This is a genomic window from Mucilaginibacter pallidiroseus (genome assembly GCF_007846085.1).
Lineage (GTDB): Bacteria > Bacteroidota > Bacteroidia > Sphingobacteriales > Sphingobacteriaceae > Mucilaginibacter > Mucilaginibacter pallidiroseus.
On the sequence record NZ_VOEJ01000009.1, the window covers coordinates 115,344 to 173,014 of the forward strand.

Sequence of the window (57,671 nt, forward strand, 5' to 3'; positions counted from 1 at the left end):
GGTATCTTCTTCCTCATCACCGTAGCCATATTTGCCGTAGCCGTGCCCGTATCCGGTAACACCGTTTTTATGCGTTTGAATATCATTCACAATAAGGTATAGATCTCGGGCTTTCTTGGTTTTATACAAATCGTTTACCAGCCCAAGCTGCGATTTGTAAGTGTAGTTTTGCCTAACTACATAAAAGGTGATGTCGGTAAATTCCTCAATGATCATCGCGTCAGATATTAAACCAACCGGCGCAGTATCTATAAGCACGTAATCAAATTTGCTGCGCAAGTCGGCTATAATGTCTTTCACCTTCTCGTCCATCAGGAGCTCGGCAGGGTTAGGCGGGATATTTCCTGAAGGCAGGAAATAAAAATTCTCGTTATCGGGAGATTGGCGAATGTAACTTTCTATCGGGTCGTCATCATTTGCCAATAGGTAGTTTGTAAATCCGTGATCGTTACTTATGCCAATGTTTTGCGATAACGTGGGCTTGCGCAGATCAAGCTCCAGCAGGATAACTCTTTTACCGGTAAGTGCTATGGAATTGCCCAGATTAAGCGATATGAAAGACTTACCCTCGCCACTCATGCTTGATGTGAACATGATGACGTTCGACGAACTTTTATCAACTACATATTTAAGGCTGGTGCGCAACGCACGTATCTCCTCAGACACAACCGAGCGTGGCTCTTTATAAATAAGTACCTTGTTTTTATTGGCGTTACGGCTTATCTCGCCCAGCAAAGGCACATTGGTATGGTTCTCGATGTCGGCTTTGGAGTTTATACGGGTATTCAACATCTCCTTAACACTGATGGCCGTTGCCGGCAAACAAAAACCGGCAAGCAAGCCTATCAGGTATATGATGGACTTTTTGGGTGCAAATGGCAGCTCTTCGCTTTCAGCTGGATCAAGTATGCGGCTGCTGGACAGGGTAGCTGTTTGTGATATGGCCGTTTCCTCGCGCTTTTGAAGCAGAAATAGGTAAAGCTCCTGCTTTAAATTTTGCTGGCGCTGATAATCAATATATAGACGTTCTTTTACCGGGGCATTTGATATTTTTTCGACGATGGTGGCATTTTGCTTTTTAACCGCCCCCTGTGATACCTGCAGGCTACTGCGGTAATTACGCAGGCTGTTCATTAAGGCGCGGCGGGCAAGCTCAATCTGCTGATCAAGGTTTTTTATAACACTGCTCGATTCAACCAGCGTTAGCCCAAGCTGCTCTTTACGCAACAGCATTTCGTTGTATGCATTAATGGCCGTACCAAAGGCAACATCTTTTGTGATGAGCGAACTTGGCACCACCTGCGGGTTGCGCGCGTCATTAACATACTTATACAAGTCATTTACTACGGCAAGCTGCACCTCGTTCTCGTTAAGCTTTGCCTGGTAGGTATCTGCACCCGCTATCAATGCTTTGGATTGCGCACTGATATCTGATATACCATTCTCTCTTTTATAAACTTCTAACTTTTTTTCGGCACTGTTTAGCTCGGCACCAACCACAACCAGGCGCCTGTCTATAAAACGCATGGTGCTGTCGGTTATCCTAATCTTATTGGCCAGGTTATCCTGCAGGTAAACCTGCATAAGCCGGCTTAGTATTGCCTCACCGCGTTTAGGGTCGTTATAGTTTAATTTCAGGTTGATGATAGTGGCTTGCTTATCATCTAAGCCAACCTCATAGTTATTGGCAAGCTCAAGCTCGGCCTGCTTAATAGTGCGGATAAGTATTTCATAGTCGCCATTGGGTGTAAAGTTATTTGCTTTACGCAGCGCAATGGTGTATTGCCTAAGCTGAAGGGGTTTGCCAAAGGTACCTTTAAGCTCAACTTCATTGTCAGGATCGATAAGGCTGAAGGTGTTATCGCCGGTTATTTCAACCTGGTAGCTGCCTAAACGTGTTATATCTCCTTTGTGCAGCACCTCTACTTTAAACGGAGCATCATCATATAGCTCGGCCTTTTTAAAACCACTTTTATCATAAACGTGTACGTTGAGCTCCAGCTGGGAGATAACCCTTTTCATCAGGCTGCGCGACTTAAGTACTTTAACTTCGTTATCTGCAACGTTTTTTACGTTGAACATTGATGACATGTCCGAGTTGAGCCCGTGGGTAAGCGACTTTGCCGGCGAATTATTATCGTCGTCAACTATGATTTTACTTACAACGTTCCACTGATTGGGTACACGTTGGATATAAACATAAGCGGCTGCCAAGCAAAACAATATGCTGATCAAAAACAGCGGCCAATAGTTTAGCGCAACTGAGAGTATGTGTCTTACATCGTTAGGATTTTCTTCCTTCTTGTAGGTAAAATCAAGCTTATCGGCTAAAAGGTCAATCTGGTTGTTCATGGGCTCGCGATGTTTTCAAGTTACCCGGGCAGATAATCAGTTCACCATAAAAGGGCGCTGAAACCATGCTGAAGCGGCTTGATACCGAAAGTTACCACCATAATGCCGTTTTAAACACTATATGCTGTTAGTCGAATAAAGTGAACGCAGGTGTTTGCGCTGAACGAAATAAATAGGGTTTAACGATTTGGAAATATCAATATAGATTGGTATAAATTATACCTTCGGGCTTTCACAGCTACTCAAATGCGGGCGGCAAGCAACCGAAAAACCTTTAACATTACTTACGCGTCAGGCTTTTTACTTTTTTAAGTGAACGGTAAGATGGTTCAAGCGAAGATTTATGCATAGCATTTACTTTCTTGTTCACAATGGGAACAGGATTTTTATAAGCCTCGGGCACCCACTCGGGTTTAATAATACATGGCTGTTTCATACCCTTAAATTACGATCTTTTTAAAAACAAAAGCCCCGTCCGGCTTATTGCCAAACGGGTCTTATTATGATTTATTATATCGGCTTATTCGACAGTTTTTTTATCGTGAAGCTGAGGGCCTATTTCCTACTCAAGTAAATCCTAATTGAGTTTTGCATTTATAAATTATATTTGAGCATAAACACCTGCATACTTTTATGCAGGAAGCAACAACGCCACAATCACAACTTATATGCACGAAACCATTATTCTTTGTGTTGCCCTTGTTTTAAGCGTATCCTTTTTGGTGCTCATAGCGCAAAAATTTAATGTGCCATACCCTATTTTCCTGGTACTGGCCGGCCTGCTTATCAGTTTTTTGCCTTTTGTGCCGATTATACACATCGACCCGAACCTGGTTTTCCTGGTTATATTACCGCCCATACTATTTGATGCCGCACAAACTATGTCACTAAAGGCACTGTGGCAATGGCGGCGTATTGTAACTGGTATGGCACTTGGCTTTGTGGTATTTACCACGCTGGTTGTGGCGGTGATATCTTATTGGTTGATACCTGGTTTTACAATAGCGCAGGGCCTATTATTGGGCGCTATTATATCGCCGCCCGATGCTGCTGCAGCAACATCCGTATTAAACAAGTTAAGGTTACCAAAGGGCATGAAGTCTATACTCGAGGGCGAAAGCTTACTTAACGATGCAAGCAGCTTAACTATTTACCGCTTTGCGCTAATGGCCATTATAAGCAACCACTTTGTATGGCACGAGGCCGCGCTTGGTTTTGTTGGCGTTGTTATATCAGGCATTGGCATAGGCCTGCTGCTTGGATTTTTGTTTTATACGGTGTTTAAATGGATGCCTACCTCATCAAACCTGGATATTGCATTTTCAATAGCGGCGCCATACTTAATATATATGTTGGCCGAGGAAATGCACTCATCCGGCGTCTTGGCCGTGGTGAGCGGGGGTGTATTCATTGCCTATAAAAACCACTTTGTATTCTCACACAAAAGTCGCTTAAAATCAGCAGCATTATGGACGTCAATGGTATTTGTACTTAACGCGGTGGTTTTCTTTTTAATAGGTTTACAATTGCCCGAAATAACCAAGGGCATTAAACGCGAGGAACTTTCATTTTCGCTAGAAGTGGCGCTTATTATTACATTGGCAGTGATCATTGCACGCATCATATCCGGGTTGTTTACCGCTGCATTTACGCGTTTTATGAGCCGCTATATTACTGTTGCGCAAAGCCGGCCGGGCTGGCGCAACCCGCTGGTAATAGGCTGGGTAGGCATGCGTGGTGTGGTATCGTTAGCGTCGGCATTGGCAATACCGTTGTTGTTGCCGGGCGGGCAGCCTTTTCCGCACCGCAACCTCATCTTATTTATAACATTTGTAGTGATCATCATAACCCTTGTTGGGCAAGGGCTTGCGCTGCCCTGGGTTATTCGCCGTTTAAGGCCGAGCGACCCATCTGACCGGAAAACGGATGATGAGCAGATATTTGATATAGAAGTTGAGTTGAATAAAGTTGCCTGCGACGAGCTTGAACACAATCACGCTAAAGAAATCGAAGACAATATACTGCTGCGCTATAAGCTGGAGTTTTATAAAAACAAGGTAGGCCTGCTTAAAGAGTTTATGGCAAACGCCGAGAGACAAAAAGAGGCACAAACCATTTTTGACCAGTTTAAAACCGTAATGGTAGAAGTTACCGAAGCCGAACGTTCAAAATTACATACCTATCGCCGCAACAACGATTACGATGATGATGTGATACGTATAATTGAAAACCGGCTTGACCTTGAAGAAGAACGCCTGCAGGAAGATGTAGAATAGCTAACCTACTTACCTGAAGTTTCGCCCTTTGTGAAATATTTCCTTTTGACCGTTTTGCGGAACGCTGCCAATATTATTGCCCGATGGGAAGGGATTAGTGGTTTCATCGGCACGGGCAAGGGTAAGCAATGGCAAATCGTCCGTTTTTACCTGTGTTAACCCGCGCAGCATTTTCGACAGGTCGAAACAACGGCTTGCAATAATGTGTACCACCTGTCCCTCGCGCTGCAGTTTCCCTTCAACCATCAGCAGGCGTGCCTGTAATATTTCACGTTTATACTTCTCGAATAGGTTTTGAAACACCACCAGGTTGGAGTAACCGGTTTCATCTTCAATAGTAATAAAGCAAACGCCTTTAGCGGTTCCGGGCCTTTGCCGTACCAGTACCAGGCCGGCCACCTTAACCGGTGTACCATCTGCTATGCCATCAAGTTCGCGGGTTGATAATACATGCAACATGCTCAATTGCTCACGAACAAAACTTACCGGGTGGGCTTTAAGCGACAAGGACGTTGTGGCATAATCTTCAACCACATGCTCTGATGCAGCCATAAGGGGTAAAGCTACCTGTGCTTCGGTAACACTTTCTGATGGTTGCCCTGCAAAAAGTGCAACGGGTGTATCACTCAAGGCGGCAACTTCCCAAAGTGCCTGCCGCCTGTCGAGCCCTATGGATCGGAATGCATCTGCATCTGCCAGCTTTTCGAGGGTAGTTTGCGCTATGCCTGCATCAAGCAGTTGTGTTATAGTTTGATATTTACCGTTGCGATTAGTTACCAGTAATTGCATTTCCTCCTCGCCAATGCCTTTTATCTGCCTGAAACCTAAACGAATGGCGCAGTATTCACACGTTTTTTCTTCAAGCGTATTGTCCCATTCGGAATGGTTGATATCTGCCGGGCGCACCTCTACCCCATGCTTTCGGGCATCAATCACAATTTGTGCGGGCTGATAAAAACCCATTGGCAAACTATTAAGTAATGCTGTTGCAAATACATCAGGGTAATAACATTTTAACCATGATGATACGTACACCAGAAGTGCAAAACTTGCTGCATGGCTTTCCGGAAAACCGTAACTGCCAAAGCCTTCCAACTGGCGGAAAACCCGGCTCGAAAACTCACGGTCGTACCCTTTTTTTACCATGCCGTTAATCAGCTTATCCCTAAACTCGCTTACCTGCCCCTTCGCCTTAAAAGTGGCCATACTACGGCGCAGTTGATCGGCTTCGGCATGTGTAAAGTCAGCAGCAACTATGGCTATTTCCATAGCCTGCTCCTGGAAAAGCGGCACACCTAACGTGCGTTCTAAAATATTTTTTAATTCGTCTGTAGGGTATATGATAGGATCGATACCATCACGCCTCCGCAAATAAGGATGCACCATATCCCCTTGTATGGGGCCGGGGCGTACAATGGCTACCTCGATAACCAGGTCATAAAACTTACTTGGTTTTAACCGGGGCAGCATGGACATTTGCGCACGGCTTTCGATCTGAAAAACACCGATGGTATCGGCATTGCAGATCATATCATACACTTTTGGGTCTTCAACTTTATTAATTTCGGCAAGGGTAAGATCAACATCGTAATGTTTTTTGGCCAGCTCAAAAGCCTTGCGGATGCAGGTAAGCATACCAAGCCCCAAAACGTCAACCTTTAAAAAGCCCAATGCCTCAATATCATCTTTATTCCACTCCACGCAGGTGCGGTTTTCCATACGCGCATTCATGATAGGGCAAAGATCTGACAGCTGACCCTGCGTTATCACAAACCCACCCGTATGCTGCCCCAACTGCCTCGGGAAGCCTACGAGTTGCCCCGTAAGTTCCATCACCTTACGTAAAACAGGGTCGTTGCGGTTAAGTCCTTTTTCTTCAAGCCCGTCACCGTTCATCCATTTCTCGTTGTAATCCCACACCCCTGCCGAAAGGCTGTTAATTATATCAACAGAAAGCCCCATCGCCTTACCCACATCACGGATGGCACCCTTGTGCCGCTCCTGGGTAACGGTGGCTACAATGGCCGAGCGATCGCGCCCATATTTTTCATAAATATACTGGATCACTTCCTCGCGGCGCTCGTGCTCAAAATCAACGTCGATATCAGGCGGTTCGTCGCGCGCGTCTGACATAAAGCGGGCAAACAACAAATTAAACTTTGAAGGATCGACCGATGTGATACCCAGGCAATAACATACAACCGAATTAGCCGCCGACCCCCTGCCCTGGCAAAGAATATTGCGGCTACGTGCAAAGCGCACATAATCGTGCACGGTTAAAAAATAAGAGGCATAGTTTTTCTTTTCGATAAAATTCAGCTCATAAATGATGGATGCCTTTACCTTTTCGGGGATACCTTCCGGGTAACGTTCTTTTGCACCCTCCCATGCCAGGTGGGTTATTTCCTGCTGCGGCGTGCGGCCATCGCTGGTAATTTCTTCGGGATAAACATATTTAAGGCTGTCGAGCGTAAAGTTACAGGCTGCCGCAATTTGCAGCGTATTTTCAATAGCGCCGGGATACTGGCTTAGTATGCGGTGCATTTCTGCCACGGGCTTAAGGTGCCGCTCGGCATTTTGATACAGCTTAAAACCTGCTGTATGGATGGTGCATTTTTCGCGAACGCAGGTTAGCACATCCTGCAACTGCCGTCGGGCGGCTTCATGGTAATAAACATCATTAGTAGCGGCAAGTGGAACATCTAATAAGTTTGATAGCTGCCAAAGGCGATGCATGCGTTTCCCATCATCGCCATGGTATGAGCGGCTTAGCGCTAAATAAACGTGGTTACCCAGTTTTTGCCGGTATTCTTTTAAATCGGTTTTAAACGATTCATCAAAATCAAACTGCTCATTTAGCGCAGCTGGCGGTATCACTATAAATTTTATCCCCTGGGCAAACTGGTAAACATCTGCTTTATACAAGTAGCATTCGCCCTTTTCGGCACGAAGATTACCCGTTGTTAGCAAACCCGACAGGCGGCTGTAAGCAGCGGTATCTGTAGGATAAGCCAGCAAGCTTGGGCCATCAAGCAAATCTAACCGGCAAGCGGAGATAAACTTTATTTTATTGTCATCGGCCTTATCAATGTTGCTCTTTTTTGCAACCCCATGCGCCCTTACAATACCGGCAAAGCTATTCCTGTCTGTTATGGCAATAGCTTTATAGCCATATTTAATAGCCTGCTCTACCAATTCCTCGGGGTGCGATGCACCCAGTAAAAAAGTAAAATTGCTGGTTACCTGTAGTTCTGCGTACTTCATAATCAGGCAAAAAATCCGTGTATAAACCATTGGTTGCCTTTAGTGCCTGCGTAATGCCCCGAGCGGAACAGCCAGTAACGGCAACCGTTTTCATCCTCTACATTATAATAGTCGCGGTGTTCGCCTTCATCAATCCACCACTCGCGCTCAATGCGTTCGGGGCCGTCGGCTTTTTTGATGGCGTGGCGCTTGCCTTTGTAAATAAAAAGCATAGGCGGATAATCTGGTATCGGGGCGCTCACTTCAACAGGCTCCGGGCGGGCAAGCAGCTGGGTAGGTCGCGGCCTGTCTGTACGCCAGTCGGTAGCCGGGTTTTCCTGTAATGATAATGCTTTTTTAATGGAGCGCTCGGGCCAGTAATGCTCGTTGGGCAGGTAGCGCAATATGCTCTCGGCACCTACTTTACCGGCAAGCCTGTCCAACAGTTCAATAACGCCCGCATCGTCCAGCCCAGACGTGGCTGCCCAAAGGGCATCCTGCTGCAAGGTAACCTCTTCAACTTTTAGTGCTTCCAACACAAAAAGCTCAATACCCAAAGCAGGAGCTATGCCGGCAATTTTAAGCTCGAACAATTTAAATAAATGGGGCACATTATAAGTAGCACGGTTGGTGCCTATTTGTACCTGTTGTACTTTACCATCAACCCGGTAACAGGTAAGCCGCGCCAGGTGCATGCCGTTACCTTCGCTTTGTAAACGTGTACACAGAGCCTCCAGTAGGCGGGTTATAGCTATCTCGATACCTGTTGCGGTACGGATGGGTTCCAGGCAGGGCAGCCTTTCGTAATATGGTGGGATGACATGCAATGGCGTAAGCACTTCATCAGCATAACCTAATGCCTGCCCTAATCTTAACAATAAACCTTCGCCAAAGCGGCGGCGCAGCACCGAACGGGGCATGTTTACAAAACTTTTTATTTGATGCAGGCCAAGTTTTTTGAGCCGCTGCAATACAGCATCATCCAGGCGTAAAGCAGCCGTCGGCAAAGCCATAAGCGCCTGTAAATGTCCCCCGGGCTCAATAATAGCCTTTACACGCCCAAAGCGTGCTATGGCAAAAGCAGCACCTGCGGTATCGGCCATGGCGGCACGTACATCATAGCCTTTGCTTTTAATGCGGGTTATAACTTCTTTTAAATATGCCCTTTCGCCACCCCAGATGTGGGCACAGCCGGTAATATCAAACACCAAACCATCGGGGTGCTCAATGGCAATAATGGGCGTATATTTTATGCACCATTCTCCAATACCTTTAAGCAACTTGGCATCACGGCCTTCCTTATCATCAAATACCTGCAAGCCGGGTACAACGGCTTTAGCATCGGCAACGGGCATACCTGCCGCAGCGCCCTCCGCTTCGGCTAGTTTATTAGCGGCGGTAATCATAATACGCCCCCTATCGGGCAATGTAAAAACAAAGGGTACTTCCTTAAGTTCGGGCCGGCGGATAGTAAGCCAGTCCGTTTTTAAATAACGGAACCATATGGATACAAAGCGCTTTTGCATAACTATACAACCTTAAGTATGCGTTGATGCTGTACAACTTGTTCAATTTCGGGCGTAATGGTAGTAAACCCGGCGTCGGCCCATTGCATTACCCATGCGCCAGGATTGCCATTGCGTACCTTTAACAGCTCCACATTCCAGCGGGGGAAACCTACGCCGGGCATGCCATCTTCCAATACACTGGGTTGCGGGGTAATTTGCCAGCGGGCCACACAGATATTTGCGGTAAGTTTGCGGGCATCGGTACGTAGTATGAACCCGGTAACCTTGCTTTGCTCAACGGCCAGTTGCAACCTGCGCGATTGCATAAAGTTCATGTCGGCAACCTCGGCAACCACCGCCGAAAGGGCATCGCACTTAAGGGCTTCTTCGGTAGCCCATAAAATATCGCGTTCGCGCTTTACATCAATAAATATTACTCTGTCGGGCTCGATGCCAAAACTTTTTAAAGCTGGCGGGAAAACCGTACGCGACATGCTGATCCATAAACATACACTTCCCTGCAGCATTAACTTACCTAATATACCTGCTATAAAACCGCCGAAAGCTGCCGAGTGTTCCTGCTCAAACCCTAAAAACTCATGGATAGCCCCTGTTGGAAAAACACCGTTTGGAAAAGCCTGTTCAACCGGCCCTAAACCCAAACCACCGGAATTATCGGGCGCGGGCGGTTTAAAGCCCTGCAAAAGCAAAATTTCCTTTTGCAGCTGGTTAATAATTTCCTTACGGGTGCTTTGCATGGTTTATTCTCCAATTAGTTTAAAGTAGGCGTGCGAAAAACAGGCACAAACAAACCCATGTATGCGGTTAAGTGTACTACCATATGCCTGCCTATTGCCGTACCAATTTCCTGGATGGCCAGCGTACTTAGCGGATTACTGTATGCCGAATCAAGATTCAGGACATCTTCGTTTTCGCGCAGGCGGCTGTCGCGGTCATACCACTTTCCATCTTCCAATTGCAGGGTAACAGTTACAAAGCCGCTGCCATCATGAAACTCAATGATGAACTGCGGTGAAAAAGGCCTGTCCCACTGCTCTGGCGACACCTCATCTACCTGGATACGTGTAATCCGCCGCCCCATTTTTACATCTATATAAAATTCATCCATAACAACTGATGGACAAATTTAATGCTAATATTTTTAGCATTTATATAAATGAAGATTTTATTTTTTTAACAATCTATAAAAGCGCTTTACAGCTATAGTGAAGAGCGATTATATCCATTCGATGGAACTGGGTAGCCCCGATGGGGCAAAGTACTTGGTAATAAATAGCTACAAAGCGATAGTCCCTACGGGACAAATAAATAGAAGAGCATATGCTTTTCTTAATGCTTTAAGGCATTTAAACTTTGTAGCATATCAATAAGATAATTCCTGCTCCATAGGTGCTACCTTTCTTAAATTTAAAATTAGCATAGTGGAAGATTGGGAAGCCGTGACGGGGGCAGATAGATAAAGTTTACAGGTGGTTATTCAATTTCCTAATACCCCGTAGGGCTCAAGCTTTGTAGCTATTCGGTAAGATAAATTTATGCGCCGTAGGTGCTACCCTTCTTTTATACCCACAAAAAAGGGAGCGATAAATATCGGCTCCCTTTGATTATGAAATATTGAAAATGCTTACTTCCAGCCGCCGCCTACCGATTGGTAAAGATTTACGGCACTTAAAAATATGTTACGTTTGGTTTGCGCCAACTCAAGCTCGGCATCAAGCACGCTGCGCTGGGCGGTAATAATTTCGAGATAATTGGCCCGGCCTACCAGATACAAGTCGTTAGCTACAGAAAGCGCTTTATTAAGCGACTCGAGCTCTTGCTGCTTGTAATCGTATGCCTTTTGATAATTTTCAATACCACCCAAATGGTTGCTCACTTCCTGGAAACCGTTAAGGATAGTTTTTTGATAACCGTAAAGTGCCACCTTGCTTTCGGCAATAGTGCGGTTAAGATCAGCCTTTAGGGCAGCACGGTTAAAAATGGGTGCCGTTAATCCACCCAAAATACCCCAGGTAAATGATCCCGGGTCAAATAGCAAACCAGCTTTAAAAGAGTTATAACCCACGTAAGGCGTAAGTGTGAGGGTGGGTAAAAAACTGGCGCGTGCTGCCTTGATATCGGCATTCATAGCAATTAGCTCATACTCCGCAGCCCTTATATCGGGTCTGTTCAACAGCATTTGTGATGGTACGCCGGCTTTTAGCACATCAGGCAGTTTTTCGATAATAATAGAAGTATCCCGTTTGATGTTACCGGTATAATTACCCAATAAAAAATTAAGCTGATTTTGCGTTTCTCGTATTTGCTGGCTCACGTTAAATTGTAAACCTTTGGTACGTTTAAGCTGTGCCTCAAACTGCTGCACAGCCAGTTCGGTAGCCCTGCCGCCCTCTTTCTGTATCTTAACAATCTCCAGCGCGCGGTTTTGCAAGCCAATGTTTTTCCTGAGGATGGCCATCTCGGCATCAAGCGCCATCAGCTGGTAATAATTACCTGCTATTTGAGATGTTAAGGTTGTTATTAAAAGTTTATACCCACTCTGGCTGGCCAGGAACCGCGCAAAGGCAGCCTTTTTACGGTTATTCAGTTTCCCCCAAAGGTCAACCTCCCATGAGCTCTGAAAGCCCAGAAAGTAGTTGGGAACCGGGTTGGGTATACGTTGATTGCCGTTGATGTTTGGCGATAAATTGGTGTCATAGTTACCTACGCCGTTTTGGGTAAAATCGCCATATTTTTCTACCCCACCGTTTGCGGCACCGCTTATCTGCGGCAGCAACCTTGAAGCATTTAGCCGCAGGTTGGCACGGGCAATTTCAACTCGCTGTAACGTGCTCAAAACATCGGGGTTAGCCCTTAATGCACTATCTATCAGGCTCACCAATTGCTGATCAGGAAAAAACTGCCTGATGGGTATGGTAGCTATTGTTGTGGTATCGGCTTTGCCTGCAAAAGTATCTGGCAGGTTTAGTTGTGCCTGTGTTACGGTGGCCTGGTAGTTTTTACACCCGGTTGCCAAAAGCACAAATACAATGGTAATTGGTATATAATTAATTGCTTTTTTAAGCATCATGATTCTGTTGATTAAACGAGCTCGGGCTCATGGGGTTGGGTAATCTGTGCGTCTTTCTTCTTAGCTTTTTTGCGCTCGGCAATACCTGCAAATATTACATACAGGCCGGGTATCAATATCAACCCGAATATGGTACCTAACAACATACCCCCTGCAGATGCAGTGCCGATAGAACGGTTACCCATAGCACCCGCCCCACTGGCTATACAAAGCGGTATTAAGCCTGCTATAAACGCAAGTGATGTCATCAAGATTGGGCGCAAGCGGGATACGGCACCTTCAATAGCTGCCTGCAATACGCTAAGCCCTTCCTTTTGCCTTTGGATAGCAAACTCCACTATCAAAATTGCATTTTTCCCCAGCAAACCAATAAGCATTACCAGCGCCACCTGTGCATAGATATTGTTTTCGAGCCCAGTAATTTTCAGGAAAAAGAAGGCACCAAAAATACCTGTAGGCAATGAAAGTATAACCGGCAGCGGCAGCAAAAAGCTCTCGTACTGCGCAGCCAGCAACAGGTACACAAACACCAAACAAATAGCAAAAATGTACAGGGCCTGGTCACCGGAAAGTACCTGCTCCCTTGTCATGCCAGACCACTCAAAGGCAAAACCCTTTGGCAGCGTTTCGGCAGCAACACGTTCAATGGCTTTCAGTGCGTCGCCGCTACTAAAGCCCGATGCGGCATCGCCGGTTATCATGGCCGATGTGTACATATTGTAGCGGGTTAGCTGCTCGGGCCCAAACACCTTGTTCATTTTAATGAATGTGGAAAACGGCACCATCTCGCCTTTGTTATTTTTAACGTGCAGGCTTAAAACATCCTCGGGCTTAGACCTGAACTCGGGCGAGGCTTGTACCATAACCTTATACATTTGCCCGAAACGAATAAAGTTTGAGGCATAGAAACTACCCATCAATGTTTGCAGCGTGGACATGGCTTTATCAATAGTAATACCTTTTTGCGCCGCCGCCTGCTGATCTACCTGGATCATGTATTGCGGAAAGTTGGGGTCGAAACTGGTAAAGGCACCAACAATTTCGGGCGAATCGTTCAGTGCATCAACAAACTTCTTGGTTACTTCGGCAGCCTTTTGCAAATCGCCACGGCCGCTGCGGTCAAGCAAACGGATCTCGAAACCGCTGGCATTACCAAAGCCCGGCACCGTTGGCGGCGGAAAGTATTGGATGGAGGCGTCGCCTATGTTACGGGTTTTCTTTTCCAGCGCATCAATCACATCTGTTAATGATTGTTCGCGCTCGTCCCAGGGCTTAAGGTTAATCATGGCCATACCATATGATGCACCCGCCACCTCGTTTACCAGGCTATAACCCGATAAGGTAGAAACCGACTCAATAGATTCGATATCCTTGGTTTTTTGCTCTACCTGTTTCAGCACATCTTCGGTACGCTCAACTGTTGCACCCGATGGCGTGGTTACGTTTACGTAGAGCATCCCCTGATCTTCCGTAGGAATAAAGCCGGTTGGTAGTATAGCATTAAAGCCCCACGTTAAGGCAAAGAAACCAATAAGCAAGGCGATAGTAACGAGTTTACGCGGCGACAGGTAGGTCATTAACGACGAATACTTGTTTTGCAGCGCATTGTAGCGTTTGTTAAAGCCATCAAAGAATTTGGATGCAAAGTTCTTTTTGGGATTAGGATCATGCTTTAGCATCAGGGCACATAGTGCCGGGGTAAGCGTTAATGCATTTACGCCGGATATAACGATGGAGATAGCCAGCGTTAACGAAAACTGCCTGTAAAACACACCTACCGGGCCGGACATAAAGGCCACAGGCACAAACACTGCCGACATTACCAGCGTAATGGCCACAATTGCGCCGCTTATTTCTTTCATGGCGCTTATGGTAGCATCCATAGCGCTCATGTGCTGCTCGCTCATTTTAACGTGCACGGCCTCTACCACCACAATAGCATTGTCTACCACAATACCAATGGCCAATACCAATGCAAACAGCGTAAGCAGGTTGATAGAGAAGCCCAGCATCTGCATAAAAAATAATGAACCGATGAGCGCCACCGGCACAGCAAGCGCGGGGATAAGCGTTGAGCGAAAATCCTGCAGAAAGATAAATACAACAATAAACACCAGGATAAACGCCTCTACCAGCGTACGCAAAACCTCATGAATGGACGCATCCAGGAATCGCGACACGTCATAATTCACATTATATTTCATGCCCGATGGAAAGGATGTTTCCTTAAGCTCAGCCATGCGGGTTTTGATGTTGTTGATAACATCGCGGGCGTTTGAGCCGGGGCGCTGTTTTATCATGATAGATGCAGAGGGCTTACCATCGGTATTTGAAACCATACTATAGGTAAGCGAGCCAAACTCTACATCGGCAATCTCTTTTAGTTTTAATACGGCTCCGCCTTCTTCGGCACGTATCACGATGTTCTCGTATTGACGGGGCTCAAAAAATTTACCGGGATAGCGCAATACATATTGCAGCATTTGAGGAGATTTATCTGAGCTTTGGCCGGTTTTACCCGGGGCCGCCTCAACATTTTGTGCACGGATGGCATCAATAACCTCATCTGTTGATACCTTGTAGGCCATCATACGGTCGGGTTTTAACCATACACGCATCGAGTATTCTTTGGCGCCCATGATCTCGGCACGGCCAACGCCATCAATACGTTTAAGCTCCTGTAAAACATTTATATCGGTAAAGTTATAGATGAATTTCTCATCCATATCTTTATCATCACTCATGATGTTGAGGTACATCAGCATACTGTTTACTTCCTTTTCGGTAGTAACACCAGCTTTGATAACCTCTTCGGGCATTTCATCAATAATGGTTGATACGCGGTTCTGTACGTTTACCGCGGCCTGATCAGGGTCGATACCCACATTAAAATAGATTTGAATAACGGTTAAGCCGTCGTTACTGCACACGGTTGACATGTAGGTCATGCCGGGTACGCCGTTTATAGCACGCTCGAGCGGCGTGGCAACGGCTTTAGCGCACACCTCTGCATTGGCACCCGTATAGTTTGCGGTTACGGTTACCGATGGCGGCACAATATCTGGGAACTGGGTTACGGGCAGTGTTAGTAAAGCCAGCACACCCAGCAAGGTAATTATAAGGGATATTACAAGCGACAGCACAGGCCGCTTTATGAAAGTTTCAAACATAGCAGTTCAATTCAGAATGTTGGATTGGTACGATTAAGGACATTCCCGGTTTACACCGGGGAGTTATGATAAAGGCAAAGCCTATTTCATTGCCACAAATTTTGGTTTGGTTACCACTTTTGGTTTGATAGCCATACCATCACGTACATTCTGAACGCCTTCATATAAGATCTTGTCGCCTGCTTTAAGGCCATCTTTAACCAGGTAAAAATGGGCCAAACGGGTAAGCGGCTCAAACGACTGCATTTGCAGCTTGTTGCCTGCACCTAAAACATACACATAGCTTTTATCCTGTATGTCAAACACCGACTGCTGTGGCACCATGATCACACTATCGGCACGGGTTGATATGTAAAGCTTACCTGTGGCACCATGCCTTAAAAGCTTTTGCGGGTTGGCAAACTTTGCCCTGAAGTTGATGGAACCAGTACTTTGCTCAATCTCACCCTCAACGGTTTCAATAGTGCCCTTTTCCGGGAACTCAATACCATCGGCCAGTACAAGCCTTACCTCATTACTGGTTTTATCCGGGTCGATTTTGCGGTTACGAACGTATTGCAGGTATTCGTTTTCAGGGAAGCTAAAATAAGCATACATCGAGCTGATGTCTGAAAGGTTGGTTAATAACGCACCCTCATCAATTAAGCTTCCGGATTTAAGGGGGATACGGTCTATTATACCATCGAACGGTGCGCGAACAGAAGTGTATGATAATTGATCTTTCGCGCTTTGTACCAAGCTGCGGGCTTCCTGAACGGTAGCCAAATCTGCAGCATACTTGGATTGAGCTACTTCAAGTTCAGACTTGGATATAACTTTTTTCTCCACCAGCATTTTTACCCTGCTCACTTCAAGCTCGGTTGCTTTAGCATCGGCCATGGCATTGCTCAAAGCTGCCTGCGCCTGCGTAAGCTTAACACGAAACTCCTGATCGTTTATTTTGAACAGCAGCTGGCCTTTGCTAACCTGCTTGCCTTCGTCAACATATATATGCTCTAAAAAACCGCGCACGCGGTTACGGATCTCGATGTTTTTGTGCGCCTGGATATCGGCTACGTAAGCTTTTTGTATAGTAGTGTCTCGCGATGTAAGTGAATATACCGGCAACTCCAGCATTTCTTCACCTTCCTTTTTATCTTTTGCTTTTGATGAACAACCTACAGCAGCCAAGGCTACAGCGCATGCCAGCAACAGGCTGTTTAATTTAAAATTTTTCATTTAATGATCTATGTGAAAATATCAGTTATGCGACACAGGTAGTGTGTTGTGCCAAACAATAATTAGTTTAAGCTATTGGCTTAAACGCAGATAGATCAAAGATCAGAAAGGACTGAGCCTGAAAAGGAAGTTATAGTAGGATGGCAAAAATGCCTTTGTAACATATTGGCCGGTAAATGCAGCTACATCTTTATGAAATACGCTGAACTCAAGTTTATCGGCATAAATGGCAGGTACATAATTATCAATAACGCGGGCAGTTACGTACCTGCTTTTTTGATGTATTTTGTTGTGCTTTTGCGATTTATCTGCCTCATCAACCGTTTCTTGGCTAAACAAGTCGAGCAGGGTGGCCGACCTTAAAGATGCAGTCGCAGTGGCTTGCTCACTTAGTAAAGCATTCTCGAAAGGATTAACCGCATGAAAGCATACGATAACGTTAATTATCCAAACAGACAAAATGATATGGAGCCACTTCTTTGCCATATTAACATGACAAAGATAAAAAATATGAAAATTGTTTTTTTAACCGCATAGAAATTTAGCAGAATTACAAATTTGCGACCCTTTGCGATACTCAAACCAAACGCTATTAAATTAAAGGCGGCTTAAATTTAAATAATGAAAAATATAAGTGTGTAAATAACACTTGTTCAGCCGCTTATAAGGGCGTTAAATTTGCTATCTATTAAAAAACGGCTATCCCCTTTTAAGAGATAGCCGCGTATTTAATTACGATATTGAATTAATTGCTGTAATACAATTGTTACTTACCCGGCATCAATACACCGTTAATGCCGTTTACTATGCCGTTCGCGCCTATGAGGTCAAATAAGGTGACCTGTGCAGTGCTGCCCGAGGCATTAGTAAGCTGTAGCTTGCTGCCCGCTAATGACAGCGTCAACGGCTGCCCATCAATAGTGGTTAGTGTTGCTTTTCCTTTGCCCGCGTTAAGTGCTTTAATAATATCGGCTTTGCCGTATTTGCCTGTCACCACATGGCCCTTAAGCACTGTTGCCAGTTTAGCCGGATCTTTTAACAATGCATCAAGCGTACCCGCAGGCAGGTTGCTGAAAGTAGCATTGTTTGGTGCGAATATGGTATATGGCCCGCCGGTTTTTAAAGTTGAATCGAGCTTGGCAGTTTTAACTGCTGCAAGCGCTGTGCTATAGTCCGGGTTGCTGGCCAACGCGCCAACAACATCGCTTGCGCCTTCGGTTGTTGTGGTAGTAGCCGGTGCTGCAGTTTTTGTAGTATCAGTAGTTTGAGCAAATACATGGCTTGCTGTAAACGTGGTGAACGCTAATGCTGCAGCCAAAAAAATGGATCTTTTCATGTTTCTCTCCTGTTTTTCTATTTATTAATTTTAGTTAATGAGTAGATGTTTCCAGCGATATAAATGATTTAGTTTCACAATTTACAACTTTACTTAAACGGAAAATGTTTCCAAAAAATATTACAAGCAGTAACTATAGATTAAAATTAGGTGTGATTAAAAGTAGTATATGGCAACATTATCAGCATTTTAGCTTACACCATTTTTAAAAGAAAAAAAACAGAATGCAGATATGGAAAACATGCAATCACTGCATCTTAAGAGAATGAAATCATTTTTAACCTGCATTTTGCTGATAACAAGTTTTTTGGCAATCGGGCAAACGAAAACAATCAGTGGTATTGCGATGGATACAACCTATGGGCGTATGAAAGTTAGGATAGTAAAAAATGACACCCTGGAAAAATTCTCGAAGGCTTTGTCATCGTCAATAGAACAAGCAGATACTATCCCACTGAATATCTTGAAACAGAAAATAGAAGTTTACAAATCGATACTGGATGATAAAGCATATCACACACTGACTGATTCAACGGGGAAATTCTCAATCGAGGCAAATATTAACGATTCGCTTACCTTTTCTTCGTTCAATCATAATCCTGCAAAGTACTCAGTTAAAGATCTTTTAAAAATGTCCAATATCTACATACGGCTTAAACCAATACCCTGCGAGCCGTATGTTCGCTGTAAGGATACTATTCCTAAAAACACTTATGCCTTTGTAGCCGAAAAGATTGAGGTAAAGCGTTTGAATAGGAATTACTGTGGAATCATGGTAATGTTTAATGGAGAATATAGCGCAAAGTATCGAATCGTCAAGAACATATATGGTAATTTTAAAAGCGACACCATCAATTTTACCGCTTATGATCATTACGGAAAACCGGCGTTTTCGAGGCACCGGTATGTGTTGTTATTCGTATCGCAGTATTGCAACAAACTGATACATAATCAATACCAATATTTCGAAGTGTATCCAACTGCCGACGGGCGCTGGGCTACCCCGGGTGATCCATATCGTTATGACAGCTATGTTAAGGAAAAAAGCATAAAGGCCCAGCCGGTTATGTTTGAGAACAAACTCCTATTTAGTATCAAAAAGGCACGGAAAAATTATTTAAGCAACTATGAGAAGCCCTACTATCAAATAATACACGGCGAAGCACGGCCCTTACTTGGCACCTATGCAGAAGATCTTTTTAAGATTAAGAAGCAAGGCGCCCTAAAGCGCCTTAATTTGAAATAATGGTAATTATTTGTTAGCGGGTAAACAGCGCTATGCCGCGGTTTTCTTGCGCGCGCTCGTTAGTTACTTTAGTACCTTTCTTTTTAAGGAAAAACACAGCTACCGACATAAAACAAACCATTATTACCAAAATACTGTAGGGGCGTAATTTCATAATATTTAAATTTAAAAAGGTTATAAATCAAATATAATACTCGTCTGTCAAATTCACGCTTGTTCAAGGTGTATTTTTGCAAATTCTAATAGTATTTTAATTTAGCCAATCACCGTTACAAAACCTTACCTAATGAAACTTGTCCGAGTGTTAATTGCCCTGTTTTTAGCCGGTTTAGTTATCTCCGGCATCCACCCGCACGATTACTTTACCTGGATACTGGAAGTGTTTCCTGCCATATTGGGATTTGCCGTTTTATTAGTCACCTACAACCGTTTCACTTTTACAAAACTTACCTACTGCTTTATACTTTTTCATTGCTATGTACTTTTCATAGGCGGCCACTACACCTACGCCGAAGTACCTGCCTTTAACTGGCTGCGCGATGCTTTGCACCAAAGCCGCAACAATTATGACAAGGTTGGGCATTTTACCCAAGGCTTTGTACCTGCCATGATAACTCGCGAACTATTGATACGGCTGCAGGTTGTCAGCAAAAGACCATGGTTGGCCTTCCTTACCGTTTGTGTGTGCGTAACCATCAGCGCGTTATACGAGTTTTTAGAATGGCTGGTATCTATCCTGTCCGGCGCATCGGGCGATTCTTTTTTAGGAACCCAGGGATATGTTTGGGATACTCAGTCGGACATGCTGTACGCCATGATTGGTGCCATAACAATGGTTACTTTATTTGCCCGTATGCAGGATAAAGCAATTGCAGGCATGGTTAAGAGCCGATAGTAACCTACTGTCCCAAGTCGCCTTTACCCCTCGTTAGTGTAAAAAATACACGCAACTTTACTTTGCTATGACAAGGCCGCATTTATTGATGCAACTTTTGTCATAACCATATCAGAATAGTAAATTTAGTTGACTAATATCGTCAACTCGGTTTACATTTGTAGTGTTATAATTACACAACATGGAACTGCAACACTTATCAGATAAAATTACACCAACCGTTGAGACAATGGCTGCTGCTGATAATATCTCACATCTACCAAATTCAAATACGAGCACCACGCACAAAAACGGAACTAAGCCCCAAATGCTGCAAACCGTTATTGATGTTTTGGGCGAAGGCCTTAAACAAAACTTTTTGGGTGCCGATATCAACATGGAGTTTTTAACGCTTAGCATCCGCAGCTATGCCAGCACTACTTTAAAAGCAGTACAACAGGCCGCCAAGCCGCTATCAGGCAAATTCCATATCAATCATAACAACCGTCATCAACAACTAAACCAATCGCCCTGCTAATTTTTCACATCGATGAAAACTCATTACCAAACATTCTTAAAAAAGAGCTTTTTAACCCTCGTTTTACTTTCTATAACCCTTGTTGCCGCTTTTGCACAAACCACTATTAAAGGTGTAGTAACCGATGCCAAGCGTAAAGATGCCATGCCTTATGTTACCGTACAATTTAACGGCACAAGCCAAGGCGTTAGCACCAACATGCAAGGACAGTATACGCTTACCAACACCGGCAATAACAAACAGATCAAAGTTTCGTTCATTGGATACCGCACCGTTGTAAAAGATATCGACCCAACTAAAGACCAGGTTATAAACATTGCCTTGGTTGAAGAGAATCACGCCCTTAGCGAGGTTGTTGTGCGATCGGCCAAGAAGAAAAAGTACAGTAATAAAAACAACCCTGCTGTTGAACTGATACGCCAGGTTATTGCCCATAAAAAACAAAATCAGCTCGAAAACTACAGTTATGCCGAGTACAACCAGTACGAGCGTATGAACTTTGCTTTAAGTAACCTGAGCGATAAATTTAAAAACAAACGTATTTTTAAAAATTACCAGTTCCTGTTCCGCGAGCAGGATTCTACCGCTATTGGTGGTAAAACCTTACTGCCTTTATACCTGGAGGAAAAGCTATCAAACAATTATTATCGCCAAAACCCCTACGCCAAAAAGCAGATAATTGAAGCTAACAAACAAGTTAAATACGATGAAAATTTTGTTGATAACCAGGGCCTTACAGCGTATTTCAACCGCATGTACCAAGATATCAACATTTATGATAATAACGTATCGCTGCTTAGTAATCAGTTACTCAGCCCAATATCAAATAGCTCGCCAGATTTTTATAAGTTTTTTATCACAGATACGCTTAAGGATCAGTCGCCACAGCTTATTGAGTTAAGCTTTACGCCACGTAATACCAATAACTTATTGTTTGAGGGTAAGATATACGTTACCATGGATGGTAATTATGCGGTACAAAACGCATTATTGACTGTGAACAAGAACATCAACCTTAACTTTGTAAGGCAGATGCAGGCAAATCTTTCTTTCGAGAAAAACGCCGATGGACGCTATCACCTAAGCCAAAGTGATTTGAAAATTGAGTTTGGTATCAACAAAAATAAAGGCGGCGGTATATTTGGAGAGCGACTGGTAACCATTACCAATTTCCAGATCAATAAACCGCGCGATAACAAAACTTATGCAGGCCCTTCGCAAGTTATCGCCGAGAATGCCGATAGTAAAGACGATACGTACTGGACCATGAGCCGCCCCGATACATTGGATAAAGCATCAGCAGATGTGTACAAAAATATTGATAGCCTGCAAACCATACCATCGTTTAAACGCACCATGGATATTGCAACCCTTGTGCTGGCCGGTTATAAAAACTTTGGCTGGTTTGAAATGGGCCCTGCAAATACGTTTTACAGCTTTAACCCGGTTGAAGGTTTCCGCCCGCGTATTGGTGGCCGTACCACTCCGCAACTAAGCAAACGCTACTACTTTGAAACTTACGGTGCATATGGTACCCGCGACCAAAAATTTAAATATTTTTTAAGCAGCACCTATTCGCTCAACAATAAATCTATTTACTCTTTCCCGCAAGAGTATGTGAGGGCAAGTTTCCAGCACGATACCAAAATACCGGGCCAGGAATTACAGTTTGTGCAGGAAAGCAACTTCCTGTTATCATTTAAACGTGGTAATAATGATACCTGGTTGTATAATGATATCTTCAGGTTGGATTACGTTCACGAATATTTAAACCATTTCTCATACCAGGTAGGTTTAAAAAAATGGAACCAAAGCGCAGCGGGCAGCCTGCAGTTCCAAAACCTGTTGCCAAACGGCCAGCTTAATAATGTGAACCTTATTCACACTACCGAACTATCGGGCCAGTTGCGCTACGCACCTCACGAGAAATTTTACCAGGGTAAACTTTACCGCACACCAATACCTGACAAATACCCAATTTTTACGTTGAGCTACAACATGGGTATTAAAGACTTTTTGGGTGGCGATTACAACTATCAAAATATCACGGCCAACATAACCAAGCGCTTTTACCTTTCGCAATTGGGCTTTACAGATGTAAGTACCGAGGGTGGCTACCTTTTTGGTAAAGTGCCGTTCCCGCTGTTGGATATTCACCATGCCAACCAAACATATGCTTTCCAGCTGTACTCATATAACCTCATGAACTTTCAGGAGTTTGTGAGCGACCATTATGCCAGCATCATGGTTGACCATAACTTTAACGGCTTTATATTTAACCGCATACCGTTGTTAAAAAAATTGAAGCTACGCGAGATAATTGACGTAAAAGCACTTTGGGGTGGTGTACGCAGCGAAAACAATCCGAATAACGACCCTAACCTGCTGCGCTTCCCGGGTACAAACGGATTGGCCAATAACGGTACCGCAACTTATGCACTTGGCTCGAAACCTTATGTAGAGGGCAGCGTGGGCGTTGGTAATATATTCAAACTTCTGCGGGTAGACTTTGTTAAACGTTTTACATATCTTGAAAACGCCGGTGCCCCCGAATATGGTGTTAGAGTATTTGTTAAGTTCGACTTTTAATTACATTCATAAACCAAGTTGACCGGAATAGTGTTATATAGTTGAAAGAGGAAATCATGGCGCAACACAGTTTACTTACCGAGGACACCAAAAGGGTTGCCCCTAAGCTTATTTACCTGCTTAAGCGCCTTATTGACGAGTGGGGAGGCAAAAAGCTTTGCCGTATTAATCAGCCGGGTTTTAACAGTGCGCATATGCCCCTGTTTATGAGTATCGGTACAACAGGCATATCAAACAATGAGCTTGCCGCCAAACTGAGCATAACAAAGCAGGCCGCCAGCAAGATTGTAAAGGAGCTTGAAGCCATAAATATGGTTAAAAGCGAAAAAAGCCCCGATGATGCACGTGTTGTGATGCTGCGCTTTACACCAGAGGGCGAAAAGTTTTATTTTAATCTGAAGAGCCAGGTAAGCCAGCTGGAAGTATTGTATAAGAAGGAAGTTGGCGCAAAAAACTACGAAATAGCAATTGACGTTATGGTAAAGTTGATTGAGTTTCATGAAGCACATAACTGTACCGAATAATATTTTTAATCACATAATACTTAAACGGCCTGCAATAATATGCGGGCCGTTTTGCTTTATAATGATTTGGAAGGGCAAGTATTTATTTAAAATATATTACCATAATAATATATTTGTGCACCCCCCTACTAAAATATGAGTAAAAAGCTTTTAACGCTTGTTTATTGGCTTGCTGTTTTTTGCATCTTTCAATCAACGCAATCCATTGCCCGCCAAAACGTTGCTCACAAGACCAACGTACTCCAATCAAGTGCTTCTTTTGAACTTATTAAGAACTTATTAGAAAATGATCAAGGTCATATTTGCCATAAGTACAATACTTTTTTTAAATCGGTAAGAATTGGCGTCGACATCATCAGTACTTACAGCCAACTAAACATACTTTCTAAAGACCGTAGCCCCAAATCTCAGCTTAAGGGAACATCACTGATAGACCTATATGGAGATGTGACCAATAACCCTTTAAGGTTGACACGACATTGCAGGTTTGCATTCACCTATCAATTTTTGAGTAGTCCTTGCTTTTTGAAGCTTACCCAGCAACTCTCTTTTGGCTTATTTACAATTCCAAATATTCGTATCCCTGTTAACGGAGTTGATAACGCCGACAATAAGCATACATTCAACTCAAAGGTAATTCTGGCCCGCACTGCCGGCTAATGAGTGGATAAATTTCAGCTGAAGTTAAAGCCGAAGCTGCCGTACGCTTTTCTGAACCAAACCCCTACCCGCTCAATTCTAAAATTGCCTTATGCCGCTAATCACCAGGTTTATCTACCCTTTAAGTTTAAGGGCCAGGATAAGCTATAAACTATATCGCTTCTTTAACAATTTAAACGACAAGAACGTTCGCCTGCAGTTTGCCAATCATATTAAGCTTGATGTATCCAAGACAGATTTTGGACACAAGTCTATCATATTCAACGGTTTTTACGAGCTTAAGCTAACACGCCAATTGGTTGAGCATGCAAAAAAAGGTGGCGTTATGGTTGATGTGGGTGCAAACTATGGCTACTACACTTGCCTGTGGGCCGCCCAAAATCCAAACAATAAAGTAATAGCCTTTGAAGCTTCGCCGCCAAACGTTGCGCCGCTAATAAACAATATTACCAAGAACGGCCTTAATAGCCAGGTAACCGTTTTGCCAATGGCTGCAGGGAAAGAAAAAGGCGAAATGAAGTTTAGCCTTGGCGGCCATGCCGACCAAACAGGTTGGGGCGGTTTTACCATTATGGATGATGACGGGGCTGTTGTTGTGCCCGTAGATACGCTTGATGCTTACGCCGAAAAATATAATATGGATAAGATAGACTTGTTAAAAATAGATACCGAAGGTGCCGACACGTGGGTACTTTACGGTGCCGAGCGCCTGCTGCGCGAAAAACGCATAGCACATATTTATTATGAGCATAACGTTAGCCGCATGCAGCTGTTAAATATAGGCGAGGACGATTCCATTAATTTTTTACATGATTGCGATTATACAGTGGTACGTCAATCAGCAAATGATTATTATGCTTATCCTAATAAATAACAAAGCCCCCTGCTGTTAAGCGTGGGGGCTTTTACATATACAACTCCTAACTAATCGTAAAATTCAGGCTCAATGGCAATGCCCATGAGATACTCAAGGTGCTTGTCAAAAAGTTTCTTCCACCAAAATTGGTACTCGCGGGGATACACTACCCTATCGGTGTAATCGCGTTTACATAAATTTTCAATCGCCAGTAACTTGTACATTACTTTGCGGGAATGATCTACAACCGCATGCGAGCGCTCGGTATAACCAAGCATCGCATTAATCTCTCTGTTTGTTTTTCCTACCAAAATGTAGCGAAAAATGTCGATGTGAAGTGTTGAAAATCCCTTGGTTTTCAAATTCGGCCTGGTCGCCGGCACTGCTCCGTTAGCGTAATTTTTCATAGTGTTGGTTATTCTAATTTCAAAACGGTAAACTCTGTTCTCCTATTTAATTGTCTGCCTTCCGGGTTATCCTTACCATTTGGAAGCGTATTTGGTGCAATTGGCTTACGCTCGCCGTAGCCTTTTGCGTAGATGCGTGTTTCACTAATGCCCATTGATATGATGTAGTCTACACAAGCCTGGGCGCGTTTGTATGATAAATTCATGTTGTAGCTGTCGCTGCCTTTGGAGTCGGTATGTGATGCCAGCTCAACTTTAATTTTAGGGTTATCGTTAAGCAGTGTAACCAGGCCGTCCAACACCTTTTTTGATTCCGGGCGAAGCGTTGCCTTGTCATAATCATAAAGCACATTATTAATCACTATTGGCTTGTTAACCTGGAAAGCCTGCAGGCATATTTCGGCATTAAACAAGGTATCATCAACCATCCTACCGCTGGCAGGCACAGGCAGCACCTTGGTGAAGTAGCCTGCTTTTTCCACTGTTATACTATGCGGGCGACTGGTTGTAACTGCAAAATTGTATTTGCCATTGATACCGGTGGTAACTGCTTTGATAGTTTGCTTAGTTAGCGAGTCAACAAAAGTTACTTTGGCACCTGCAAGCGGCTTGCGTGTTTCGCAATCGGTTATAATTCCTGCAAGGGTGTGTCTTTTATCAACCACCTCGAAAAGGTTAAGGCAGCAGTCAGATTCACGATCCGAACTGATGTAGAATTTGTTGGCGTCCTTGGTATCAGGCATGTAATACAAGTCGTCCTTGGCGCTGTTCATTGGGTATCCCATGTTTTTGGCCATACTCCATTTTTGCCCATCATACTCGCTCTCAAAATAATCGAAACCACCCAGGCCCAAAAATCCTTTACTGCTAAATATCAAGCGCTTGTTGGCGGCATCGTAATATGGTGCCTGCTCATTAGCTGCTGTGTTTATGTTTTTGCCAAGGTTAGTGGAGTTAACAGGTTCGCCATCGGCGCCTAAGTCGCTTACCCAAATGTCATTACCACCCTGGCCTCCCGGTTTGGTCGATGAAAAGTAGAGCTGCTTACCATCGGCTGTTACAAATGGCTGTATAGAGTTTGCGCCCTCGGCATTCACGTTGGAGTTTAGCCTTTTAGGTGCTGTCCAGGCGTCGTTCTTGTAATCGCTCGAGTAAATTGCATGCACTACGCGAGCGCCAAATTTATACCAGCGGGTGAAATACATGCGCTGCCCGTCGGGTGTTAACGATGGCGTGCCGTATTCAAGTTCCTTGATTTTGTCATCACCCGGAAACTTAATAATCTGCGGATCGCCATTTCTGGTATTAGCAATCTGGTAAACCCTGTTCAGGTGTTTTTTGTCGTCCTTAATAAAGCGCGATGAAGTAAAATAAGTTAACCCGTCGCGCTGCATCATGGCATAGTCGGATCCATCCGAGTTCCACAGTCCTTTACGCTTGGTAACTTCTATTAACTGCGGATACTTAAGTTGCTCTTTGGCAAACTTACAGGTGTTTATTTCTTTTTCTGCAAGTGCTTTATACTCGCCGTTGTAACCGGCCTTAAATTGCTCCAGTTGTTTTATAGCTTCATCAAAACGCTGATTAGCCCTCAGGCATACGCCATACCACAGGCGGGCAAGCGGGTATTTGCCTTCGTTATTACCGGTTATTACTTTGTAATACCAGGGCTCGGCCTCAATATAATTCTCATAGCCGCGGTAAGCTTCGCCAAGATTATATGATATATAAGCCTGATCCTCGGGCTTAACCTTAGTATTTTTTTTGCCGGTAGCCGTATATGGCACAGCTTGCTGGGTTGTAAGGCTTAAACCCTCGGCAGCTTTGCGATAGTAAAATGCGGCCTCATAGTAGTCTTTATTTTTCAAAGCCTTGTCGCCAAGTCCGCGCGGATCGTCTTTGCTGTATTGGGCAAACGCCCCTTTCAGCGTTAGCAGCAATATTATGGTGAATGAAAATCTTTTCCTCATGTTGATCGGGTTATTAGGTTATATCCTCAAGGTTGCTATTATAGCCTTGGGCAAATGGGCTCGGGTTCCTGTACCCGTTTGCGAAACACATAGCTTATCGACAGCTCGATACCGCCATTGCCTGATGTAGCCCTACGTAACGATGATGTGTTAAAATCGTAGCTGGCACCTACTATAAGGCTATTGATGTGGTAGCCAACATTTGCAATAGCTGCATCTTTAAAGCGATACATGCCACCCAGTATAAGCCCCCGTTCATTATCAATCTTCAGTTCCGAATAGCCGCCTATCGCCTTCTCCTCCACCCTTTGCTGTTTCATAAAGATGGCGTGTGGTATCACGTCCACAAAGTCCGACGCCTTGATGCGCAAACCGGCATGCGCTGTGTAGCGCATAGGTAGCTTAATACCCGAGCCGTCAACGGCAAAAGGATCTTTTGACCGCGCAAGGTGCGATACGCTGAAACCACCAAAGAAATTTGCACCTTTCAACGGGTCGCCATCGTAATAAAATACACCTGCACCCGCATCAAAAATGGTTGCGTTGGTATTCAGGAAATTTTCATTGGGCGACATCGTTGGGTCAAAACCGCTTGCAGGGTTAAACTGGCTGCCGAATTGCGCACGGCTTGGGTCGAATCCACGGTTAATTACACCCGCCGTTACACCAAAACTCACTTTTTTATAACCATCGTTTGATACCGCTATAGCATAGCCAAATGAGCCGTATGCCGCAAAATAGTTGTACCCAACATCACCGGCAGCTTGATTGATTACATTAAAACCAACGCCCACTTTATCACTCGGGCGATAGTCGAGCGATAAAGCGCCTGTTTGGTAGGCGTTGTTAATGGTTGCATACTGGTTTTTAAAGTTTGCATTTACACGCATTTCCCCGTTAAAAACACCGGTTAGTGCCGGGTTTAGATACATGGGGTATGCATAGTATTGCGAAAAATGCGGATCTATCTGGGCAAACAGCCTGTTTGCTGCTCCAAACTGGAGCAGCAGGGCTATTATAATTGTGAGTGATTTTTTCATGTGAACAGATTTTATAGGTGCGATGTATGAGTTGTTAGTGTTCATGGTCTGTCCGCTTTACCTTAATAGCGTTACGGTGCCTTTTTTCTTAAATGTTGTTCCGTCATTTAAAACAGCTTCCAGGTAGTACACATAAACGCCTGTTGGCTGCGGCGTGCCCTTAAACGTGCCATCCCATCCGGCAGATTTATTATTGGCCCTGAACTGTAGCTGTCCCCACTGATCATACACTGTGAAAGTGGCTGATTGTATGGCGTTACCATAGATCTGGAACAAGTCGTTATTACCGTCGCCGTTTGGCGTAAAGGCATTTGGTACGTATATACCGTTACCAAAAGGATTGGTTGCAGTACCTGTTACCGCTAGCGAGTTTGCACCCAGTTGGCATGGCAGATTGCCAATGGCCCTCACCACAATAGTTACACTTTGGTTTGGCTGCAAGCCTGCAACAAGCGTAGTTAAGGCATTGGCACCGGCGCTTGGAGCGGCAAAGCTTACACCGTTATCAAAGCTCACTTCATAGCCTGTTGCGCCGGTCACGGCTGTCCAGGTAAAGCTTACGCTATTGATGGACGTATTACCCACACTCACTATAGGGGCAGGCAGCGGGCCAAGTATAGTTACGGTTGCTGCGGTGCGTGTTGCAGATGTACATCCGGTTACGGTGTTAAATGCTTCTGCGTAATAAGTAGTGGTTACATTCAGTACAGGAGTAGTAAAGCTGCTGCCTGTAAATAATGGCGTGCCACCGGTTGCATTGCTATACCACCTGATAACCACGTTACCGCCAACGGCTGTTGCGTTTATAGTTGTGGATGATGCAGGGCAGATAGACAAGCCGGTTGCGGCAATTACAGGAGCTGTTGGCGGAGCACCTACCGTAACAGTAACTGCTGTGCGCGATGCCGATGGACAGCCATCCTCATTTAATGCCTCTACGTAATAAGTAGTAGTTGCATTAAGTACCGGTGTAGTAAAGGTTGTACCGGTAAAGGTTGGTGTACCGCCTGTAGCAACAGTATACCATCTGTATGTAAAGCCGGTTTGTGGCGCCTCAATAACCAGGTTTGCTTGCGAGCCTACGCAGCTAACGGTCGAGTTACCGTTTACCACTGCTGGTGGTGCAGGTGCCGGGCGAACGGTTACCTGCGCCATTGCAGTGTTATTGCTGCTGCAACCGCTGCTATTGAAAGCTGCCACGTAGTAATTAGTAGTGCTTGTTACCGGGCCGGTTACATAAGTAGTGCCTGTAAATAATAGCGTAGTCATGGCCGGCGAATTGTACCAGCGATAGGTTACACCTGCAACAGGAGCGTTGATGCTTAACGTAGCAGGGCTACCATTACATACGCTCACGTTAGCGTTAGCCAATACCGGATCTGCCGGTGGTTGGTTTACGGTAACCTGAATACTTGTACGTGCAGATGAGTTACAATTACCCGCTGCAGATGCCTCAACATAATAAGTTGTAGTGCTGATCATTTCAGATGTAGTGAACTCGGCTCCAACAAACAGCAGGTTGCCGTTTACCGGTGCGTCGTACCAGCGGTAAACCAGGTTGGCATCAGGGTTGGCAATTGTGATAGTTGCCTGGTCGCCGGCGCAAACGCTCAGGCTACCGCCTATAGCAACATCAATTTGCGGTGGTGCAGGTACAGGTTGTACAGTAATATCTGTACGGGTACGGGTTGCACTTACGCAGCCATTGCTGCTTGCTTCAACGTAGTATGATACGTTTGCGGATAGGTTTGTAATAGTATAAGTGCTGCCTGTAAACACTGATGTGCCACCTGTTGCAGCAGTGTACCAGTTATAGGTTACACCTGCAACCGGGTTGGCTACGTTTATAGTAGCCGTACCGCCTGCGCAAACCTGTGTGTTGGTTGCGCTTAGTGTAGGCGCGTTTATCGATGAATTTACTGTAACGCTTACTACAGTGCGGCCACCGTTGTTTGTGCAACCGCTTGCACCACTTGCCTCAACATAGTAATTTGTATTGGCTGTTATTGCAGGTGTGGTAAAGTTGGCGCCTGTAAATACAGCAGTACCACCCGTTGCGGCTGTGTACCACCTGTAGGTTACGCCCGCTTCAGGGTTTTGCACCTGTACTACTGCAGGGCTGTTTGCACATACCTGCACGTTGGCAAGCACAACAGTTGGCTGCGCCGGGCGTGGGTTAACAGTTACGGTAGCTTGTGTACGTGCGGGGCTGCTGCATGTACCGTTGGTTATCTCGGCAAAATAAGTTGCGTTTGATGTTGGGGTTACCGTAAAGCTTGCGCCGGTAAACAGTAACGTACCGTTAGTTGCCGCGTTATACCAGCGTACCGTTGCGCCGTTGGCGTTGGTTACTGTAAAGGTAACAGCTTCGCCTGCGCAAATTTGTGCGGTTGTTTGGTTAAGTGTTGGGTTAACCGGGCTTGGTGTTACGTTTGCCGTTGCCGCCACCCTGTTAGGGTTTGCGCAATTGTTGCCAGTACGCACACTTTCAACATAGTAGGTTGTAGTGGTTAGTAAAGCAGACGATGTAAATGTTGCGCCTGTGAATACGGGAGCGCCACCTGTAGCCGATGTGTACCAGCGGTAAGTAACACCTGCTTTAGGGTTTCTTACTGCAAATGTTGCTGTACCACCTGCACAAATGTTTATGGTATTTGCTGCAAGTGTTGGTGCATCAACCTGTTTGCTGGCGAAGTAAACGTTTACTGTGGTTAGTAACGATGCTGCAATGCTGTTTACCCTTAGCTCTACCCTATCAAAATTAGCACCAGGCGCAAATTTTATAATGGCTGTTCCGCCCGCAAGGAACTGTACCCTTATCAGGCTGTTGCTCAGGTTGACACGGTCGCCGTTATAAGTTGCGCCATTGTATGATGCAATCTGCAACTGATCTAGCACACCAGCCGACAATAAGCCCGTTGGTATACCGATCTTGATCTTAACGGTATCGCCTGCCAGGCCGCCATCGCTGAATATCAGCGTCTGGGTTGCATTTGCACCCAACACGCTCACAGGCACATTTATCTGGCTTGCGGTTGTGGTATCAGCATCTATGGCATTGGTTGCATTTGTAATGGTACAGCCAACACATAGGCCATTTGCTGCATTAGTTTGTGTAGATGCGAAATCACAATCGGTAGAGAATATCGGCACTACCGTTACGGTAACCGATGTGCGGGTTGGACTGGTACAGCCCGATGCCGTAAGCACGCTCTCAACAAAGTAAGTTCTGCTTGATGTTAAAGCCGGTGTTGTGAACGAGCTACCGGTAAATATCGGCGTACCACCCTGTGCTGATGTGTACCAATTAAAGGTAACACCGCTGGTTGTTGATGTAGCAGTTAATGTTGCGGTTTGGCCCGATGATATTGTGCCGCCGCTTGGTACGGTGGTAACAACCGGTGCTGCAGGGGCGGGGTTAACCGTTACCGGAACCGATGCTCTTGTTGCGCTGGTGCAGGTGCCGTTTGCTGCCTCAACATAATAAGTGGTATTTGATGTAAGGTTAGGCGTAGTAAACTGTGCACCGGTAAATATTGGCGTACCACCTGTAGCAGCAGTGTACCAATTAAATGTAACGCCCGATTGTGTTGATGATGCCGTTAGTACCGCAACAGAACCCGCACATGTTTGCGCCGGATTTGGTGATACAGTAGGTACAAGCGGCGCAGTTGTAACATTTGCGGTTACTTGTGTACGGGTTGAGCTGCCGCAGGCACCTGCGCCGGTTGCTTCTACATAATAGCTTGTATTTGCAGTTAGCGCAGGTGTAGTGAAGGTTGCGCCGGTAAATAATGGTGTGCCACCGGTTGGGGTAGCGTACCAGTTGAAAGATATACCATTGACAGCTTGCGCAGTAAATACTGCAGGCTGGCCGGCACAAACTATAGTGGTTGGTGTGGTAACCACAGGCGGCTGTGGTACCGGGGTAACGTTTACAGTTACCGGCGTACGAACACCCTGGGCACAACCATCAGCAGTGCGGCTGGCTTCGGCATAGTAAGTAGTGTTTGCTGTTAGCACCGGGGTGTTAAAGCTTGCGCCTGTAAATACCGGCGTACCACCAGTTGCAGATGTATACCACTTAACGGTAACATGTGCCGGTACGGTTGCAGTTAACGTTGCTTGTGTGCCTGCGCATGCAACAACAGTTGCAGGGCTTATAACCGGTGCGGCAACGCTTTGTGTAGCATCATAAATATTAAGTGCAGTTAGTACACCCGCAGCGCCCGAGTTAAGCCTGATCTCAACCCTGTCGAAGTCGGCAGTGGCGCGGAAGGCTACACGGAACCGACTGGTTCCATTTAGCAGAGATATGGTAATGGCTGCACCATCTAAATTAAATCTGTCATTATTATAAGTAGCACCGTTGTAAGTAGCCAGGCTAATTTGTGATAGCACACTTGCGCTTACCAGATTAGCCGGTGTGCCAAGCTCAACAATGATGCTGTCGCCTATGCGGCCAATATTTGCAAACCTTAATGTTTGCTGCGAATACCCGCCAACCAAACCTACAGGTGTGGCAAGTTGCGAGAAGGTATTCCTATCATTATCTATTGCGCCTGTTGCATTATTGATACCGCACAGCAAGCAAAGCAAGCCGCTGGTGGTATTGGTTTGAGCAATGGCCCCACCACAAGGTACAGGATTAACCGGGCTTGAGTTTACAGTAATAGCGCCCGGGGCCCTTGTTGCAGATACAGCGCCTGTTGCCGGAATAGATGCTTCGGCGTAATAAGTTATATTGGTAAATACAGACGGCGTGGTAAATACCGGGCCTGTAAATATGCTTGTACCACCAGTTGCAGTGGAGTACCAGTTAAACACAGCACCCGGGGTTGTTGACGAGGCTGTAAGTGTTGCCGATGCACCAGGATTAACCGCCTGCGTTGCAGGTGTAACGGTTACATTAGGTATAACAATCGGAGTAACTGTTACAGTAGCAGGTGTACGGTCCGGAGATACACAGTCACCAATAGCCGATTCTGCATAATAAGTTGTATTAGCAGTTAAGGCTGGAGTTGTAAATGTTGTACCAGTAAATACAGGGGTACCGCCGGTTGGTGTGGTATACCACCTTACGGTAACGTTGTTAGCAACCTGCGCGGTGAACGAAGTTGTTTGACCTGCAAATATGTTTGCGGTTGACGGCACCACCACTGGCTTGGCAGGCGGATCATTAACCAGCACCTGGATAGGGTAACGTGTTGATGCCACGCAACCACCTGTGCGGGTATACTCTACATAATAAGTTGTATTAGCAGTTAAAGCCGGCGTAGTATAGGTTGAACCTGTAAATACCGGTGTGCCACCTGTTGGTGCAGTGTACCACGCAAAAGTTCCGTTTGCAGTGCCTGTAACAGAAAGCGTTGCAGGGCTGCCTTTACAAATCTCGGGATTAGCGTTATTAAATACCGGTGCCGGGAACTGCTGTACTGCATAAAAAACATTCAATGAAGTAAGCAGGCTTGCTGCTCCGGAATTTAATCTAACAACCACCCTATCGTAATTGCCTGTAGCCGGCACCAATACTGCGTAGCGGTTTCCGCCGCCAAGCAATCTTACTTTGAGCAAGGCATTATCAAGCGGGTAACGGCCTACCAGGGTGGTGCCATTATATAAGGCTATGGAAATTCGGCCAAGCAAGTTTACGTCAGTTAATGCAACAGGTGTTTGCAAAACTACTTTCACCGAGTCGCCGGTAAAGCCGGGCTGCTGATAGCGCATTTCCTGTTCAGCGTAGCCACCCAGTAAACCTGCAACAACGGTTATGGTTGATGCAGTAGTTGTATCAGCGTCTACCGCAAGGGCGTTATTGGTTATAAAGCATCCAACACATACGCCATTAACATTAGGCGTTTGCTGGTTAGCAAAAGTACATGGCGAGTTGTTGTTAATATTTACATTGATGGTAATTGAAGTACGGTTGGCTGATGCGCAACCCGCACCGTTTACTGCTTCAACATAATAAGTGGTGTTAGTTACCAAAGTCGGTGTTGTAAAGCTATTGCCTGTAAAAACCGGAGTAGCTGCCGCCAATGATGTGTACCAGTTATAAGTTACCCCGGTTTGCGGGTTGGTTACGTTAATAGTAGCGGTTTGCCCTGCTGCAATGGTTGTATTATTTGCTGCAAGTGTTGGGTTAGCCGGTTTTGGCTGCACCGTTACCGTACCCTGTACACGTGTTGTGCTTATACAGCCTGTTGCGTTTACGGCTTCGGCGTAGTAAGTGACGTTGGCTGTTAATGCTGGTGTAGTAAAATTTACACCTGTAAACACCGGCGTACCACCGGTAGCGGTAGTATACCAGTTATAAATTGTGCCGGCAATTGGCGACGCTATCGAAAGTACGGCCACATCACCTGCGCATATATTTGCGTTGGTTGCTGTTAAGGCTGGCACTGCCGGTACTGCGCCCAACGTAGCGGTTACCTGCGTGCGCGTTGCACTTATACATGTACTTCCGGCTACAGCTTCGGCGTAATAATTTGTAGTTTGGTTTATGGCAGGTGTTGTAAAGGTATTGCCGGTAAATAAAGGTGTACCGCCTGTTGCTGCGGCATACCAGTTAATGGTAACGCCCGTTACCGCCTGCGCAGTAAAAGATGCTGTTGAACCCGGGCATACCGTAACGTTATTACTAGTAATAACGGGGGCTGCAGGTATTTGATTAACGTTTACCGCAATTGCTGCTCTTTCTGATTCATCCGTACAACCCGCCTTTTGCGCCGATACATAATATATAGTAGTGGCAGTTAAAGCAGGCGTTGTAAAATTAGCACCCGTAAATACTGGTGTGCCGCCTGTTGATGCGGTGTACCACTTGTACGTAGTGCCGGGAGCATCGGCTATAGTAAAGGTCGCGGTTCCGCCTGCACAAATCGATGTGCTTGTAGTAGCTACATTATTTACCCTTACAATAGGTTTAGGTATAAGCCGCTCGGCCTCAAATAAATTGATAGATGACAGGATACTGGCTATGCCCCCCCCGAGACGCAGCTGTACCCTGTCAAATATTTTAGTTGGTGCATAAGTTACCGTAACCCTGCGCCTGTTATTTACAAGATCAAGCAATCGCAAGCGCAGCAAAGCGCCGTTAAATGATTGCGAATCATCGTTACTTGTATTGCCGTTATAAGTAGAAAGGGATATGTTTGCCAATACGCCGGCATCTATGAGCGCCTGCGGTATCGATAGTGTTAACCTGACCGAGTCGCCAACTGTAGACAGCGACCTGAAGATGATGGTTTGTTGTGCGTATGCACCCACCGCAGCAATGCTTGCATTTAAGGTAGATGCTGTTGTAAAATCTCCATCGATAGCATTTTGAGGATTGGCCACGCCACCCACATCAACACCAAGATTAAGCAGCCCGGCGCTGATACCGTGCAATTCATCAAACGGCAGGTTACAAGCAAGCGGATCCGGGCCATAGTAAAACGCATCATATAAGTATATGCTGCTTAAGGCACCCAATAGGCCGCCGTTAAGTGTCACGCGCACGCGGTCATAAGTACCTGATGGTGTTATGGTAAGCTCTGCCTGGTCATTATTACTTACCGCCGTAAGAAGTGTATTGGCTGCAATAGCGCCGCCGACAGGGGTGCTCCCATTGTACGGGCGAATGGTGATGCGGCCAAGCACAGTAAGGTCGAGCAAATTATCAGCCGTTCCTATTTTAATAGTTACGGGCGTATTTGCGGCTACCTTACCAGTTGCAGGAAAAATAAGTTCCTGATAGGTAGATGAAGCTACGCCAACAGCCACATTAATAACCGATCGTGTTTGTAAGTTGCCGTCGGCAGCGTTTTGCGGGTTATTAACTACGCAGTTTACGCACAACAAGCCGGAGTTGCCACTCTGTTGTGACGTTGCAAAAATACGTTGGGCTAATAGCTTACCTGCCGGGAATGTCAGCAGTACAAACAGAATTATTAATCTGCGGTAAAAGGTAAAGGTTTCCATGCATATGTATTTGTTAGGTAGGTAATAGTGTTACCCCTAAAATTACATAGGCATGGCAAAGATGCATGGAAGCACTTTGTTCAGTTAATCAAAAGTTAACTCATTTCATTCACAGAAAATTTCTGCGTTCATTTCATTCACTACAATTTTTGGGAATAAATACAAAGGGCTTTTAGTTAAGCAATTAGGCACTTATGCTTTAAAAACGGCCAAAAATGGCATTTATTACACATTTGATTTATATAGGATAATTATTTTTACTCAAATATTTAACTTAAACCACACATCATGAGTACTCCAAACTATCCAACTTCCGGACCGGAAGGAACTATCCCTGTGAACGAAGCCATTGACTGGGCACAAAACTGGCGCACTTACATCACTACGTCTGGCCAGGTTTTCAATGTCGAGTCGTTCGAGATCCCAATTATTGATTTTAAAAACATCTTATTACACAATCCCGATGCTGAAAGCGTGCGCGCTTATATTGGCCTTGAGGATGCTACCGATCCAACTACTGCCAAGTTGATGCTCGTGCCCGTGGTTGACGGCCACGATGTGGTAGTTATACCAACCACCGGAAACGGCGGCGATGGTGATGGCGATCAAAGTAACGTTTATGATGTAACAAAACCTTGTCCGCCAACTTGTGCCCCACCAACAAGCCCAATTCGCGGTTTCTAAAAAAACTTCAGTAATGTTTACAAGCTTGTTATCTTTAAAGCTTGTAAACATTTATCCCCCGATGTTTGAAAAATTTTTCGTATTATATATATCTGTAATCGTTCCGGCTACAGCCCTTATCCCATTAGTTGCCGGTTTATTACACTTCGGCAAACTGTCAAAGCCATCAAAAATTATCTGGAACTTCGTTCTATTTTCGGCAGTACTGAATTTAACAAACATACTTTTACAGTATGTAATGCATAACACGCAGTTTATGCTGCATGGGTACACTGCGGTTGAGTTTGCTATGCTTTCCGCATACTTTGCTTGCTTCTTTACACCCAAACAGCAAAAAGCGGTTGCTGTAATTGCAGTTTTGTTTTTTATAGGTTGCGTAATTAATGCCATGTACCTGCAAGATATAGGCGCATTTAACACTTACACCCGCACGCTTGAGTCGCTAATATTGATAGGCTACATTATTTACTTCCAATATTTACAAGGAAACAAACTCGACACAGGTAAATGGGGCGACGACAGCAACAACTGGCTAAGTGTGGGTATATTGATTTACTATGCCAGCAGTTCATTAATGTTTGCATTTACAAATTATCTTGTTGCTATATCCATTCGTGTTTTCGAAATGGTTTGGACAGCGCACTGTACAATTCTCGCCATCGAGTATATATTGTTCACTATTGGCTTTAGGAAAGACATTAAACAACGTATAATAAAATCAGCACTTTCACAGCAAGTGTAAAGCGCTATTTAAATTGCACTTATCCTAAAATGTTCGATCAATTTTTTCTATTTTATGTAACATACCTCATTCCATCAACAGCGTTGATACCCTTGTATATTGGCTTTAAGGGTTACAGCAGGTTATCCAAGCCATCCATTATTATATTTTGGTTTGTATTTGTATCAGCTGTACTAAACGTATGTAATATGATCTTAATGGAGTTTCTGCCTAACACGCAATTTATGCTACACGGCGGCGCAATAATTGAATTTGCTATGTTGTCGGCTTTTTTCGCCTGCTTCTTTTCAAAAAAATATCAGGTAGTAATTGCGGTAGTTGCTGTATTGTATGGAATAAGTTGTGTTGTAAACGGCTTTTATATACAAGGCCTCGAAGCATTTAACACATACACGCGAACGCTGGAGTCATTAATAATTATAATATATTTTATCTGCTTCCAAAACAAGCAAAGTGCTAAAATCACTAATAAGTGGGCAGACGATAGTAATAATTGGCTAAGCGTAGGCATCCTGTTATATTACGCAAGTAGTACCTTAATGTTTGCCTTTGCCAATTATTTGTTGAAGATTCCATTGTTTATTTACAAGCTTATTTGGATGGTTCACTGTGCCTTCCTGGCAATAGAGTACATACTGTTTGCAGTAGGATATACCAAAGAACTTAAGGCCAGCAATAAACCGACGGAGTTGCCTTGAGTATAGTATCAATTTAATAAAAAGTAGCTTTAGTGAATAAATTTGCCGCTTTTTTGGCATTGTTGCCTATATTTAGGTATTGATTAATTATTGATGTCTCAATTTTATACATCCGTTATTATCCCCATTACTTCTCTGTTTCCGCTTTTAATTGCACTGTTGCGGTTTAGAGATATTGTTAAGCCGGCTAAAATATTGTTCTGGTTTATACTCATAACTGCTGTTATCGGACAGGTCGTAATTTATGCGCCGTACTACTCCACAAATACCCTTTATTTATACTATGGACATGAGGTTGTAGCGTTTGCTATCGCTTTGGTATGCCAGCAGTGCTATTATGTTTGCTTTTTTAATTCATCCAATATCAATGGCACTCCAAATTTTTATGGACATACGAGGCGTCTATTGTGCTACTTTAAGCAAATGGATACATATTTTTTTCAATAGGATACCATAAATAACATGCAGCCAACGCAAGACAACATCGTAATATTAGTAGTGCTGGGGATGGCTACCACCTTTTTGCTGGTAACATCGTTCATATTATTTTCTATTCGAAATCAAAATAAGCTTTTAAAGCAACGACAGGATTTTCAGGAAGCACAGATCAAGCATCAAAAAGAATTGCTGCACGCTGTTATCGAGTCGCAGGAGGCCGAACGGAAGCGCATCGGGCAGGATCTTCATGATGATGTAGGCACAACCATATCGGGTTTGCGCCTTTTGATCGAGATGTTTAAACCTGCAGATGAAAATGATTCGGCTTACAACGAATTTAAAAGATCAACCAAAACCATAATTGATAAGATAGTGAAGGATGTGCGCAACATTTCTCATAACTTATCCCCTACTACCCTACGGTACTACGGCTTGGCTGCTGCAATTACAGAACATTGTACCATCATCAATCAATCGGGCAAGTTAGAGATCGTGATAGAAAATGAAGCCGAAGAAGCACTGGCAAAATTAGACATGCCTGCTGCAACAGCCATATACCGCGTGCTGGAAGAGCTCATCAACAATACAATTAAACACTCGGGTGCAAGCAAGGCACAAATAGATATTAAAACATTTGCTAATAACCTAGCCATTAAATACATGGACAATGGTAAAGGGCTTACAACTGTCCCGGCCGGTGCCAAAAAAGGTATGGGCATGCAAAATATCGAAAGCCGCCTGCTCAATATAAATGCCAAATTTGATATTGCCGCTTATGACAGCAAGGGTTTCGCAATCGACATTAATTACCCTCTTGTGTAGTAACCACAATGGCTGAACAGGATATTATACGCATAGCGGTTATTGATGATCAGAATCTTTTCAGGCAGAGCCTTTCCCTGCTGATAGGTAGCGTTAGCCGGTTTGAGCTGGCTACAGACAGCCCGGGCGGCGAACATTTTTTAGAGCAACTAAAAGCAAACCCTCAAAATATCGATATTGCCATAGTTGATATGGATATGCCGGGCATGAGCGGGATGGAGTTGAACAGGAGGATCCAGCAGCAGTACCCTTATATTAAAGTAATAATACTAACGGTGCATATGAACGAGCACCTTATTGCCCAGGCTATAAACGCGGGCGCATCATCATACCTTGCCAAAAACTGCGACAAGGACGAACTTATACTTGCAGTTGACACGGTTTATAAAACGGGTTTCTACTTTAACAACGAAGCCATGACCGCTATTAAGCATAGCGCCAACCATAAAAAACAACAAGCCAAAGACATATTAAGCAACTTGCCCGGCCTAACGCTATCTAAACGCGAGCGGCAGGTACTGCACCTTATTTGCCGGGAATTTAACAATACCGAAATAGCCCAGGAACTTTTTTTAAGCACAAGGACTGTAGAGGGACACCGCATCAATTTACTTAATAAAGTAAATTGCCGTAATACGGCCGGCTTGGTATTGTTTGCCATAAAAGCTGGCTTATTTGAGATACCTCTTTAATTTTATTATTGTAACAATTGCGCATACCAGGTATAACTACCTGATTTTAAAAATGCGCACTTACACGCGGTGCTAAAAAGTAGCATTGCTGGTTAATTGTTATAATTTTACTATGCAGAACTGAATATTAAAAACCAATTAGAATATTTAAATATATTTTAGAACGACAATATATAAACTACATATTAAGGACAACTTAAATTTTATATTTACGTAAAAGCTGTACTGTTAAACACCTTATCACTTATGGAACTGATATTTATAAGTAATCAGATAAAGTACGATATCTTGCAGATTTGCGGCATGCCGGCCAAATACTCCTACAACCTACTCGGTAACATTTCCTTAAGTTCAATTGGTTACAGAGACGATGCCGAATTGTGCCGCCGTTTGGAAAGTAAATTACAGTTAATTGCTGAGGAGTATAAAACAGGGTGTAACATTCCATTGGGCTCTGTGTCTGGGGGGCTGACAGTTAGCCAATGCATAAGGCTGGTTGTAGTATGATTAGTGGGTGAATTTAGATTAGATGAAGAGTGGATTATGACGATTTTTTTGCCACAATATTTTGAACTTTTAAAAACGAAGGTGCTTACCATAGCAGGGTTAACAAGCGTTACCCCTTCTGATTGTAAAACCATATCTGTACTTGTATTTAACAAAACTAAGCAAAGCTTGAGCGAAACCACTTTAAAACGTGTATTTGGTTTCGCCCACAGCAAATTTAACCCTTCGCTTTTTACGATTGACGTAATGGCCAAGTTTTGCGGCTACGCCGGATGGGACGACTTCTGTGAAAACCAGGGTGCCGCCACTGCCTCAAAGGCCGATTCTAAAACAAGTGGCAATAATTGGAGCACACTCAAGCTCAATGCCGACAAAATTACGAGCTTCACTTTACAGGCGCTAAAAAATAAATCCGGAATACCTTATAACCTTACCATAAAGCGTGAGTTTGCAAATCACCACTTAGATAGCTTTTTGAGCGGAGGATACACCGCTACTGCGCTTTGCGCACCGGCCGGTTACGGCAAAACACTTGCCCTTTGCCACTGGATTGAAGAGCGCATGCGCGGCAACGCCAAAAATCAGAACAACGACATTATCCTGTTTTTCAGCAGCAGTGCGCTCATGAACGTATTTTTAAGCGGGCGCAACATAAGCGATTGGATATTGGGCCTGCTTGGCTATAGTGCGGACGATGATATCGCATCTTTATTTGATATCACGCAGCGCAAATCGGGCAACTTTTTCCTGGTGCTTGACGGCCTTGACGAGTTTGCTTACAAGCCCGACCAATTTCAGTTGCTGCTTAACCAAATCACTGATATCTTTTCGCTTTACCGCAATACACCATGGTTCAAGCTTGTGCTTACCATGCGGTCGGTAACCTGGATCAACAACATGTACGAGTTTAAGTACGAGGAGGAGAAATGGTTTAAGGGCTTTATTCAGGATACAGAAAACCCGGCTATAAACGTTCCGTTATTTAGTGTTGGTGAAATAAAAGAGCTTTGCTACAACATCAACCCCAATATCCAAAACTTCCTGGCTATAGAGCTGAGCAATAATTTCAACCATCCGCTATATTTTCAATTTTACTATAAAGAGCACAAGAATAATTTTTCGCTTAATAATATCGATCATGTTTGCATTTATGAGCTCATATCAACCTTTATATTAAATAAGGTTTACCTGGGCCATTACTCTACAGATAAGCTGATATTGCTTAAAATGCTTACAGATTTAATGGATATGCAAAAAGGAATTTACGATGTGCCTAAAATTAAATTTAACGCGGCCATAAAGCAGTATCCTAATGCCTACCAGGAACTGCTTAGTGTAGGCTTTATCCGCGAATTTAATTACAGTACCGATTTAAATTATAACACGGTAATCAAATTTGGCAACTCTAATTTTCTGCAATACATCCTTACAAAAGCCCTGCTAACAGAAAATGACTTCGTATTTGATGCAAAGCTGATAGCCAACATAAACAATACGGTTAAAGACGACAATAAAACTTTTATTATAAAATGGAGCGTGCTCTATGCCTTTAAAACAGGCCAGCAAAGCAACTTTAAATACTTGATCAACGCAAACTTAACACCGGCCGAAAAGTCGGACCTGGTGATGTTTATGGGTGATCTGCTCGAAAAGTCCCGCATGCAGTCTACCGGGGTAGAATCAATAGCACAATACTTTAAACACAGCAGTAACGACGACCTTTTTAATTACTTTGTTGGCATTGAGCTGATAGGCCCGGATTATAAGAAGGTTATAGAAACCCTATTGCGTTTTGACCTGCCCGATCATAAAAAAATTATATTGCATGTACTGCTTGCCTGCGCATCGTTTACGCAATTAGACATGGCTTCGGTGAACCAATGTATAAATGCGCTCAAAGCGATGCCAGCTAAGGGCTTTGTAAAATTTGCATTAAACCCCATTAATTGTATCGAGACACTTGCTGATTTCTTAAAGACGGGTGTCGTTAAAAAAGATTTTTTCGTAGAGATAACCAAGTTTTATTTCAAACCTTCGTTATATGTAACAGGATCTGATAACCCAAGGGCAAACGAGGTACTTTATCTTTTGGCAGCTTCTTCAATATTGATATGCCAGAAGCCGCTTAAAATATTACGATTTTTAAGATCACTTGAAAAGGTATACCAAGCTCCGGATGAGCAAAGCACGCCGTACAGCTTTGTAATTAAAGTTTTAAAACACGGCACCTACTATCTGCTCAATGATGGGCTTAACCTTTACAGGATGTATAAAAAAATATTGTCGCTGCACGAACGACAGGAAGCACAGTTTACCCCCTATATGAAAGGCTTGCTATTGAGTGTAAAGGTCAAAATGGCTTTGTTTGAATCTGACTTTGATAAAGTGCCATCATTGTATCGCAAAATGATAGAAATAAATCAAACGGCATTGGATAAGCTTACGCTGCTATTTACAGGAATGAGTATTATCTATACCAGTGGATTAAATGAATCAAACCCCGCTTTTTATAAACAAGTAGTTTACGACAATAATAAATCCCTTCGTGAGGCAGGTATAAGGCTGGATTTATCTGCAAGCCCTGATGTAGTCATAGGGGCCTAAAGGAACTTTTTTTGCTACCAGAATATGCCCGATACCAGCACGATGATTTGTAATAGCACATTGGCATAACCACCGGCAAGTACATCGTCCATCATTACCCCGGTTCCGCCGGGAAAGGCCTCCATCTTGCGGATATATAGTGGTTTTACAATGTCAAAAAAGCGGAAAAGCACCAATCCTATTAGCAGGAAATAAATGTTATGGGGTATAAAAAGCATGACTACCAGCATACCTGCAACTTCGTCAATTACTACGCGATAGCTATCCTTGCCCCAGTATGGCTCAACTTTGTTACCTACATAAACACCCAGCAGGGTAACCAATAGGGTAATTACCAGCAAATACCAGGGGTTGGCAAAAGCGGGCAAACGCCATAAAAAATACACGGCGGCGCAGGCAACTATAGCAGCAATTGTGCCGCCGCCTTTTATATAACCAATACCAAATATTGAGGCAATTGCTTTATTCATTGTGATAATAAATGCCACAATAAAGGGGCATGAAAATAAGTACAGATTAAAAATTTATTGCATAAATATAAGCCTGGAAGCTATTATTGATGAAGATGGTAAACCTATTGCGCAGTAAGCGATGCACGGTAAGCTTGAATGGCTCTTATGATGCTCTGCACTATCTGTTGTTGTCCTTCGTCGGAGTTTAAGTATTCTTCTTCATCAGGGTTGTTAATAAACCCCGTTTCTATCAATACTGCCGGCATGGCGCTGTGGGCCAGTACGTAAACCCCCTGCTCCTTCACCCCTATACTTGGGCGGCCGTCGTTATTGGTAAACTCATTATTAAGCAACTCGCCAAATAGCACACTTTGCTTACGGTATTTTTGCGTAAAAGCTTTAAGGATGATCACATTTGCAGGGTCAGACTCATCATAACTTTGGTATTTTTCCTGATAATTCTTTTCAATAAATATCGAGGCGTTTTCGCGTACTGCTTCCTGTTGCTCGTTTAAGCGGTGCATACCGTAAACCAAGAGCATAACCCCGCTTTTTTTATTGGCACGATAAGCCGTCCCCTCTGGTGATGAGTTGCAATGGATAGACACAAACAGGTTCCCCTGGTTTTGATTGGCAATGGCCGAGCGCCTGTTAAGTTCTATAAATGTGTCATCACTGCGGGTCATTACTGTGGCAATGTCGGGCATTTGGGCCTGCATGGCCTGCTGCAGCTTTTTAGCAATAGACAAGGCTACCGTTTTCTCGTTAGAAAATGAGCCTTTCGCGCCGCCGTCTTTCCCGCCATGCCCGGCATCAATTACAACGGTTTTAAGTTTAAAACCCACCGCCTTAATGGTATCTGCAGGGGTAAATGATGATAACAATAACCAGGACGACAATATCAGCCCCGAAAACAGTAATCTTAAATACTTATGATACATTTATATATGAACAAATCTTAGCTTTAACGGAAAATAATTGCTTATAATATTTGCCGAAAATAAAAAAAGCGACTTGATTTACATTAAGTCGCTTTAATTTTTAATAACGTTTATTAAGCCTGGCTTGGCGCAAGCTCAAGGTGATACTTCACAAGGTCATCTATAGGTGAACGGATGATCTTACCTACTGTCATACCGTTTTCTTTTGCAACCTCTTCAAGCACGTTACGGAAATTGTAACCTACCGAGCCAATGCAATTGAAAGTGTATTTTTGATAATCAGGATAATGTGTTACCAGGTTACGGAAAAAGTCTTCAAATGATGTTTTTACCAGGTTACGTGAGTATTCGATATTTACATTTACATCATACACAAATTTACTGAAGCTTGCGCAAAAACGGTTGGCTCTCGGCTGTGTGTAAACAATCTCGTTAATATCGTCTGGTGTGAGTTTAAACTCTTCCCAAAATACTTTACGTACAGCCTCGGGCATGTAACCGCGTAGGTAATCGGTAAGCAGTTTTTTACCTATGTAGCAACCGCTACCCTCGTCGCCAAGGATGTAAGCGCCTGAGTCGATGTTTTGCAAAATATCCTTGCCATCATAAAGGCAGGTATTTGTACCTGTGCCCAATATAGCAGCAAAACCTTCGTTGTTACCCAGCAAAGCACGCGCAGCGGCCAAAAGGTCATGGCCGATATAAATTTTTGATTCTGTAAAAACTGCCTGCATGGCATCAGCAACAATCTGGCGCATCTCTGGAGTTGAGCAACCTGCACCGTAATAGTTTACTTCGGTAATCTTATCTTTTTCAAGATCAGTTGGCAAGCTCTCGTTTAACGATTGGATGATGTATTCGGTACTTGAGAAGTAAGGATTGTAACCTTCGGTGTTAAAATACACCTTTTTACCCTCTTCAGTAACCAGGCACCAGTTTGTTTTGGTTGAGCCACCGTCAGCAATTATGATCATAAATTAAGTTTTAAAAAAAATTGTGTTAAAAGTAGGATTAACTTATTGTAAAAAAAACACTTCTTAACTTTAAAAAGTAAAAAAACCACATTTATGATTAAAACACAATTGATTTATACATAAACAGAGCGTTTTTCACCCAGAAAATAACAGCCCGGCAAAAGCCTCCTTAATAAGTTTGGCACTACTAAAACGAAAAAATTGCAAACGCAGGCAAATCGGTTTATATGGCTAACAGGTATAATTTTCCAATTGCAATTATATATATTATTTAACAATAAGTTGTTGTTTTAGACTGCTTTTTAAAAAAAATTAAAAACGGGTGCTATTGCTTTTATGACAACACATCTTAAGGCGAAAAGAAATGCAACTCCTATCATTTCAATGACTTAGATAAAAACTAAAAAAGGGGCATCTTTTTACGGATGACCCTTTTGAGATTAGGTGGAGGTTTAGTTTAGTTTTTATCGAAAAATAACTTTGATGTTACCTCGTCACCGCCAATTTTTGCAGCGGCATCATTATAGTTTACTGTGTTAACATTCTGCTCGCTTACCGGGTAATTAAACCTTACCGGGAAATCACTTACCGGATTGGCCGGAGCCGGCAACTTTGGATAATCCAACCTGCGGTTTTCTACCCATGCATCCCAGCCACGATTGTATAAGGCAAGCCATTTTTGATAACCTATCTTTTGCTTATAATCGCCAGTTGCTGTGGCATAAGCTACAGACGGCGTAGCGATGTAGGCGGTAGCAGCAGCCTGCGTGCCACCCCAGTACAAAATAGATGCAGTAATAGCATTATTATAGTGTGTAGCGGCAGTACCACCTACGTTATAACCACGCTCTACAGCTTCGGCAAGGTTAAATTCAGTTTCGGAATAATCTAACAACAAGCCCGGGAAGTTTGGAGCCGTTAAAGCTACGCTTGGTTTCGAGAAAGCATCGTAACTGTTTTTAGTTCCAATTTTACCACCTGAATATCCGCCGGCTGCATCTTTAGTAAAATACAGTCCAATGCGTGGATCGGCAGATGTGGTAAGGGCATCAACAAAAGTTTTGCCGGCCACAAAATCAAGCCTGCCGCTCTGCACAAGGTCAACCCAAACAGGGTTTGTATTTGGCGGGTTGGTTGCAAATTTAAAGTTAGCATTATCTGCATTGCTGGTAAACACACCCGCAGCTACAGCAGCTTCTACCACTGACTTTGCTTTGGCGTTGTCTACATCGGCCATGGTGATGCCCATTTTTAACTTAAAGGTATTGGCAAACTTTCTCCAGCTGGCAACATCGCCGCCATATACCTGATCGGCATTGTCAAGGCTTCCCTCTGCTTCATCCAGGTTTGCAATATCAGCATCAAGTCGGGTTAGCAATGCATTGTAAACTGTAGCTGCATCATCATACTTAGGAAACTTGTTATCGATGTTAAGCGCATCTGTATAAGGGATGTTGCCAAAAGTGGTTAGCAAGTAGTAATAGCTGTACACCTGCATAATATCGGCAATGGCAATGCTGTTCTTTTTTGTACCGGCAGCCAGGGTTGGCGACGATGCAAAGTTGGCTTTAGCCTGCTCAAATGGCTCCAATACATCACGATAAAAGGCTGTCCAGATACCATCGGGTATTTTGTTGTCTTTTATGTTATAGTTACTTTCGGTAATGTAGGTGGTTTCCTGCCATTGCTGCTCAATAAGCCTGAAAATATTGAGGTATACATTGGCCGACGATAAGTTGCTTGCCAATGTATTTTGCCCTTGTGTAAATAAAGCAGTTGCAGGCACCGTAGCAGGCGCCTTAGGGTTTTCATTAAGGCTGGTTATATCTTTTGTGCAGGCGCCCAGAAACAGAATGGGCAACGCTGCTATTATAAATTTTTTCATCAGGTTAAATGTTAGAAAGTAAATTTCGCGTTAAGTGCTACTGTTCTCACTGTTGGATACGCACCAGACTGGTAGCCTTGCAAGTTACCAGAGCTTAAGCTTTCCTCAGGATCGGCATACGGGAGGTTTTTATGGATAATCCATAAGTTGCGTCCTATCAATGACAGGTCGATACCTTTTACCGGGCCCAATTTAGATACCACACTTTGCGGGAAGCTGTAAGAAATTAATGCCTGCCTTAATTTAACGTAGCCTGCATCGTATACAAACGCGGCGTTAGGGTTGGTTTCATAACCATACAAGCCCGAGCCTGTGTTTTCTACGCGGGTGGTATTTGGCGTACCATCTTCTTTAACACCTTTTACGATAACACCGCCACCTTTTGAAATTGGCAAACGTGATGGATTACCCAGGTCGTTCAGGCCGGCAGTTTCAGGATATAAACCTGTGTCGAAGCCATAATATGTGTCAAGCGAGAATACGCTGCCACCTTTACGGATGTCAATCAGGAAGCTAAGGGTTAAGTTTTTATACCTGAAGGTGTTGTTGATACCACCTATCCATTTAGGATTGCTGTTACCAATAACATTGTTTGCGGTTGATGTTTGAAGATAGTATCCATCATCGCCTACAACTCTTTGGCCGTTAAGATAAACAAAGTCGGTACCACGAATAGTACCCAATGGCTGGCCAAGGCTTGCGTTGATAGTTACGCCACCCTGGAACGATCCAATCTGCAGGTTTTGCGCCTGCTGGCCCGAAGCATCTTTAAACAGCTCCAAAACCTTGCTCCGGTTACGGGTAAAGTTCAGATCGATTTTCCATGAAAAATCTTTTGAACGTACCGGCGAGCCGTTAAGCGTTAGCTCGATACCTTTGTTTTGTACCGTACCTGAGTTTAGGTAAGCAGCGCTGTAACCCGTTGCTGCAGATATGGTAACCGGGATAATCTGGTCCACAGTTTTATTCACATAGTAAGTACCGTCAAAACCTAAGCGGCCGTTAAAGAACGACAACTCGGCACCAAACTCCGAGCTTGTAGTACGCTCCGGCTTAAGGTTTGGATTGTTTTTGGTTGCATTGATAATTGCCTGCGGCGCACCATTAATTGGCGTACCCAAAGTATAAGTATCAATTGTACTGAAAATAGGTGCATCGTTACCTACTTCGGCATAGTTGGCACGCAACTTACCGTATGATAACCAGTCCTGATCTTTCATCAACTCCGAGAAAACGAAGCCCGCAGAAACTGCCGGGTAGTAATAAGCATTACCGCCTTTTGGCAACGTTGAAGAAACGTCACGACGTAAAGTACCATCTAAGGTATAAGTGTTTTTGTAAGTTAGGGTTGCACCAGCGTAAACACCATTTACCTGCCTGCGCTGATCTGCCTCTGTTGGCGCATCAGGCGTATTTAATGAGTTTGATAGTGCGTAAATGCCAGGCACTACGAGGCCGCCATTGGTAATGGCATAAAGATCCTGGTAGCGCTGCTTGCGGATGTTTGTACCGGCAACTGCCTTTAAGTTAAAATCGTTGCCAAGGTTTTTGTTTACGCTGGCAATCAAATCAAAGTCGGTTTCGTTCCAACCTGTATTACGGCGCGAATAGCTCGACACGCCTGTTGTACCCACGGCACGTCGCTCGTCTTGCAGCTGGTTCCAGTTATCAACCGTTACACGACCCAAGATATTTAACCAATCAGTAGCCTTATAATTTAATGATACGTTACCGAAATAACGGTTACGGCTGTCTGACTCATAGTTTTGGTAACGGGCAAAATACGGGTTGTTCCAGTAAATTGCCGTTGGATCATTAAAGTTGCTTAAGTTCCAGGTTGCATTACCGTTTTCACCTTGTGCAAGGCTGTTATAATAAGCTTCTTTTTGCTGCTTAATATCGGTATTCACCTGCCACCATTGCCTAAAGTTACCTACCACGTTCTCTGCCTGATAACCTGTACCATAACGGCCCAAACCATCGGTACGGGTATAGTCGATAGATGCTGCGGCGGTTAATTTATTGGTTATATTATGCGAACCCGAAAAGTTGATAGAATTTTTTAGGATATTGCTGTTTGGCAATATGCCGCTATCATTATTACGGGTGTAGCCTAACTTGAATGAACCGTTATCGCCACCGCTCGTTATAAAAATGCTTTGGTTGTTTGATACCGCCTTTTGAAAAAAGGTAGATGGATCATTTGCTGCAGCCACCCATGGAGTTGCTTGCCCATAGGTTGAAAGGCCTTTGTAAAAAGCGTTCCATTGGTAAACCTTCAAATTCGGATCAAACGCAGCACCGTATGAAGCATCTTCGGTAAGTGGTGTAACCAGGTCTGGCTGGCCATCGCCGTTCACATCACGATACCAAAAATAGCCGCTTGGGTCTTCGTAACCCGGGCCGTAGCCACCGCCGTATTCTTTTTGGTATTTAGCAAAGGTAGATTTGTCGATAGCACCAACGCTTACGCCCGTGTTAACAACTACACCCAGGCCTTTTCTTGCTTTTTTGGTAGTAATCAAGATTACGCCATTTGCACCTTGCGAGCCGTATAATGCACTTGCAGCGGCACCTTTTAATACAGTAACAGATTCGATGTTATCCGGGTTAATATCCTGGATGGGGCTACCATAATCATAACCACCACGACCGGTACGTTGATCTGATGAATTAATGGTTGAACCTGACGGCGATCCGTTATTGAACGGAACCCCATCAACCACGAACAAAGCCTGGTTGGAGTTAAAGATTGATTTGGCACCACGTATAACCACGTTGGTTGACGAGCCCAAACCATTGTTCTGCCTGATCTCTAGACCGGATACCTTACCCGACAAACCCTCGACAAAATTTGATGAGCGGGTTTTGCTTACCTCATCGCCGCTAACTTGCTGGGCCGCATAAGCCTGCTGGTTGCGGGTACGGGTAAGGCCCAATGCACCGGTTACCACTACCTCACCAAGTTGCTTGGCCGATGGTACCAATACAATGTTTAAGCTTGGGCCTGTAACAGTAACTTCTTGCGGGGCGTAACCGATATAACTAACGGTTAATACACCACCCGAGGGCACTGATAAAGAAAATGTTCCGTCTGTTTTAGTTTGAGTACCGGTGGTGGTACCCTTAACGCCTACACTTGCCCCAATAATTGGCAAGCCGTCGTCTTTTGCAGTAACCTTACCGGTTACATTAATGTTTTGTGCATGCAGCTGCGAGATGAATAGCCACATAAAGCACAGTGTAGTTAGGAGATGTTTTTTCATAACGGGGCTTTTTAAAAAATTAAATGTTCAGCATAAGCAACTTATTAGAATTTTATTAAAATTAGGATTAATATTTAACAGTTTATTAACTCTGCGTAGATTTAATTTAATCATTGATAAATTAAGATGGATCTTATAAGAAACTTTTTAACCGAAATGAGGTAGAAGTCAAATAGATAAATATCAGACTATCAGAATTTTCTTTAAACAACAGACAAGTCTGAGTCAAGACGAAATTTTAAAAAAAGCTGATTGTAATTTTTTGAATACATTTTTTCGCCTGAAAGCCTATTGCCTTTTTAACTGGAAATTTGCATATTTGCACCGCGAAAAACATCGCGATGGTCCCATAGCTCAGCTGGATAGAGCAACAGATTTCTAATCTGTCGGTCTCAGGTTCGAATCCTGATGGGATCACAGAGAAAGCCTCAACGAAAGTTGGGGCTTTTTGCTTAAATGGCTGTTTATAAGTGTGGAAGTGCGTAGTTTAAATTTAGTTAATTAATTTTTGATTGAATTTGCATTTTTATTACTCTGTTCAAAATTAGCGTTTTTGAGGTTTAAAACACCTGTTTTGGCGCAGTTTTGGCGCAGTTTTCTGATAGTTTCCATACTGATTTGTTTTAAGTGAATAAATGATTATGGTGCCCATACAGGCGTATGGATTGACTAAATGTAAGGAGGAACGGAATAAATGATGGGTGGTGTTAGAGCTTGTGTTTATGCCGTAGTTCCTTGCCTTGTGTCACATCCTCTTGCCTAACTTTGCTGAATAATCATTTTCACTTACTCCCTTCCATAGACCTTGATTTCCAATTTCCAAAAAGTTCTATCGAACTACTCTATATAGGTAAATTACGAAGAACTGAGATTTTTTGGAAATGATAAAGGATTGAACTAATGCAGTATTAAGGTTATGATTTGGCAAAGTTTGTTGCAATTCGTCCCTTATTGCTTTAAAAGGTACAATTCGCAGGTTTTGTTAGAAAACAGAGCTAAATACTTGTTTTAGCAGCAAACAAGGCAAAATGCTTGGTTTTGCAATTCTAATTTCCAAAAAGTTATCTGATGTTGTTCTATATAGGTATTTACAAAGTCTTCAGATTTTTTGGAAAGTGCTGTGTTTGACTTCAGATTTAAGTCTGGTTATTAAATCAGTTTATAATTACTGTTGGGGTGCTTGGGATGGTGCAAGTTTACCCTGACTTCTTATAAGGTAACCAAGATAATTAACTTTATGATACTTGAATAGTGCCCTTTTAAATAATTGTTCTACTATGAGGAAAAAACGTAACGTCATTAATCGTACTATGAATATTGACAAATAGATACTAAGCGACGTTGTAAAATGCATTTTATTCGAACAATAAATTATGCAGCTTGTACTACAACTATGGATATTAACGGATTTACCGCCGGCGTGGAACGTCCCGACGGATCATTTATAAACGTAGAGGTCGAACCAGTAAATATTGAGATTGAGGGACATTTAAAATCAACAGGCGCTTATAACTTATATCACAGCCACTTCGGCGATGACATTCTGAGTTCACGAGATCGCACTGATGCAGATTACCTCGGGATGATTACTTTCAGCCAAGAAGTTGAAGGTGATTGGATGTATGAGGGCAATGGTTTATCCGACGATGAAGCTGAGCAGATTGTTATGCAGCTAAATGGTATGATGAACGAAGATGATGCCGAGCATTCATTTTCGGCACCAGTATACTACAAGGGCGGGATGGTAAATGTGGAGATTGTGCCCCATGACGGTAAATTTGATATATACTATGCAGGCAGTCTGCTCGGTCAGATCCATGGCCGCGAACAAATCTTCGGAGAGCCACTGGACAAAGATGTGTTAGTTACCGTGCTGCAGGCAATAGACAGGTACAACCAAGGGTAGACTATTCATACAGCTTTTGTTTGGCAATATAGTACGTACTGCGTTTGTTAATGTCCATCTTGATAATCTCCTCTCCTTTCAGCGTATGCGTCTGCTTTGGGCGGTGCACTTGTAAAAAGTCCCGTTCCTTTTCACTTATTGTTTCCGGGAAATTGGCATAGATATGTTCTTCGGCATTTACCAGTACGTTCTTAACCGCGTCCTCTAAAGCCTTGATCGCTTTATCTGGTATCTTATTAGCTACTGACAATGGTGAGATGTTAGCGTCGTACAAGATCTCATCGACATAGGCATTACCGATACCGACAACAGTCTTCCCATCCGTCAGCACTGTCTTTATCGGTCGTGATGTTTTCCCCAACGCGGCTGACAAGTAACCTGCAGGTATACTCAAAGCATCCGGTACAGTAGCAACCTCAGGGTCAAGTGTGATGATCACCGACTTTTGCCAGTCTGAGATTGAAAGGCCGGTCCCGTCACTAAACATTAGTTCTGCTATTGGAAACTTATTCTCGTTAGTCCCGGTAAACCAATGCAATTCACCGTACAGCATTAGGTGCAGGCCCAAGGTATGACCGTTGTCAAATTCAAAGTGCAGCTCTTTACCGGTGCGGATAATGCTAGTCAAATGAGCGCCTATCAAGGCCGCCGCAAATTCTTCCTCCGTGTTTTTTAAACGACGAGTAATAAGAAAACGAATATCGGTGAGTTGCCTGCCTACAAGTTTTTCAGCCAGGTTTCTTCTGAATATGTTCAAGTCGGGTATCTCGGGCATCAGCAGTTATTTGTATTCACTTTCAATTCTTAAACCTATCTCCTCAATGATAGCAGCCGGCAATATCACCCCTGCCGATTGTATCCAGGTCCAGTCTTCCGTATGGGCAATGCTTGCCATCCAGCGGCCGTCAAATTCAATGTCGTAGCCAATGTCCTGCATAACCGCCTTACACACTACAGCCTCATCACCATAGACAAGCGGGAAACAAAAGAAAGGATTTTCGCTTTCCATAATCAAATATATATAAATTGCAGTATGATATACGGACGGACTGAAGAGCCTTTAGAGAATGTTAATTTTACACTGCCAGCTACGCCTGAGTCAACCATAAATATGCTAGCAATTAGCAAAAACGACGAGCCGTTAAAGATCTACATTGGCGCACCCAAGTGGGGTGAAAGGAGTTGGAAAGGCATCATTTATCCGAAAAGAGCGAAGGACAGTGAACTGCTGACACTATATGCAGACAGCTTTAAAACCATCGAGTTCGGTGCTACTTTTTATACCATATCTAGCGCAGATAAGATCCAGGAGTGGGCTCAACAGGTAGCAGGTTCACCAGGCTTTAAATTTTGTCCTAAATTTCCTCAAATAATTACTCACGCGCGCAGACTCAATCACACTACCAAAGAATTTACAGAGCAGTTTTATAATAGTCTAACTGGGTTTGGTGATCATCTGGGACCACTTATGATGCAATTAAGTGAGCATTTCTCACCAAAATACTACGATGTATTAAAAGCATACCTTGAAACGTTGGACCCGGCTATCCCAGTTCATGTCGAGGTCCGTAATAAAAATTGGTTTGCTGATTCGGTAGAACGCAAGCGCCTGTTTGACTTATTCCGCAATTTGAATATTGGTACTGTTATATCAGATACTTCAGGCCGTCGGGATGTAGTGCACATGGAACTGACTACCAATCGTGCCATGATCCGCTTCGTGGGCAACGACCTTGCTGAGAGCGATTACAAGCGTTTGAATGATTGGATAGATAGGATTAAAGAATGGCGCGACATGGGCCTTAAGTCTTTATGGTTCTTCATGCATCAGGACAATGAGAAGTTTGTGCCGCAGGCATCTTCGTACTTTATCAATCATCTCAACAATAAGCTCGGTACTGATATCGCTTTACCTAAAATGATAACTGAATAGATTATGTGTGCGAGATATATTCTAGAAGCAGCGGAAAAAGATATATTAATGGCCTATGCCGCTGAGCTTACCGAGCCATTTACCCCGACTATCAACGCACGCATAACTGAAAGCATGCCGGTGATCACTGCAGAGGAGCCTGGCAAAATACAAATGATGCACTTTCAGTTAGTAGCACACTTTGCTGAGTCACCTAAGTCGGTTAAGGCCACGTTCAACACACGTGATGATAAGATTATGGACAGCAAGCTTTGGAAGCCTTTATTTGTAAACCATAAGCGTGTACTGGTGCCCGCCACTGGCTTTTATGAATTAGATAAGGTTACAGCGCCTGGTGAGAACCAAGTGTACAAGTTTGGTTTAGTTGATCGGCCGATTTTTTCGTATGCCGGCCTTTGGAGTAAATGGGTTGGTCCCGGCTACGAGTTGCCTTACTATAGCTTCTCTATCATCACAACCGAATCAAACGAAACCGTCGGCGCTGTGCATGACAAAAAGCGCATGCCGGTGATATTAAATAAGGAAGATGAGGCTTTGTGGTTGAGCAAAGATGTATCGCCAGCTGAACTTATGCAGCTTTTTCAACCCTACCCCGATGAGCTGATGTTTGCTGAGCGCTCAGGCGTTCGGGCAAATACGCCTGGAAGGGTTATAGGTGGCGATGAGAATAGTTTGTAGCGCGCTGTATCATTTAGCGATTATAATCTAATCGCTAAAAATTAAATTGTGTATTTTTATCATTAACTAAACCTCAACTCATGGAACTTCCAGACTCTGTTAAAGATGTATATGACGAAATAAAGGACCGCTTAACTAGTCCTTTTTTTGGAAGCTTCTTCATAGCCTGGTTAATCATAAATTGGTACATTCCTATTTCGCTGATTTTTTATGATCAAAAGGAACTCCATAATGACAATTTTAGATCTTTTAGGGAGGTAATCAATAGTCAACTTGACCTTTGTAGAAATGTGATTTGGCCTTTACTTTGTGCATTTGGTTATGTCCTTATTAGCCCGGCCATAAAAGCGGCAATTAATATTTACCAAACACAGGTAGCCGTATTCAGTGACAACAAAATCACTGAAATTTTGAAGAAAAAGTCTGGTATCGCTGCCGAACTTAAAATAAAGGACGAGCTTATCAACTTAAAATCCGAGCAAAACTCTTTAGCACAATCACAAATCAAGGAGCTTAACAGTAAACTTGATTCTCAAGATCAAGAAATTCCAAGATTGCAATCGGAAGTTGATAGACTGCAGATAGACGTTAATAAATTAGTTGACCAAAACGATATTAATAACAAGATTAATGAACTAACTACATTTGTCGGGGTATGGATAGTAAATTTTTCCAATTCCGAAGGGCCTATAGAAGAAACATGGGATATTTCATTAGATGGATCTGTTCATGTTAATAATAGGAGGAACTATATGATCCACAGAATTATTGGTCACGATAATAACGTTTGGTTAAATCTCGGCGCCCAAGGTCACTTTAACACAGGTTACAAGTCACACTTTGTGTTTTTTCTAACTCGATCTAACTCAAATACGGTAGTTTGGCAAGGGGTCGATTTACTCGGCGAAACAGTTATGTTTCAGAAGAATGTTTACGTACTAAAGCCCGTCGGTGATAATCAATAAAATTGATTTTGTATTAAATAGTGATAGCCTAAATTACTCTATAATCATAATTTTGAGCAGATCTATTTACCCACCCTCAACACTTCATCAATCCTCGTAGTAAACCTTTTTGACAAATACCCCTGCCGCATCTTCCAGGGCTGCACATAGCCCATGGCAGCGAAGCGAACCATATCTTTGCCCATCATTTTATTTAGCCGGTCGGCAATGCGCGACACGGTTAACAGATTATCGCGCTTGTTCATATCCTCAAGCAAATAAGTTTGCCGAGCTGCTGCAGGCGTAAGCTTGGTCATAAATATGCCGACCTTTTGATAAGGATAGCCGGGCCTATAGATTCTCTTTAAGCTTTCAACCGCATAACGAAGCAACTCTTGAGTGATGTTTGTAGGAATGGCCAACTCCATTGTATAGGCAGCGCTTTTTAGCTTATGCACAACCTCGAACTGGCTGGTATGAAGAAAAACCTGCAGTTGCCCGCACAGTGAGCCCTGTGCACGTAGCTTAGGCGCCGAGTTTTGAACAAAAGCACATAATGCATCTTCAATCACTTTATAATCATCAGTCTTTTGACCAAAGCTGCGGCCGGTGCAAATCCCTTTCTTATCAGGCTGCACATAT

The 57,671-nt window shown here is 43.7% G+C and carries 43 protein-coding genes and 1 tRNA gene (2 of these 44 cut by a window edge); 20 read left to right on the top strand and 24 right to left on the bottom strand.

Features of this window, described 5'->3' with window-relative positions; genetic code table 11:
* Both FPZ43_RS17245 and FPZ43_RS19355 read right to left on the bottom strand, forming a co-directional pair.
* Nucleotides 1-2,352, bottom strand: the 5' portion of a protein-coding gene (locus FPZ43_RS17245; RefSeq protein WP_146383184.1) for a GumC family protein. The gene continues 45 nt to the left of window position 1, outside the view; only the first 2,352 of its 2,397 coding nucleotides appear in the window; it begins with the start codon at nt 2,350-2,352; its stop codon lies beyond the left edge, outside the window.
* Nucleotides 2,353-2,632: 280 nt separating this feature from the next.
* A complete protein-coding gene (locus FPZ43_RS19355) occupies nt 2,633-2,788 on the bottom strand; it encodes a hypothetical protein (protein ID WP_186461880.1) in 156 nt (51 codons plus the stop codon).
* Nucleotides 2,789-3,020: 232 nt separating this feature from the next.
* Here FPZ43_RS19355 and FPZ43_RS17250 point away from each other — a divergent pair, with 232 nt between their 5' ends.
* Complete coding sequence (locus FPZ43_RS17250; RefSeq protein WP_146383185.1) at nt 3,021-4,628, top strand: Na+/H+ antiporter; 1,608 nt, start codon at nt 3,021-3,023, stop codon at nt 4,626-4,628.
* Between the two features lie 9 nt (nt 4,629-4,637).
* Here the strand turns inward: FPZ43_RS17250 and FPZ43_RS17255 are convergent, their stop codons facing one another.
* The 9 genes from FPZ43_RS17255 to FPZ43_RS17295 form a co-directional block, all read right to left on the bottom strand.
* Complete coding sequence (locus FPZ43_RS17255) at nt 4,638-7,892, bottom strand: error-prone DNA polymerase (RefSeq protein WP_146383186.1); 3,255 nt, start codon at nt 7,890-7,892, stop codon at nt 4,638-4,640.
* A 2-nt stretch (nt 7,893-7,894) separates the two neighbouring features.
* On the bottom strand, nt 7,895-9,397 hold the full coding sequence (locus tag FPZ43_RS17260) for a Y-family DNA polymerase (RefSeq protein WP_146383187.1): 1,503 nt from the start codon (nt 9,395-9,397) through the stop codon (nt 7,895-7,897).
* A 2-nt stretch (nt 9,398-9,399) separates the two neighbouring features.
* Entirely contained in the window at nt 9,400-10,137 is a 738-nt protein-coding gene (locus tag FPZ43_RS17265) for an ImuA family protein (RefSeq protein WP_146383188.1), read from the bottom strand.
* 14 nt (nt 10,138-10,151) lie between these two features.
* Entirely contained in the window at nt 10,152-10,508 is a 357-nt protein-coding gene (locus FPZ43_RS17270) for a hypothetical protein (RefSeq protein ID WP_146383189.1), read from the bottom strand.
* 516 nt (nt 10,509-11,024) lie between these two features.
* Entirely contained in the window at nt 11,025-12,470 is a 1,446-nt protein-coding gene (locus tag FPZ43_RS17275) for a TolC family protein (protein ID WP_222430997.1), read from the bottom strand.
* An 11-nt stretch (nt 12,471-12,481) separates the two neighbouring features.
* Complete coding sequence (locus FPZ43_RS17280; RefSeq protein ID WP_146383190.1) at nt 12,482-15,640, bottom strand: efflux RND transporter permease subunit; 3,159 nt, start codon at nt 15,638-15,640, stop codon at nt 12,482-12,484.
* An 81-nt stretch (nt 15,641-15,721) separates the two neighbouring features.
* The gene (locus FPZ43_RS17285; protein WP_146383191.1) at nt 15,722-16,858 is read right to left on the bottom strand and encodes an efflux RND transporter periplasmic adaptor subunit; all 1,137 of its coding nucleotides are present in this window, start codon (nt 16,856-16,858) and stop codon (nt 15,722-15,724) included.
* Nucleotides 16,859-16,960: 102 nt separating this feature from the next.
* Entirely contained in the window at nt 16,961-17,344 is a 384-nt protein-coding gene (locus FPZ43_RS17290) for a hypothetical protein (RefSeq protein WP_146383192.1), read from the bottom strand.
* 280 nt (nt 17,345-17,624) lie between these two features.
* Nucleotides 17,625-18,194 (bottom strand): fasciclin domain-containing protein, encoded by a 570-nt coding sequence (locus FPZ43_RS17295; protein WP_146383193.1) that lies wholly within the window; start codon nt 18,192-18,194, stop codon nt 17,625-17,627.
* A 265-nt stretch (nt 18,195-18,459) separates the two neighbouring features.
* Here FPZ43_RS17295 and FPZ43_RS17300 point away from each other — a divergent pair, with 265 nt between their 5' ends.
* Nucleotides 18,460-19,440: a hypothetical protein gene (locus tag FPZ43_RS17300; protein WP_146383194.1), complete on the top strand. Its 981-nt coding sequence runs from the start codon at nt 18,460-18,462 to the stop codon at nt 19,438-19,440.
* A 13-nt stretch (nt 19,441-19,453) separates the two neighbouring features.
* Here FPZ43_RS17300 and FPZ43_RS19360 read toward each other — a convergent pair whose 3' ends face one another.
* Nucleotides 19,454-19,594, bottom strand: a complete 141-nt coding sequence (locus FPZ43_RS19360) for a hypothetical protein (protein WP_186461881.1) — start codon at nt 19,592-19,594, stop codon at nt 19,454-19,456.
* Between the two features lie 132 nt (nt 19,595-19,726).
* On the opposite strand from FPZ43_RS19360, the gene FPZ43_RS17305 reads away from it, so the two are divergent.
* From FPZ43_RS17305 to FPZ43_RS17330, 6 genes are all read left to right on the top strand, one after another.
* Nucleotides 19,727-20,335 (top strand): DUF2238 domain-containing protein, encoded by a 609-nt coding sequence (locus FPZ43_RS17305; protein ID WP_146383195.1) that lies wholly within the window; start codon nt 19,727-19,729, stop codon nt 20,333-20,335.
* A gap of 181 nt (nt 20,336-20,516) precedes the next feature.
* Complete coding sequence (locus FPZ43_RS17310) at nt 20,517-20,852, top strand: hypothetical protein (protein ID WP_146383196.1); 336 nt, start codon at nt 20,517-20,519, stop codon at nt 20,850-20,852.
* Between the two features lie 12 nt (nt 20,853-20,864).
* A complete protein-coding gene (locus tag FPZ43_RS17315) occupies nt 20,865-23,441 on the top strand; it encodes a DUF5686 and carboxypeptidase-like regulatory domain-containing protein (RefSeq protein WP_146383197.1) in 2,577 nt (858 codons plus the stop codon).
* A gap of 56 nt (nt 23,442-23,497) precedes the next feature.
* Entirely contained in the window at nt 23,498-23,965 is a 468-nt protein-coding gene (locus FPZ43_RS17320; RefSeq protein WP_146383198.1) for a MarR family winged helix-turn-helix transcriptional regulator, read from the top strand.
* A gap of 135 nt (nt 23,966-24,100) precedes the next feature.
* Nucleotides 24,101-24,625 (top strand): hypothetical protein, encoded by a 525-nt coding sequence (locus tag FPZ43_RS17325; protein ID WP_146383199.1) that lies wholly within the window; start codon nt 24,101-24,103, stop codon nt 24,623-24,625.
* A gap of 91 nt (nt 24,626-24,716) precedes the next feature.
* Nucleotides 24,717-25,499, top strand: coding sequence for an FkbM family methyltransferase (locus FPZ43_RS17330; protein ID WP_146383200.1), 783 nt, complete (start codon nt 24,717-24,719; stop codon nt 25,497-25,499).
* Between the two features lie 50 nt (nt 25,500-25,549).
* Here FPZ43_RS17330 and FPZ43_RS17335 read toward each other — a convergent pair whose 3' ends face one another.
* From FPZ43_RS17335 to FPZ43_RS17350, 4 genes are read right to left on the bottom strand one after another with little or no spacing between them, the layout of a single operon-like run.
* Nucleotides 25,550-25,888, bottom strand: a complete 339-nt coding sequence (locus FPZ43_RS17335; protein ID WP_146383201.1) for a helix-turn-helix domain-containing protein — start codon at nt 25,886-25,888, stop codon at nt 25,550-25,552.
* A gap of 8 nt (nt 25,889-25,896) precedes the next feature.
* Nucleotides 25,897-27,858, bottom strand: a complete 1,962-nt coding sequence (locus FPZ43_RS17340; RefSeq protein ID WP_146383202.1) for an OmpA family protein — start codon at nt 27,856-27,858, stop codon at nt 25,897-25,899.
* A gap of 38 nt (nt 27,859-27,896) precedes the next feature.
* A complete protein-coding gene (locus FPZ43_RS17345; protein WP_146383203.1) occupies nt 27,897-28,943 on the bottom strand; it encodes a PorP/SprF family type IX secretion system membrane protein in 1,047 nt (348 codons plus the stop codon).
* A 12-nt stretch (nt 28,944-28,955) separates the two neighbouring features.
* Nucleotides 28,956-36,863, bottom strand: a complete 7,908-nt coding sequence (locus FPZ43_RS17350; protein ID WP_146383204.1) for a gliding motility-associated C-terminal domain-containing protein — start codon at nt 36,861-36,863, stop codon at nt 28,956-28,958.
* 288 nt (nt 36,864-37,151) lie between these two features.
* Here FPZ43_RS17350 and FPZ43_RS17355 point away from each other — a divergent pair, with 288 nt between their 5' ends.
* The 7 genes from FPZ43_RS17355 to FPZ43_RS17385 all read left to right on the top strand — a co-directional run bounded on the left by FPZ43_RS17355 (nt 37,152) and on the right by FPZ43_RS17385 (nt 44,050).
* Nucleotides 37,152-37,547 (top strand): hypothetical protein, encoded by a 396-nt coding sequence (locus FPZ43_RS17355; protein ID WP_146383205.1) that lies wholly within the window; start codon nt 37,152-37,154, stop codon nt 37,545-37,547.
* A 61-nt stretch (nt 37,548-37,608) separates the two neighbouring features.
* Nucleotides 37,609-38,289: a hypothetical protein gene (locus FPZ43_RS17360; RefSeq protein ID WP_146383206.1), complete on the top strand. Its 681-nt coding sequence runs from the start codon at nt 37,609-37,611 to the stop codon at nt 38,287-38,289.
* Nucleotides 38,290-38,318: 29 nt separating this feature from the next.
* Nucleotides 38,319-38,987 carry a hypothetical protein gene (locus FPZ43_RS17365; RefSeq protein WP_146383207.1) on the top strand — a complete coding sequence of 223 codons (669 nt, stop codon included), beginning with the start codon at nt 38,319-38,321 and terminating at the stop codon, nt 38,985-38,987.
* A 462-nt stretch (nt 38,988-39,449) separates the two neighbouring features.
* Nucleotides 39,450-40,247, top strand: coding sequence for a sensor histidine kinase (locus tag FPZ43_RS17370; protein WP_146383208.1), 798 nt, complete (start codon nt 39,450-39,452; stop codon nt 40,245-40,247).
* Nucleotides 40,248-40,255: 8 nt separating this feature from the next.
* Nucleotides 40,256-40,939: a response regulator transcription factor gene (locus FPZ43_RS17375; RefSeq protein ID WP_146383209.1), complete on the top strand. Its 684-nt coding sequence runs from the start codon at nt 40,256-40,258 to the stop codon at nt 40,937-40,939.
* A gap of 246 nt (nt 40,940-41,185) precedes the next feature.
* Nucleotides 41,186-41,446, top strand: a complete 261-nt coding sequence (locus tag FPZ43_RS17380; RefSeq protein WP_146383210.1) for a hypothetical protein — start codon at nt 41,186-41,188, stop codon at nt 41,444-41,446.
* A 36-nt stretch (nt 41,447-41,482) separates the two neighbouring features.
* Nucleotides 41,483-44,050, top strand: coding sequence for an NACHT domain-containing protein (locus FPZ43_RS17385; RefSeq protein WP_146383211.1), 2,568 nt, complete (start codon nt 41,483-41,485; stop codon nt 44,048-44,050).
* Between the two features lie 14 nt (nt 44,051-44,064).
* Here FPZ43_RS17385 and FPZ43_RS17390 read toward each other — a convergent pair whose 3' ends face one another.
* From FPZ43_RS17390 to FPZ43_RS17410, 5 genes are all read right to left on the bottom strand, one after another.
* Nucleotides 44,065-44,520, bottom strand: a complete 456-nt coding sequence (locus tag FPZ43_RS17390; protein ID WP_146383212.1) for a phosphatidylglycerophosphatase A family protein — start codon at nt 44,518-44,520, stop codon at nt 44,065-44,067.
* A 104-nt stretch (nt 44,521-44,624) separates the two neighbouring features.
* Nucleotides 44,625-45,443, bottom strand: coding sequence for an N-acetylmuramoyl-L-alanine amidase family protein (locus FPZ43_RS17395; RefSeq protein ID WP_146383213.1), 819 nt, complete (start codon nt 45,441-45,443; stop codon nt 44,625-44,627).
* A gap of 113 nt (nt 45,444-45,556) precedes the next feature.
* A complete protein-coding gene (locus tag FPZ43_RS17400; RefSeq protein ID WP_146383214.1) occupies nt 45,557-46,417 on the bottom strand; it encodes an N-acetylglucosamine kinase in 861 nt (286 codons plus the stop codon).
* Nucleotides 46,418-46,874: 457 nt separating this feature from the next.
* On the bottom strand, nt 46,875-48,302 hold the full coding sequence (locus FPZ43_RS17405; RefSeq protein ID WP_146383215.1) for a SusD/RagB family nutrient-binding outer membrane lipoprotein: 1,428 nt from the start codon (nt 48,300-48,302) through the stop codon (nt 46,875-46,877).
* Between the two features lie 11 nt (nt 48,303-48,313).
* The gene (locus FPZ43_RS17410) at nt 48,314-51,568 is read right to left on the bottom strand and encodes a SusC/RagA family TonB-linked outer membrane protein (RefSeq protein ID WP_146383216.1); all 3,255 of its coding nucleotides are present in this window, start codon (nt 51,566-51,568) and stop codon (nt 48,314-48,316) included.
* 343 nt (nt 51,569-51,911) lie between these two features.
* Here FPZ43_RS17410 and FPZ43_RS17415 point away from each other — a divergent pair.
* Together FPZ43_RS17415 and FPZ43_RS17420 are read left to right on the top strand one after the other, a co-directional pair.
* Nucleotides 51,912-51,985, top strand: a tRNA-Arg gene (locus FPZ43_RS17415).
* 976 nt (nt 51,986-52,961) lie between these two features.
* Nucleotides 52,962-53,474: a hypothetical protein gene (locus FPZ43_RS17420; RefSeq protein WP_146383217.1), complete on the top strand. Its 513-nt coding sequence runs from the start codon at nt 52,962-52,964 to the stop codon at nt 53,472-53,474.
* Nucleotide 53,475: 1 nt separating this feature from the next.
* Here FPZ43_RS17420 and FPZ43_RS17425 read toward each other — a convergent pair whose 3' ends face one another.
* Both FPZ43_RS17425 and FPZ43_RS19365 read right to left on the bottom strand, forming a co-directional pair.
* A complete protein-coding gene (locus FPZ43_RS17425) occupies nt 53,476-54,249 on the bottom strand; it encodes a DNA-formamidopyrimidine glycosylase family protein (RefSeq protein WP_146383218.1) in 774 nt (257 codons plus the stop codon).
* A 6-nt stretch (nt 54,250-54,255) separates the two neighbouring features.
* Nucleotides 54,256-54,483, bottom strand: coding sequence for a hypothetical protein (locus FPZ43_RS19365; protein ID WP_186461882.1), 228 nt, complete (start codon nt 54,481-54,483; stop codon nt 54,256-54,258).
* 102 nt (nt 54,484-54,585) lie between these two features.
* Here FPZ43_RS19365 and FPZ43_RS17430 point away from each other — a divergent pair, with 102 nt between their 5' ends.
* The 3 genes from FPZ43_RS17430 (at nt 54,586) to FPZ43_RS17440 (ending at nt 57,050) form a co-directional block, all read left to right on the top strand.
* Entirely contained in the window at nt 54,586-55,407 is an 822-nt protein-coding gene (locus FPZ43_RS17430; RefSeq protein WP_261381127.1) for a DUF72 domain-containing protein, read from the top strand.
* A 3-nt stretch (nt 55,408-55,410) separates the two neighbouring features.
* Nucleotides 55,411-56,085, top strand: a complete 675-nt coding sequence (locus FPZ43_RS17435) for an SOS response-associated peptidase (RefSeq protein WP_146383220.1) — start codon at nt 55,411-55,413, stop codon at nt 56,083-56,085.
* An 80-nt stretch (nt 56,086-56,165) separates the two neighbouring features.
* A complete protein-coding gene (locus tag FPZ43_RS17440; RefSeq protein ID WP_146383221.1) occupies nt 56,166-57,050 on the top strand; it encodes a coiled-coil domain-containing protein in 885 nt (294 codons plus the stop codon).
* Between the two features lie 62 nt (nt 57,051-57,112).
* Here the strand turns inward: FPZ43_RS17440 and FPZ43_RS17445 are convergent, their stop codons facing one another.
* Nucleotides 57,113-57,671: the end of a Y-family DNA polymerase gene (locus FPZ43_RS17445; protein ID WP_146383222.1), read on the bottom strand. The gene runs 710 nt beyond the window's last position; 559 of the gene's 1,269 nt are visible here — the last part of the coding sequence; its start codon lies off the right edge, out of view; the stop codon is at nt 57,113-57,115.

Excerpts from the sequence above, each read along its gene's own strand:
- FPZ43_RS17290 (WP_146383192.1), bottom strand. The coding sequence starts at position 17,344 with ATGGCAAAGAAGTGGCTCCATATCATTTTGTCTGTTTGGATAATTAAC.
- FPZ43_RS17265 (WP_146383188.1), bottom strand. The coding sequence starts at position 10,137 with ATGCAAAGCACCCGTAAGGAAATTATTAACCAGCTGCAAAAGGAAATT.
- FPZ43_RS17350 (WP_146383204.1), bottom strand. The coding sequence starts at position 36,863 with ATGGAAACCTTTACCTTTTACCGCAGATTAATAATTCTGTTTGTACTG.
- FPZ43_RS19365 (WP_186461882.1), bottom strand. The coding sequence starts at position 54,483 with ATGGAAAGCGAAAATCCTTTCTTTTGTTTCCCGCTTGTCTATGGTGAT.
- FPZ43_RS17305 (WP_146383195.1), top strand. The coding sequence starts at position 19,727 with ATGAAACTTGTCCGAGTGTTAATTGCCCTGTTTTTAGCCGGTTTAGTT.
- FPZ43_RS17310 (WP_146383196.1), top strand. The coding sequence starts at position 20,517 with ATGGAACTGCAACACTTATCAGATAAAATTACACCAACCGTTGAGACA.
- FPZ43_RS17365 (WP_146383207.1), top strand. The coding sequence starts at position 38,319 with ATGTTCGATCAATTTTTTCTATTTTATGTAACATACCTCATTCCATCA.
- FPZ43_RS17285 (WP_146383191.1), bottom strand. The coding sequence starts at position 16,858 with ATGAAAAATTTTAAATTAAACAGCCTGTTGCTGGCATGCGCTGTAGCC.
- FPZ43_RS17335 (WP_146383201.1), bottom strand. The coding sequence starts at position 25,888 with ATGAAAAATTACGCTAACGGAGCAGTGCCGGCGACCAGGCCGAATTTG.
- FPZ43_RS17385 (WP_146383211.1), top strand. The coding sequence starts at position 41,483 with ATGACGATTTTTTTGCCACAATATTTTGAACTTTTAAAAACGAAGGTG.
- FPZ43_RS17420 (WP_146383217.1), top strand. The coding sequence starts at position 52,962 with ATGGATATTAACGGATTTACCGCCGGCGTGGAACGTCCCGACGGATCA.
- FPZ43_RS17375 (WP_146383209.1), top strand. The coding sequence starts at position 40,256 with ATGGCTGAACAGGATATTATACGCATAGCGGTTATTGATGATCAGAAT.
- FPZ43_RS17270 (WP_146383189.1), bottom strand. The coding sequence starts at position 10,508 with ATGGATGAATTTTATATAGATGTAAAAATGGGGCGGCGGATTACACGT.
- FPZ43_RS17405 (WP_146383215.1), bottom strand. The coding sequence starts at position 48,302 with ATGAAAAAATTTATAATAGCAGCGTTGCCCATTCTGTTTCTGGGCGCC.
- FPZ43_RS17440 (WP_146383221.1), top strand. The coding sequence starts at position 56,166 with ATGGAACTTCCAGACTCTGTTAAAGATGTATATGACGAAATAAAGGAC.
- FPZ43_RS17380 (WP_146383210.1), top strand. The coding sequence starts at position 41,186 with ATGGAACTGATATTTATAAGTAATCAGATAAAGTACGATATCTTGCAG.
- FPZ43_RS17355 (WP_146383205.1), top strand. The coding sequence starts at position 37,152 with ATGAGTACTCCAAACTATCCAACTTCCGGACCGGAAGGAACTATCCCT.
- FPZ43_RS17435 (WP_146383220.1), top strand. The coding sequence starts at position 55,411 with ATGTGTGCGAGATATATTCTAGAAGCAGCGGAAAAAGATATATTAATG.
- FPZ43_RS17320 (WP_146383198.1), top strand. The coding sequence starts at position 23,498 with ATGGCGCAACACAGTTTACTTACCGAGGACACCAAAAGGGTTGCCCCT.
- FPZ43_RS17255 (WP_146383186.1), bottom strand. The coding sequence starts at position 7,892 with ATGAAGTACGCAGAACTACAGGTAACCAGCAATTTTACTTTTTTACTG.
- FPZ43_RS17260 (WP_146383187.1), bottom strand. The coding sequence starts at position 9,397 with ATGCAAAAGCGCTTTGTATCCATATGGTTCCGTTATTTAAAAACGGAC.
- FPZ43_RS17250 (WP_146383185.1), top strand. The coding sequence starts at position 3,021 with ATGCACGAAACCATTATTCTTTGTGTTGCCCTTGTTTTAAGCGTATCC.
- FPZ43_RS17390 (WP_146383212.1), bottom strand. The coding sequence starts at position 44,520 with ATGAATAAAGCAATTGCCTCAATATTTGGTATTGGTTATATAAAAGGC.
- FPZ43_RS19355 (WP_186461880.1), bottom strand. The coding sequence starts at position 2,788 with ATGAAACAGCCATGTATTATTAAACCCGAGTGGGTGCCCGAGGCTTAT.
- FPZ43_RS17340 (WP_146383202.1), bottom strand. The coding sequence starts at position 27,858 with ATGAGGAAAAGATTTTCATTCACCATAATATTGCTGCTAACGCTGAAA.
- FPZ43_RS17280 (WP_146383190.1), bottom strand. The coding sequence starts at position 15,640 with ATGTTTGAAACTTTCATAAAGCGGCCTGTGCTGTCGCTTGTAATATCC.
- FPZ43_RS17315 (WP_146383197.1), top strand. The coding sequence starts at position 20,865 with ATGAAAACTCATTACCAAACATTCTTAAAAAAGAGCTTTTTAACCCTC.
- FPZ43_RS19360 (WP_186461881.1), bottom strand. The coding sequence starts at position 19,594 with ATGAAATTACGCCCCTACAGTATTTTGGTAATAATGGTTTGTTTTATG.
- FPZ43_RS17330 (WP_146383200.1), top strand. The coding sequence starts at position 24,717 with ATGCCGCTAATCACCAGGTTTATCTACCCTTTAAGTTTAAGGGCCAGG.
- FPZ43_RS17425 (WP_146383218.1), bottom strand. The coding sequence starts at position 54,249 with ATGCCCGAGATACCCGACTTGAACATATTCAGAAGAAACCTGGCTGAA.
- FPZ43_RS17300 (WP_146383194.1), top strand. The coding sequence starts at position 18,460 with ATGAAATCATTTTTAACCTGCATTTTGCTGATAACAAGTTTTTTGGCA.
- FPZ43_RS17325 (WP_146383199.1), top strand. The coding sequence starts at position 24,101 with ATGAGTAAAAAGCTTTTAACGCTTGTTTATTGGCTTGCTGTTTTTTGC.
- FPZ43_RS17345 (WP_146383203.1), bottom strand. The coding sequence starts at position 28,943 with ATGAACACTAACAACTCATACATCGCACCTATAAAATCTGTTCACATG.
- FPZ43_RS17400 (WP_146383214.1), bottom strand. The coding sequence starts at position 46,417 with ATGATCATAATTGCTGACGGTGGCTCAACCAAAACAAACTGGTGCCTG.
- FPZ43_RS17360 (WP_146383206.1), top strand. The coding sequence starts at position 37,609 with ATGTTTGAAAAATTTTTCGTATTATATATATCTGTAATCGTTCCGGCT.
- FPZ43_RS17370 (WP_146383208.1), top strand. The coding sequence starts at position 39,450 with ATGCAGCCAACGCAAGACAACATCGTAATATTAGTAGTGCTGGGGATG.
- FPZ43_RS17430 (WP_261381127.1), top strand. The coding sequence starts at position 54,586 with ATGCTAGCAATTAGCAAAAACGACGAGCCGTTAAAGATCTACATTGGC.
- FPZ43_RS17295 (WP_146383193.1), bottom strand. The coding sequence starts at position 18,194 with ATGAAAAGATCCATTTTTTTGGCTGCAGCATTAGCGTTCACCACGTTT.
- FPZ43_RS17410 (WP_146383216.1), bottom strand. The coding sequence starts at position 51,568 with ATGAAAAAACATCTCCTAACTACACTGTGCTTTATGTGGCTATTCATC.
- FPZ43_RS17275 (WP_222430997.1), bottom strand. The coding sequence starts at position 12,470 with ATGATGCTTAAAAAAGCAATTAATTATATACCAATTACCATTGTATTT.
- FPZ43_RS17395 (WP_146383213.1), bottom strand. The coding sequence starts at position 45,443 with ATGTATCATAAGTATTTAAGATTACTGTTTTCGGGGCTGATATTGTCG.